At 46.9% G+C, this 52,587-nt stretch carries 46 protein-coding genes, 1 tRNA gene and 2 other annotated features; of the genes, 1 reads left to right on the top strand and 46 read right to left on the bottom strand.

Features of this window, described 5'->3' with window-relative positions; genetic code table 11:
- Positions 1–584: 584 nt before the first annotated feature.
- The 46 genes from FE296_RS01805 to FE296_RS01580 all read right to left on the bottom strand — a co-directional run bounded on the left by FE296_RS01805 (position 585) and on the right by FE296_RS01580 (position 52,217).
- Complete coding sequence (locus FE296_RS01805) at positions 585–2,219, bottom strand: LysM peptidoglycan-binding domain-containing protein (RefSeq protein ID WP_150364113.1); 1,635 nt, start codon at positions 2,217–2,219, stop codon at positions 585–587.
- 195 nt (positions 2,220–2,414) lie between these two features.
- Complete coding sequence (ilvE, locus tag FE296_RS01800; protein WP_150364112.1) at positions 2,415–3,299, bottom strand: branched-chain-amino-acid transaminase; 885 nt, start codon at positions 3,297–3,299, stop codon at positions 2,415–2,417.
- 148 nt (positions 3,300–3,447) lie between these two features.
- Entirely contained in the window at positions 3,448–4,320 is an 873-nt protein-coding gene (gene pheA / locus FE296_RS01795) for a prephenate dehydratase (protein ID WP_124117745.1), read from the bottom strand.
- Positions 4,317–5,285, bottom strand: coding sequence for a homoserine kinase (gene thrB / locus FE296_RS01790; protein WP_124117743.1), 969 nt, complete (start codon positions 5,283–5,285; stop codon positions 4,317–4,319). The genes pheA and thrB overlap by 4 nt, the downstream gene beginning before the upstream one ends.
- Positions 5,282–6,352 (bottom strand): threonine synthase, encoded by a 1,071-nt coding sequence (gene thrC, locus FE296_RS01785; RefSeq protein ID WP_124117741.1) that lies wholly within the window; start codon positions 6,350–6,352, stop codon positions 5,282–5,284. Before thrC ends, thrB begins: the two co-directional genes overlap by 4 nt.
- 115 nt (positions 6,353–6,467) lie before the next feature.
- The gene (locus FE296_RS01780; RefSeq protein WP_017692626.1) at positions 6,468–7,754 is read right to left on the bottom strand and encodes a homoserine dehydrogenase; all 1,287 of its coding nucleotides are present in this window, start codon (positions 7,752–7,754) and stop codon (positions 6,468–6,470) included.
- Between the two features lie 58 nt (positions 7,755–7,812).
- Entirely contained in the window at positions 7,813–8,250 is a 438-nt protein-coding gene (locus tag FE296_RS01775) for an ACT domain-containing protein (RefSeq protein ID WP_017692625.1), read from the bottom strand.
- A 228-nt stretch (positions 8,251–8,478) separates the two neighbouring features.
- Positions 8,479–9,789, bottom strand: coding sequence for a GTPase ObgE (obgE, locus tag FE296_RS01770; protein WP_076216952.1), 1,311 nt, complete (start codon positions 9,787–9,789; stop codon positions 8,479–8,481).
- 17 nt (positions 9,790–9,806) lie between these two features.
- On the bottom strand, positions 9,807–10,604 hold the full coding sequence (locus FE296_RS01765; RefSeq protein WP_223868735.1) for a Spo0B domain-containing protein: 798 nt from the start codon (positions 10,602–10,604) through the stop codon (positions 9,807–9,809).
- 90 nt (positions 10,605–10,694) lie between these two features.
- Positions 10,695–11,006, bottom strand: coding sequence for a 50S ribosomal protein L27 (rpmA, locus tag FE296_RS01760; protein ID WP_017692622.1), 312 nt, complete (start codon positions 11,004–11,006; stop codon positions 10,695–10,697).
- A gap of 23 nt (positions 11,007–11,029) precedes the next feature.
- Positions 11,030–11,359 (bottom strand): ribosomal-processing cysteine protease Prp, encoded by a 330-nt coding sequence (locus FE296_RS01755; RefSeq protein ID WP_036605912.1) that lies wholly within the window; start codon positions 11,357–11,359, stop codon positions 11,030–11,032.
- Between the two features lie 14 nt (positions 11,360–11,373).
- Entirely contained in the window at positions 11,374–11,685 is a 312-nt protein-coding gene (rplU, locus tag FE296_RS01750) for a 50S ribosomal protein L21 (RefSeq protein ID WP_017692620.1), read from the bottom strand.
- A gap of 14 nt (positions 11,686–11,699) precedes the next feature.
- Positions 11,700–11,784 (bottom strand) — a sequence feature (ribosomal protein L21 leader region).
- Positions 11,785–11,840: 56 nt separating this feature from the next.
- A complete protein-coding gene (locus FE296_RS01745; RefSeq protein WP_124117737.1) occupies positions 11,841–13,091 on the bottom strand; it encodes an Rne/Rng family ribonuclease in 1,251 nt (416 codons plus the stop codon).
- A gap of 106 nt (positions 13,092–13,197) precedes the next feature.
- On the bottom strand, positions 13,198–14,058 hold the full coding sequence (locus FE296_RS01740) for a M50 family metallopeptidase (RefSeq protein WP_150364111.1): 861 nt from the start codon (positions 14,056–14,058) through the stop codon (positions 13,198–13,200).
- Positions 14,051–14,899: a M23 family metallopeptidase gene (locus tag FE296_RS01735; RefSeq protein ID WP_150364110.1), complete on the bottom strand. Its 849-nt coding sequence runs from the start codon at positions 14,897–14,899 to the stop codon at positions 14,051–14,053. The genes FE296_RS01740 and FE296_RS01735 overlap by 8 nt, the downstream gene beginning before the upstream one ends.
- A 148-nt stretch (positions 14,900–15,047) precedes the next feature.
- Entirely contained in the window at positions 15,048–15,842 is a 795-nt protein-coding gene (minD, locus tag FE296_RS01730; protein ID WP_053783092.1) for a septum site-determining protein MinD, read from the bottom strand.
- A gap of 3 nt (positions 15,843–15,845) precedes the next feature.
- A complete protein-coding gene (gene minC / locus FE296_RS01725) occupies positions 15,846–16,508 on the bottom strand; it encodes a septum site-determining protein MinC (RefSeq protein ID WP_124117732.1) in 663 nt (220 codons plus the stop codon).
- Between the two features lie 74 nt (positions 16,509–16,582).
- A complete protein-coding gene (mreD, locus tag FE296_RS01720) occupies positions 16,583–17,116 on the bottom strand; it encodes a rod shape-determining protein MreD (protein WP_036605906.1) in 534 nt (177 codons plus the stop codon).
- Positions 17,116–17,988, bottom strand: a complete 873-nt coding sequence (gene mreC / locus FE296_RS01715) for a rod shape-determining protein MreC (protein ID WP_091011898.1) — start codon at positions 17,986–17,988, stop codon at positions 17,116–17,118. Before mreC ends, mreD begins: the two co-directional genes overlap by 1 nt.
- A 185-nt stretch (positions 17,989–18,173) precedes the next feature.
- Positions 18,174–19,208 (bottom strand): rod shape-determining protein, encoded by a 1,035-nt coding sequence (locus tag FE296_RS01710; protein WP_017692612.1) that lies wholly within the window; start codon positions 19,206–19,208, stop codon positions 18,174–18,176.
- A gap of 183 nt (positions 19,209–19,391) precedes the next feature.
- The gene (gene radC, locus FE296_RS01705) at positions 19,392–20,081 is read right to left on the bottom strand and encodes a RadC family protein (protein WP_124117728.1); all 690 of its coding nucleotides are present in this window, start codon (positions 20,079–20,081) and stop codon (positions 19,392–19,394) included.
- Positions 20,082–20,118: 37 nt separating this feature from the next.
- Positions 20,119–20,730 carry a Maf family protein gene (locus tag FE296_RS01700; RefSeq protein WP_036673538.1) on the bottom strand — a complete coding sequence of 204 codons (612 nt, stop codon included), beginning with the start codon at positions 20,728–20,730 and terminating at the stop codon, positions 20,119–20,121.
- 95 nt (positions 20,731–20,825) lie between these two features.
- Positions 20,826–21,068, bottom strand: coding sequence for a DUF4321 domain-containing protein (locus FE296_RS01695; RefSeq protein ID WP_047841183.1), 243 nt, complete (start codon positions 21,066–21,068; stop codon positions 20,826–20,828).
- A gap of 145 nt (positions 21,069–21,213) precedes the next feature.
- Positions 21,214–22,443 carry an SPOR domain-containing protein gene (locus FE296_RS01690; RefSeq protein WP_190944988.1) on the bottom strand — a complete coding sequence of 410 codons (1,230 nt, stop codon included), beginning with the start codon at positions 22,441–22,443 and terminating at the stop codon, positions 21,214–21,216.
- A 118-nt stretch (positions 22,444–22,561) separates the two neighbouring features.
- A complete protein-coding gene (gene murC, locus FE296_RS01685) occupies positions 22,562–23,881 on the bottom strand; it encodes a UDP-N-acetylmuramate--L-alanine ligase (RefSeq protein WP_240662258.1) in 1,320 nt (439 codons plus the stop codon).
- A 56-nt stretch (positions 23,882–23,937) separates the two neighbouring features.
- Positions 23,938–25,314, bottom strand: coding sequence for a bifunctional folylpolyglutamate synthase/dihydrofolate synthase (locus tag FE296_RS01680; protein ID WP_124117791.1), 1,377 nt, complete (start codon positions 25,312–25,314; stop codon positions 23,938–23,940).
- Positions 25,315–25,392: 78 nt separating this feature from the next.
- A complete protein-coding gene (locus tag FE296_RS01675; RefSeq protein WP_150364108.1) occupies positions 25,393–28,059 on the bottom strand; it encodes a valine--tRNA ligase in 2,667 nt (888 codons plus the stop codon).
- A 61-nt stretch (positions 28,060–28,120) separates the two neighbouring features.
- Positions 28,121–28,402, bottom strand: a binding site (T-box leader).
- A gap of 155 nt (positions 28,403–28,557) precedes the next feature.
- Positions 28,558–30,144 (bottom strand): LysM peptidoglycan-binding domain-containing protein, encoded by a 1,587-nt coding sequence (locus FE296_RS01670; RefSeq protein ID WP_150364107.1) that lies wholly within the window; start codon positions 30,142–30,144, stop codon positions 28,558–28,560.
- Positions 30,145–30,509: 365 nt separating this feature from the next.
- Positions 30,510–31,418 (bottom strand): RluA family pseudouridine synthase, encoded by a 909-nt coding sequence (locus tag FE296_RS01665; RefSeq protein WP_150364106.1) that lies wholly within the window; start codon positions 31,416–31,418, stop codon positions 30,510–30,512.
- Positions 31,415–32,719: a glutamate-1-semialdehyde 2,1-aminomutase gene (gene hemL, locus FE296_RS01660; RefSeq protein ID WP_047841187.1), complete on the bottom strand. Its 1,305-nt coding sequence runs from the start codon at positions 32,717–32,719 to the stop codon at positions 31,415–31,417. Before hemL ends, FE296_RS01665 begins: the two co-directional genes overlap by 4 nt.
- 26 nt (positions 32,720–32,745) lie before the next feature.
- A complete protein-coding gene (gene hemB / locus FE296_RS01655) occupies positions 32,746–33,747 on the bottom strand; it encodes a porphobilinogen synthase (RefSeq protein ID WP_017692601.1) in 1,002 nt (333 codons plus the stop codon).
- Positions 33,748–33,849: 102 nt separating this feature from the next.
- Entirely contained in the window at positions 33,850–35,412 is a 1,563-nt protein-coding gene (gene cobA / locus FE296_RS01650) for a uroporphyrinogen-III C-methyltransferase (RefSeq protein ID WP_150364105.1), read from the bottom strand.
- A 4-nt stretch (positions 35,413–35,416) separates the two neighbouring features.
- Positions 35,417–36,373: a hydroxymethylbilane synthase gene (gene hemC, locus FE296_RS01645; protein WP_150364104.1), complete on the bottom strand. Its 957-nt coding sequence runs from the start codon at positions 36,371–36,373 to the stop codon at positions 35,417–35,419.
- A 2-nt stretch (positions 36,374–36,375) separates the two neighbouring features.
- The gene (locus FE296_RS01640; RefSeq protein ID WP_150364103.1) at positions 36,376–37,026 is read right to left on the bottom strand and encodes a precorrin-2 dehydrogenase/sirohydrochlorin ferrochelatase family protein; all 651 of its coding nucleotides are present in this window, start codon (positions 37,024–37,026) and stop codon (positions 36,376–36,378) included.
- A 5-nt stretch (positions 37,027–37,031) separates the two neighbouring features.
- Positions 37,032–37,859, bottom strand: coding sequence for a cytochrome c biogenesis protein CcsA (gene ccsA / locus FE296_RS01635; RefSeq protein WP_371129100.1), 828 nt, complete (start codon positions 37,857–37,859; stop codon positions 37,032–37,034).
- Between the two features lie 14 nt (positions 37,860–37,873).
- Positions 37,874–39,259, bottom strand: a complete 1,386-nt coding sequence (gene hemA / locus FE296_RS01630; RefSeq protein ID WP_150364102.1) for a glutamyl-tRNA reductase — start codon at positions 39,257–39,259, stop codon at positions 37,874–37,876.
- A 342-nt stretch (positions 39,260–39,601) separates the two neighbouring features.
- Positions 39,602–40,003, bottom strand: a complete 402-nt coding sequence (gene speD / locus FE296_RS01625) for an adenosylmethionine decarboxylase (protein WP_091011877.1) — start codon at positions 40,001–40,003, stop codon at positions 39,602–39,604.
- 335 nt (positions 40,004–40,338) lie between these two features.
- On the bottom strand, positions 40,339–40,926 hold the full coding sequence (locus tag FE296_RS01620; RefSeq protein ID WP_124117709.1) for a non-ribosomal peptide synthetase module: 588 nt from the start codon (positions 40,924–40,926) through the stop codon (positions 40,339–40,341).
- A gap of 267 nt (positions 40,927–41,193) precedes the next feature.
- Positions 41,194–41,850: a ribosome biogenesis GTP-binding protein YihA/YsxC gene (yihA, locus tag FE296_RS01615; RefSeq protein WP_124117707.1), complete on the bottom strand. Its 657-nt coding sequence runs from the start codon at positions 41,848–41,850 to the stop codon at positions 41,194–41,196.
- A 156-nt stretch (positions 41,851–42,006) separates the two neighbouring features.
- Entirely contained in the window at positions 42,007–44,346 is a 2,340-nt protein-coding gene (gene lon, locus FE296_RS01610; protein ID WP_091037589.1) for an endopeptidase La, read from the bottom strand.
- Between the two features lie 86 nt (positions 44,347–44,432).
- Complete coding sequence (lonB, locus tag FE296_RS01605; RefSeq protein WP_150364101.1) at positions 44,433–46,187, bottom strand: ATP-dependent protease LonB; 1,755 nt, start codon at positions 46,185–46,187, stop codon at positions 44,433–44,435.
- A gap of 166 nt (positions 46,188–46,353) precedes the next feature.
- Positions 46,354–47,451 carry a flavodoxin-dependent (E)-4-hydroxy-3-methylbut-2-enyl-diphosphate synthase gene (gene ispG / locus FE296_RS01600; protein ID WP_017692591.1) on the bottom strand — a complete coding sequence of 366 codons (1,098 nt, stop codon included), beginning with the start codon at positions 47,449–47,451 and terminating at the stop codon, positions 46,354–46,356.
- Positions 47,452–47,571: 120 nt separating this feature from the next.
- The gene (clpX, locus tag FE296_RS01595; protein ID WP_036605887.1) at positions 47,572–48,825 is read right to left on the bottom strand and encodes an ATP-dependent protease ATP-binding subunit ClpX; all 1,254 of its coding nucleotides are present in this window, start codon (positions 48,823–48,825) and stop codon (positions 47,572–47,574) included.
- A gap of 12 nt (positions 48,826–48,837) precedes the next feature.
- Complete coding sequence (clpP, locus tag FE296_RS01590) at positions 48,838–49,428, bottom strand: ATP-dependent Clp endopeptidase proteolytic subunit ClpP (RefSeq protein WP_036605886.1); 591 nt, start codon at positions 49,426–49,428, stop codon at positions 48,838–48,840.
- Positions 49,429–49,805: 377 nt separating this feature from the next.
- Positions 49,806–51,146: a trigger factor gene (gene tig, locus FE296_RS01585; RefSeq protein WP_150364100.1), complete on the bottom strand. Its 1,341-nt coding sequence runs from the start codon at positions 51,144–51,146 to the stop codon at positions 49,806–49,808.
- Positions 51,147–51,284: 138 nt separating this feature from the next.
- Positions 51,285–52,217, bottom strand: coding sequence for a hypothetical protein (locus FE296_RS01580; RefSeq protein ID WP_124117785.1), 933 nt, complete (start codon positions 52,215–52,217; stop codon positions 51,285–51,287).
- Positions 52,218–52,451: 234 nt separating this feature from the next.
- On the opposite strand from FE296_RS01580, the gene FE296_RS01575 reads away from it, so the two are divergent.
- Positions 52,452–52,525 (top strand) — tRNA-Arg (locus tag FE296_RS01575).
- Positions 52,526–52,587: the final 62 nt, after the last annotated feature.

The following is a 52,587-nucleotide window of genomic DNA, read 5'->3' as shown; positions in this document are numbered from 1 at the left end:
AGCGTTCGTCCTGAGCCAGGATCAAACTCTCCAATAAAGTATTGAAAAGAGCGATAAGCTCATTTTGAATCTGACGAAATTAAACATCTCATTTGTGCTCCAGCCGATTCAAGCCAAGGCTTGTCTCCAACTTTTGCGTTCATTCTGCAAGCAGAATGTTCACTCACTCGTTGTTCAGTTTTCAAAGATCAAACTTGTTTCGTTATTTCTTTTGTTCCCCTTGTCAACCGTGTGTTTCAGCGGCGACTTAAATAATATATCATACGACTGAATGTAATGCAACAGTTTTTTTCATTTCTTTTCTCTTAGTAGTTTTGCAGTAGCTAAAGCTATCATTATCCGTTCCCTATCTTGTCCTATCATATTAGGTTACGCTCATAGGGTACAAATATTTTAACACATTTATGAAAGGGTTTACAATAACTTCTTATAAAAATACTTTCTATTTTTTCCTGAGCAACTATCCCCGATATCCGCAACTCAATGTTCACTCCAGGTAAGAGGGAAGCCAGCTCTGTATTACAGAGCTGGCTTCCCTCTTATATAACAGGTACCTCACTTATTGATCAATCGCAATCCCCAGATTAGTTTTGTATCCATGGATTGCGACGCTTTTTATCGGATTTCCGTTGGTTGGAAGTAGCTGTACCCTCTCTGGATGTTTTCCCGGACACGGATACCTTGGATTTATTTTTCAGAGGAGCCTTGCTTGTTCTGCGTTTTGCAGCTGCCGGCTTATTCCCTGCTTGTTTGGACTTCCCTTCCGAATCTGATACAGCCTCTTCAATTGCTACCTGACTTAAGTTAGCGTCTTCACGCCCCCCTTTTTTACCACCCTTATCTTGCCCCTGAGGAGGATACATTTCACCAAATGCTCCAAGCAGGGACGGGGGAACCATGTTCTGAGTAGGGTACGGATTCTGATAAGCATACTCAATAGGCTGGTTTGGCATCGTTGATGTGGACATTTCAGGTGGCATGCCATACGAAGGACCGTACATGTTCATGTTCCAAGCCGGTTCCTGATAACCATAAGAAGGATAAGTATACTGAGGGACATGTGTATGTGAGCCACATCCGCATGGAGGGTACGGAAGCATTGAGTATGGAGATATGAAAGGCGGCTGATGATTCATATGACTAGGTGCTGCATACGTTGGGAATGGACTATTCACTTCGCCAGCTGGCGCAATCGGAAATGAGTTGTTTTGCATGTCTGCGGACAGATTCGGCATAACGTTATTGTGGTTATAACCCTGCTCCGCGCCAGTCCACGGACTGTTAGGCAGATCACTGCCACTATAAGGACTAACTTCTGGAATCCCTGGAAACGACGCATTGTTACTCGCTCCTGCCGTGTACATATCTTGCTGAGCACCATACACCTCTTGTACAGGAACCGGGAATTGAACATAAGGGTGCTCGGCAGGCGCATGATGCAACTTATTACCACAACCACAAGGCTTTTTCGTTGCTGGTGCAACCTCAGTTGGAGACTTTGTATTAGGCATTACAGGCAAAGGCATAATTTCAGGCGAAAGATTAGGCATTGTGTATTTCTTGGATTCTGCTACCGGTTTTACATGAACTTCGGGTTTAACCTCTTCTTTTTTGTGCGTTTCCTTTTCGGGTTTCACTTCAGGAAGCTCTGGTAACTGCGGCAGTACCTCCAGTTCAGGCTTCACATTTGGCTTCTCCGTATTGGCTGGTGGTGGAGCAGGAACTGGGACTGGAACAGGAACCTCTGCTACCGGAGCAGGGGGAGTTGGCGCTACTGGAGCCGGTGGTTCCGGTTCTTTGACTCCCGTGTATTCCTTACCTTCAGGTGACAACTTTTCATGAGCAGCAATGTTGCCGGCCCCCGAATTAGATGTGCTGTTTCCTTGTGCGTGCATAGATGGAATATAAACTGTTTCCCCCACCAGCAGAGCGTTCGGATTTTTCAACTGTGGATTGGCATTGATCATATCTTTTAAAGGAACTCCCCAGGCTTGTGCCAACTTCCATAACGAATCTCCTTGCTGCACCTTGTGACTGTGGAGAACACCCTCCGGCTTCGGTGTTACTGGCTCTGCAGGGATTTTGACCTTCATGCCAATATCCAGCTTGTCGGGATTTGTGATTTGCGGATTAGCCGCGATCAATTTGTCCAGCGCTACATTGTATTTTTGGGACAGCAGATATAATGTGTCGCCTTTTTTCACCATGTGTATTTTCACAGGGAACTAACCTCCTAGACGTCATACTTGGGCAGTACATTCGCCCATACCGTTACTACATCCTATGCAGAAATCGGGCTAATGACATCAACTAAACAAAAAAAATCCTCCTGTCTCCAAAATCCCCATACACCAGGTATGCAGAATTTTATCGGACAAGGAGGATTCATGTTCCCTATGTTATGCAATTCTAACTTAAGATTCCCACACTTTATATCCATCTTTGTCAACAATCTGACGGAATGCTTCCAGCAGTCTCAGCGTTACCGGACCTGCTACTCCCGTGCCAATTGTTCTTCCATCCACTTCATATGCAGCGATAACTTCTGCAGCTGTCCCGGTGAAAAAGACTTCGTCTGCGATATACACATCATGCAGGGTGAATGGCACTTCTTTCAACTCAAGCTCCAGTTCGTCACATAGATCGATAATTGCTTGTCGTGTAATCCCTTCAAGTGCTCCGAGATAACAAGGCGGCGTGTACACTACACCATTTTTGATGATGAAGATGTTATCACTTGAACCCTCAGTTACGTAACCTTGGGAATTAAGCATAATTGCTTCACCAGCACCTGAATAGTTAGACTGGATTTTAACCAGGATGTTATTCAGATAGTTCAATGATTTAATTTTCGGATTCAATGCGTCCGGAATGTTCCGGCGTTGGGATACGGACACGGCTTTCAATCCAGTAAGATACGCTTCCTCCGGATAGATCGCCAATTGCTCCACGATGATGATTACGGATGCCTTAGGGCAACGTAACGGGTCCAACCCCAGATTACCAGGGCCACGCGATACAATAAGACGAATATATCCATTACGCATATCATTGCGGCGCACCGTTTCAGCCATGACTTCCAGCATCTCATCAATGGACAGCGGAATGTTCAAACTAATGGATTTTGACGAATCATACAAACGATCCAAGTGGGCCTTACATCTGAAAATATTTCCGTTATAGATCCGAATACCTTCGAAAATTCCGTCTCCATACAAAAATCCATGGTCATATACCGAAACGGTTGCGTTCTCCTTGGTCACATACTGACCATCCAAATAGATCCATTGTTCTGCCACTGATGACTGCACCTCCATAAAATATCCATTCCCTGTACTCCGAAACGTTGTTAACCCGTCCATTGTACACCAAATGACAAGCCATTACTCGCTCATTCTACCCCGACTTATGACAACCTTCTAACATTCCCAAACACCATCAGGTCAATTATCTCGAAGGATATGTATAACAAGGATAGCTACCCAGAACACGCACCTGACAATTCAATGCTTCAATCTCTGCCATGGCTGCGGTAAGCAATACCGAATCGACCGTTTCCACGACATCAATGTAAAAATAGTAACTGCCCAATCGTTTCTTCGTTGGACGAGATTCGAGGCGGGTCAAGTTCAGCTTCCGCCATGCAAAAGCTGACAATACCTGATGCAACGCACCCGGTGCATCTTCTGGCAACGTCACCAGCAAGCTGGTTTTTACATGATCCGGTTCACGTGGAATGTTCACAGGTTCATGGCCAATGAGCACAAAACGGGTGTAGTTGTTGTCATGATCTGTAACCCGTTCAGCCATAATGTCCAAGCCATGCTTCTGAGCAGCAAGTTTGGTACCGATCGCCACCCAGCCCTTACCCGGATTTTTTTTCACAATTTCTACAGCTTCAGCTGTACTGTTCACACCTTCAAGGTCCGCCCCAGGCGAATGTAGCCGAATAAAGTTCTGACACTGCGGAATAGCCACAGGATGAGACATAATCTTGGTAATTTTACTAAAATCATACTCGCCACTCTCTGTCTTAAATTCCGAGCCATGTCCAATCACATTCTGGATGGATGGGTATACCCACTCTGCTTGCATCGGAATATCCACTTCATTTACAAGCCAGTCCATATGGAGACTAACTGAACCCTCAATTGTATTTTCAATCGGAATGACACTGTATTGTGCAATCCCGCTATCCGTTGCTCGAAAAACATCCGAAATCAGCTTGGAATGAAGCAAATCTAATGGTTCTCCGTTGAAAAGGAAATCAATTGCTTCATGAGAGACTGAGCCTTCAGGTAATACTGCAATTCGTTTCATGCATTAACTTCCCCTTTGATTCTGTCCAGAAAAGGACGTTCGTCTTGATCAGGCAGCACGGTTACACCGTCCAAATCCGGATCGAGCCACAGTGCAGAAGCAGATATGCCCTCCCGCTCCATGGTGTCCAGCAAATATTGTTCCAATCCCGCTTTTCGGGTGTCATGACGATCTACCAAAGTCAATACGGTCGGGCCAGCTCCGCTAAGGGCAGCTCCCAACGCTCCATGATCAACAGCATGTTCCAATATCTCAGCCATGCCTGGCACCAATGATGCCCGATATGGTTGGTGAATTCGATCTGACATCGCCTTCTGAATCATATCCAGTCGCCCACTCGCCAAAGCGGCAACGAGCAGTGAGGATCTGCTAATATTATGCACTACATCAGACATGCCAAATTGCTCTGGAATTGCATTCCTTGCTTTTGAAGTAGACAGCTGAAATTCAGGTACAATAACCAACGCCTGCAGATCCTGGTGTGGTTCAATACGTATATGATCTACCTGTTGACCATTCCATGCAGCCGTAATAATACCGCCATACAGAGATGCTCCCACATTATCAGGATGCTTCTCGAGGGATGTGGCCATATCCAGAAGCTTGGCATCGGATAAAGGAGCACCAATTAATGCATTCGCTGCTGCCAATGCACCAACGATGGCTGATGCACTGCTCCCGAGTCCCCGCGTAAGCGGAATATCAGAATACATGGAAATCTCCAATTCAGGGATGGATACCCCAGCTTCATTGAATACCATCTGTGCAACTTCGTAAATCAAATTCGATTTATCTGTTGGCAGGCCTGTTAAATGATTGCCGTGAAGATGAAATGACGTCTGCTCGGCAGGTTTCATTTCCAACCAGGCATACAAAGACAATGCCATGCCCAGGGTATCAAACCCGGGACCGAGATTGGCTGTGCTTGCAGGTATTTTTACAGTTACCTTTTCACGCAAACTCATACAGATTGCTGCTCCAGTTGTGCAATAGCCGCCATTACTGCTTCTTCCGTATCTTCAACAACAAGCGGCTCAGTCGCTACTGTTTTGATCGCAATATTAGGATCTTTCAGGCCATTGCCTGTCAGTACACAAACGACAGTCTCTCCGCCTTTAAAGTACCCTTCACTCTTCAGTTTATATACACCGGCAAGGGAAGCCGCAGAAGCAGGTTCAGCAAAAATCCCTTCCCGAGAAGCAAGTGTACGATACGCTGTCAGAATTTGTTCATCCGTTACATAGTTGATCTGTCCACCAGATTCCTCAGCTGCAGCTACAGCCGTTTTCCAGCTCGCCGGATTACCGATTCGAATTGCTGTTGCTACTGTTTCAGGTTCAAGGATCGGCTCACCTTTGACAATGGCCATCGCACCTTCTGCTTCGAAACCAACCATACGTGGAAGTGTGCTCGACTTACCTGCCTCTTTGTATTCTTTGAAACCTTTCCAATAAGCCGAGATATTACCCGCATTACCGACTGGAATAGCCAGAACGTCAGGCGCTTCGCCAAGTTGTTCAATTACTTCAAACGCTGCTGTCTTCTGTCCTTCAATCCGGAACGGATTCACAGAGTTTACAAGCGTGATCGGATGTTTGGCTGTGATCTCACGCACAATCTCCAGTGCACGGTCAAAGTTACCATTAATCGCGATCACCTTAGCTCCATAGATCATGGCTTGGGCCAGTTTACCCAGTGCAATGTTGTTATTCGGGATCAGTACGATACAATTGAGGCCACCACGTGCGGCGTAGGCCGCAGCAGCTGCTGACGTATTACCTGTGGATGCACACATAATCGTACGGCTGCCCTCTTCCATAGCTTTGGCAACAGCCATAACCATACCGCGGTCTTTGAAAGATCCCGTAGGGTTCAAACCTTCATACTTGAAATAAATATTCAAACCGAGTTCCTCAGACAGATTCTCTGCATGAATCAACGGTGTATTTCCTTCCTGAAGCGTAAGCAGGGGTGTATTTTCATTAACTGGAAGGTGCTCTCTGTACGTTTGCAAAAGTCCTTGATATCTCATTGTGGGTAAACTCCTTTATGTTTTAATAATCTGAAATGATGACCTGTTGAACCAGATATGATTAACTTGTACGTTATAACTGAAATAATTGAGATGCAGTATGGAATACGGACAATTAACCTTCCACCCGATAGACACTCTTAATGCGGCGAATGACGCTGAGTGATTCAAAATGTTTTAACACTTTATCCATGCTCGCCTTACTTGCATTATGTGTAACGATAATGATCTCGGCATCCGGGTTGTGCTCATTCGGCTGTTGAACAACCGACGCCAGACTGACATCATATTCTGCGAAAATTTGTGTGATCTGTGCCAATACACCGGCTTTGTCGTCTACGTGTAGTAAAATAAAGTTTTTTGACACGATCTGCTCGTCGCTTTGCAGTCGCTTAATCTTATAAGGCACAATTGCTTTGAGACCGTTCACGCCAAGTTTAAGGTTTTTGGTAACCGCCACAATGTCAGCTACAACCGAAGTTGCCGTTGGGAGTTCTCCCGCACCCGCACCGTAGAACATCGTCTCCCCTACAGCTTCACCGTGTACATATACTGCGTTGAACACACCGTTGACTGAAGCAATCGGGTGATTTTGTCTAACCATCGTCGGCTGAACGCTGATCGTGATCTCATCGCCAATACGGTCCGCAATACCAAGTAACTTCATCTCATAGCCCAGTCTTTTGGCATACATAATGTCTTCACGGGTTACGGAGGATATTCCTTTAACAGTTACATCCTTCAACTCCACATTGGTACGGAAACCGAGCGTACTCAAGATCGCCATTTTGCGAGCTGCGTCAAGTCCCTCCACATCGGAAGTTGGATCCGATTCGGCGTATCCCAGAGCTTGTGCTTCAGCCAGTACTTCTTCATAGGATGCACCTTCCTGACTCATTTTGGTCAGAATAAAGTTCGTTGTTCCGTTCACAATCCCCATAATGCGAGTAATCCGGTCAGAAGAAAAACCTTCAATCAGCGTACGAATGATCGGAATCCCTCCAGCAACACTCGCCTCATAGAACACGTCACATTGTTTTTCCTGTGCCTTCGCCAAAATCTCTGTACCATGCAGTGCCATGAGATCTTTGTTTGCTGTTACGATATGTTTCCCACGTTCCAACGCTTCAAGAATATACTCCTTCGTCTGATCAATGCCGCCCATGACTTCAACGATGACATCAATATCCGGATGCCGAATGACTTCCCAAGGATCTTCCGTAAGCTTGGCACGGTCTACAGCAATAACACGTTCTTTCTCTGTATTTTTCACTGCGATCTTCTCGATGACAATCGGCGATCCAACCTGACTGCTCAGATCCTCCTGATTCCCTTCCACAATGCGAACGACTCCCGTTCCGACAGTTCCCAGACCCAATAATCCGACTTTTACTGGTTTCACTAACGATCTACCCCCTAATGTCTATTCTTGTCCGTCAGTCCTGTATATTAAAGCCTAATTACCCTTGGCCTACAATACGTGTACGTCTTACTCCAGGCATATCTTGCATTCGATCCAGCATTTCACCAATTTCGCCATGAAGATGTGTTGTTTCCACCGAAATGACAACATTGGCTCTTCCTTGAAGCGGGATACTCTGATTAATCGTGAGTACATTAGCTCCATAACCAGCTACATGTCCAAGCACACGAGACAAGATACCCGACTGATGCTCCAGATCAATGGAGATCGTTACAATTCTCTCGCGCTCAAGCTGGTTGATCAGATGAATTCCATCTTTGTACTTGTAAAAGGCACTCCGGCTTAATCCGACCTGTTCAACCGCCTCATGCACTGTTTTAACATCACCAGAAGCCAGTAGTTCTTTTACCTGCATGGTCTTCACCACTGCCTCTGGTAAAATATCTTCCCGTACCAAGTAATAGCGTTCGTTCACAGAACGTCCTCTCCTCAAAGACTCATGTATTCATATAGTGGACATTATATAGGATCTATGGCAAAAGGGCAATACATGACACGCCTATTTTTTGAAATACGTTCCTCACAGTATACAAGTTTATCCCTCTCCCATGTCAGGAAAAAACAAAAAAACGCAGAGTTGCGGGTCCACTTCCCACTTCTCTGCGTTCCTATATCGATCTGTCTCTCCACGGAAGACGGCTACCTAGTAGTAACTGCTGCCTTCCACGAATTCGAATTCAAAGTCTCCAATACGCACGATGGTACCTTCTACAGCTCCGCGCTTACGCAACTCAGCGTCGACACCCATATAACGCAGTGTACGTGCGAGTTTCAGTATGGCTTCATGTGAGTTCAGTTGCATCCGTTTCATCATGCGGTCAATCTTGGCACTTTCGACAACGAACATTTCATTCTCACGCACAATTTTGAAACCATCGTCTTCTTTTTTGTCCAGACTATATACTTTACGTTCAGATACATCTGCTACCTCTTCAACCACTCGCTCGTCTGGAACCTGATCCAGCAGATCAGCTGCACGATACAGAAGTTCTTGAATCCCTTTCCGGGTCAAGGATGAAATTGGCATCACTTCAATATCAGGTTGAACTTCACGAACTTGCTGTAAAAATTGCTCCAGGTTCGCTTCAGAGTCTGGCATATCCATCTTGTTAGCTGCTACAATTTGCGTTCTCTCGGCGAGAAGCGGATTGTACAACTTTAATTCGTCATTGATTTTCTGCCAGTCTTCAAAAGGATCGCGTCCTTCTGAACCCGACATATCTACGACATGAACAATAATACGAGTACGCTCGACATGACGCAGGAACTCATGTCCCAGTCCGACCCCTTCATGCGCACCTTCAATCAGTCCAGGCAGATCGGCCATCACGAAGCTTCGGCCTTCTCCTACACCGACTACACCCAGATTCGGTGTAATGGTTGTGAAATGGTATGCGCCGATCTTTGGCTTGGCTGACGAAACGACAGAAAGCAATGTGGATTTCCCGACACTCGGGAAACCAACCAAACCAACATCTGCCATAACTTTCAGTTCGAGTACGATGTAACGCTCTTGTCCTTCTTCACCGTTCTCAGCAAGTTCAGGTGCAGGATTGTTCGGTGTGGCAAATCGGATGTTACCCCGTCCGCCCCGACCACCACGAGCAATAACAACCTGTTGACCGTGACGTGTCATATCCGCCAGTACTTCTCCGCTGTCTTCATCCAAAATGATCGTTCCTGGTGGAATGCGCACAATCATGTTCTCCGCGTTTGCACCATGCTGACTTTTATTACGTCCCTTCTCACCACGTGGGGCCTTGAAGTGACGCTGGTAACGGAAATCCATCAACGTACGCAAACCTTCATCCACGCGGAAAATGATGTCAGCTCCTCTGCCTCCATCGCCCCCGGCAGGTCCGCCGTTTGGTACGTACTTCTCACGACGGAACGAAATAATTCCGTCGCCTCCGTCTCCGGCTTTTACATAAATCTTCGCTTTATCTACAAACATTGGTTAACCCCTTCTTCCTATATTCCACACGGCATTCTGAATTGTATAAACGTATCCTCAGACGGAAACTGCTCCGTTCTGACTTTTTTTCCTTTGAGTACGGCAGTAAGCTGCCGCAGTGTTTCCGGATCGGGTGTTTGATCCCCATCCAGTCGGACAACCACATCTCCATGATCCTGTCCGAAGTTCAAGGTCAGTTTGCGAACCTCTCCCCAAGAAGACCGGCCGCCGCCATATTGATAGGCCCTGATTGCATCAGCAATCGCCCCGGTAAGTGACTCGCCATCCTCGGGAGAGACCAGAGCACTAAGCTGCAACTCATCTTCTATTTCCACATGCAAGTCCAGCGCAATTCCACTGGCGCGAAAAGACTGAAGATAAAATACGAGGGAAGGAATGCCTAATCTGGAGATTCGACTTTCTTCTGTAACCCGCTCTTTTATTCTTTCCACACATTGCAATGATTTATCAAGTTTGCCCAGCCGAAGATATCCATATAACACCTGAAGGTCGTTCATCCAGTCGTGTCGATGATGATTTAATGAAGCAATTGCTGTCTTTTCCATGGATTGTATGATGGCTCTGCGTTCCGCCTCCGCCTGTTTCTTCATCGCATTCACAGAAATGAGCAATACTGCGACGGACCACAATGCGCACACGACGCTTGAGGTCATCGCCGGATACAACATAACGAAAACCAAAGGAATCAGAAGTGAACATGCCGCAATCCACGGCACTCTTTTCCAAGATTTCATGGCTTCTCCCCGTTCTACAAAACTCGGTTGGTCTACACCCACCGTAACCAAGTATAACATGTCTTTTCTGCCAGTTCATTATCGAATAACCGTTGAATACAAAAAACCTTCGGCAAAAATGCCGAAGGCTCCTTAGGCGGAATGCCGATATTACGCTTCTACTGCTGCTGCTACAGGAGCAACATTAACAGGATAGATGCTTACTTTTTTGCGATCGCGTCCCCAACGTTCGAATTTTACAACGCCGTCGATTTTCGCGAACAAAGTGTCATCTTTACCGATGCCAACGTTAGTTCCTGGGTGAATTTTCGTTCCGCGTTGGCGAACGAGAATGCTACCACCAGTTACAGTTTGACCATCAGCACGTTTAACACCCAGACGTTGAGCATTACTGTCACGTCCGTTCTTCGTGGAACCTACACCTTTTTTCGATGCGAATAACTGAAGATTTAATTTCAACATGATTGGTTGTCCTCCTTCTTTGCTTATTTGAATTGCTGTATTTTAATATACTTCCCGTATGACTCTGCAATATTAGAGAGCATAACCACCATGGATTCGAGTAACAATTGTACCTGGGACCAAGTTTCCCCTCTCTCTAACAAAGGTAAAGAACCGCTTAAAAAGCCATTCTTCATCTTGGCATCCATTTCGACACCGGTCAATGTTTCAATCGAGTTCACCGTACCCACTGTAACAGCGGATACCCCGGCACATACGATGTCTTCTCCCCGCTTGGCAAAATTAGCATGCCCTTCGATGGAAAATCGTTCGATGTTCCCGTCCTCATCACGAAAGATTTGAACGATAATCACTTATCGCACCTTCTTTACGCTTTGATTGTTTCGATAGTTACTTTAGTGTACGGTTGACGGTGACCTTGCTTCACATGGTAGTTCTTTTTAGGTTTGTATTTGTATACGATAACCTTTTGTCCTTTGCCATGTTTCTCCACTTTAGCCGTTACAGTAGCTCCGGAAATCAATGGTGTACCTGCTGTCAAACCTTGATCGTTAGATACAGCCAGGACACGGTCGAACGTTACGCTTTCGCCATCGTTCGCAGTCAATTTCTCGATGAACAGAACATCGCCCTCTTGGACTTTGTACTGTTTGCCGCCTGTTTCAATAATTGCGTACATTTGCCTTGCACCTCCTCATGTCTCAGACTCGCCCGTTCTCAGGTGACAGTGTCCTTGCGGAACTGTTCTTATACCCGGCCAGTGCGGTTACAGCATGTGCAAGACCATTAGGCTAAACACATACTTGAAGATTATATCACGCAATATATCAAAAATCAATGCAAAGGTGAAATATATCTTTTTCCCGTACCATGGCAGGAAGAACACGGCTCCACATAGGGCAGCGTACTTTCTTCCCGCACTTTCTTACGGGTAAGTTCGAGCAAGCCCAGCTTGGTCCAACCCATTACAAACGCTTTGGTCCGATCCTTCTTGAGCTCACCCTCCAAGGTTGCCGCGACTTCATGCCGATTCGAGGCTTCCTCCATATCAATGAAGTCGACAATAATCATGCCACCGATATCCCGCAGGCGCATTAGACGGGCAATCTCCACTGCTGCCTGTATGTTGGTCTCTGTCACGGTCTCTTCCAGACTGTCACCGCCAGCTCCCGTATATTTACCCGTGTTCACATCCACTACAGTCAGAGCTTCGGTATGATCAATGACAATGTATCCGCCTCCGGGCAACCACACTTTCCGGGCAAAATCCTTATTCAACTGTTCCTGCACACCATAGGCAGCAAAGATGGATTCTGTTCCCCGATACACCTGTACTTTGGGTTGATGACCAGGACTAATCTCTTCGAGCAATGCTTTTACCTCACGGGCTTGTCCCTCACTATCAGTGATGACTTCGTCACTCCCTGGCGTATACACATCTCTGATGATTCGCTGTACCATGCTATGATCCCGATGCAAGAGGCTTGGTGAAGGCAAACTGTCCGCTTTTTCACGAATCAGACACCACTGCGCGCGTAATGTTTCCAAGTCCGACTTAATGGCTTCATGCTGCTCTTCTCCAGATACGGTTCGAATAATAAGTCCTTCTTCATCCCGCCTCAGTTGCTCCCCAAGTGCCTTAAGACGGGAACGATCCCCTTCACGGGCAATTTTCTTGGATACCGCTACATAGTCAGCAACAGGCATGTAGACAAGCCAACGGCCCGGGAGTGAATAATGAGTCGTCACCCGGGCTCCCTTGCCTCCTACCGGTTCTTTCAGAACCTGAACAATGACTTCCTGACCCGGACGAAGCAACTCCGAAATGGAAGGCTTCACCTTGGGCTGTTTCTCCAGATGAGGATGCAACACATCGTCCACATAAAGAAACGCATTCTTTTTCTGACCAATATCCACAAAAGCAGCCTGCATACCCGGTAACACATTCACGACCCGTCCCTTGAAAAAGGAACCCAGCAGTCCACGCTCGCGTGTACGCTCTGCCGTAAATTCCACAGCTTTGCCTTCTTCCAGAAGCGCCATTTGCATGAGGTTATGTTCATTATGTACTATCATTTGTTTCATGGCTTCACCTCTAGAAGACAATTCAATTCATCCACATCCATTTCAGTATCTTTGCAATTCTCATTGTACATGTATTAACCCATTTCAGAACAGGTCCACCAGAACTCTACAATTTATCACCATTTTGTTGAAAATAGGAACCGATAATCCGTTGCTCAGGCAAGACGGCCATAATTCGACCCTGTCTGTTCATCACGTATACCATATGGTATCTTTCTCTCTTTAATAGACGCAAAATAGTGTCCAAAGGTTTCGCTGGAAATGAGATTATTGGCTGCGCCAAACTGCCAGTAGCCGCGTGACGAGCGAACGCACCCTCTCGATTCATAAGAAAACGAATAAAGCGATAGGGCACATTTCGGTAATCCGTTACGTTGGAATAGAACAAAAAAAGGCCGATTAACAGAATGTTTAACGGTAAGCCATAGTCTCCAGTAAACCATCGGCTGATCGCATACAAAACAACTCCTACGCTACACAGGATGCTAATTCTGTAAGTCCACATTAAAGTTGTATAGTAAGGTGCCCACAGACTGACAAGTGCTTGAACAATTTTACCTCCGTCCAAAGGAAGTACAGGCAGCAGATTAAATAGGGCAATGAGCAGGTTCCCCTGAATGATATAGTTGAGAAAAACCGGGTCGCCGAGATTGCTATACTGCAACAGCATAACCACGCCAACCATCAGCATGTTTTGTAATGGACCTGCGAGAGCAATCATGATTTCCCGGTAGGCCGTGATCGTACCTCCATCTTCAATAACCGCTACTCCTCCAAAAGGAAGCATCTGGATCGACAAGACACGATAGCCCAGAAGGGCAGCCGCAGCAGCATGTCCACATTCATGAATGAATACGATGGCAAACAGCGTAATAAGTTCAATAAAATGTCCAGTCACGAGGGAGGCCATCATGATAATTACAAAGAACGGATGAAACGTAATACGGACTCCCCACACCCTAATCAAGGGCAACAACTTCCGCCGGGTCTACGTACTCCTCCCCTTCTTTGACTGCAAAATAGAGCGTGGCCGGTTGTTCACCACCCGTAGCCTTGAGACTCCCCACTGGATTCCCCGCTTCTACCCAATCGTTCACGCTCACTTCACTTTCGTTCAGCCGACCATATATTGCCGTGACATTGCCTGTATGTTGGATGACAACTGTGAATCCACTTGCTGCATCGCCGATAACCTCCATGACACGCCCAGCATCAGAACTTGCGACCTGTATAAGTTCTGCACCTGCGGCATCCGGAACGATCTCAATTCCCTTCATGCTCAGCGCGAATGGCTGAACCACTGTGCCTGAGATCGGTTTGCCCAGTAACTGCCTTACTTTCAATCCGTTCACTGCATCCGTCGTATGTCCGAGGACCGGAAGAAATGAAGGCGTTCCTCCAAAATGCCGTTCATACCAAGCCGCTGCTGAGGCAAAATCCATATCTCGATGGAGTGCATCCGCAATGACTGTTTTGGGTGATGTCGTCCACGATGTATCCAACTGAAATAGACCCCATACTCCGCCAAATATCAAAGCGCTAATGACCGTCCGTTTGAGAAGTGACTTGAACAAGTTAAATCTCGAATGCCCCCCTGGAACGAAATGACCATTCTCTTTTTTCCACAACCATTCCGGATCTCTTTCCTGTATACCTTCACTAGGCGTAAATGGTTTCGGGTGTATGATCTCATTCTTGTCCAATAGCGAACCTACTTTTTGCTCCTGTAAGACCTCCTCAGTGGCACCATCCATCAGTCGCCGAATGCGTTCTTCTCGTCTCTGCTTGATTCTGAGTTTCGTGTTCATGAAATGTCCTCCCGCCGAGGCTTGTTTACTACATCCTATGAAGAGGTGGTTGATAATATGAACAAGCCTGCCCGCAGGTAACAAAAAAAGCCGGGCTATAAGCCACGGCTGTCATGTAATTGCTTTATGAATAAGTTCGTTTAACGAGTTAACCCATTCCGAAGAACTTTTTGAAACGAGTAAAAGCTCCCTTTTTCTGCTCCAGCTGCATCAATGGGACCGTATCTCCCAGAATGCGTCGTGCGATATTCCGATACGCAATCGCCGCAAGTGAATCCGGATTCATGACCGTAGGTTCTCCTGAATTGGCAGCTTTGATGACCAGTTCATCATCAGGCACGATGCCAATCAGGTCAATATTAAGTACTTGTAAAATACCATCGATATCTAACATGTCACCCGATTTAACCATATTATTGCGAATTCGATTCACCACCAGCTTTGGTGATTGAATGTGTGAACTCTCCAGCAGGCCGATGACACGATCCGCATCACGCACTGCAGCATTTTCCGGTGTAGTGACCACGATGGCCTGATCTGCTCCTGCTACCGCATTTTTGAAACCCTGCTCTATGCCGGCTGGGCAATCAATAATAACGTATTCAAAATCTTTTTTCAATTCAAGGATAATATCCTTGACCTGTTCTGGCGACACTGAGTTTTTGTCTCTCGTCTGCGCCGCAGGCAACATGTATAATTCTTCGAAACGCTTGTCTTTGACCAAAGCCTGATTCAGACGGCAGCGGCCGTCCGCAACGTCGCACAGATCGTAAATAATACGGTTTTCGAGTCCCATCACGACATCCAAATTACGAAGGCCGATATCGGTATCTACCAGACAAACCTTTTTGCCGAGCAGCGCCAGCGCTGTCCCGATGTTTGCCGAGGTGGTTGTTTTACCCACGCCGCCTTTACCCGAAGTGATCACGATCGCCTCTCCCATGAGCTACACTCCTTTAAACACATTAAAATCTCGGCGTAACCGAACGATATTGCTCATTTTGTCTATCTGCATCTGATTGTCCTGTAAGTAAGCAAATTCCATTCCGGTCTCTCGGCTCTCCCATTCATCGGGAGGACGACTGATGATATCCGCAATCCGTAGCTGCGTCGGTGCAAATACCGAAGCGGCAATGATCGCTTCCTCGTCCCCGCCAATTCCGGCATGAGCCATACCTCTGAGTGAACCCAACACATATATATCTCCGGTACACGTCACTGTGCCCCCCGGATTGATATCCCCAAGAAACAGGAGATTTCCTTCATGATGAAGCACCTGACCTGAACGCACCATACCACACATGGTTACAATCGGCGGCGGTCCTTTAACCTCCGGTTGGAGTGCAGGTGAGTCGATGGATCGAATAAGCAGATTCCCTTTTTGTTTCAATATATCGAGAATTGCTTCTTTCTGGCCCTCTGTCACTTCGCGGGCACCCAACTTGATATCCACATGAACAATCGGTCCGGTCAAAATATTTTGATGGCTGTGTTCCAGCTTATAGCGGAGCTCATAGAGCAATTCCTCGAATTCACATTGATCGTCCAACAGGAAAACCAGGCCGTCTCGGATGCCTTTAATCGTTACGTGATTCGATTTTACCGTCATAAGCCTGTCCCTCCCATCTCATTACATTTCGTGCCCGGGGCCCCAAGTTCCTGCTTTGCGCTCCATAAATGTATTTAGGAAGCTTCTTCTGTCTTGCTCCGTCTTTTGCCGATCCGCTCCAGTTGTTTCCGAAGCGGGACATATATGATCAAGGCAAACACAAAATGAATGAACAAATTAGGAATCATGTATTCAATCAACGCCCAGTCAAAGGTCACGTGGTTAAGTTGGAAGAGCTTGTACAGGAAGAATAGCATGGTGTCATTAAGCAGACTCCCCAAAATGACAACCGATACCATAACCGGCAGTGGTGCACGTGGTGCTTGAAAAATGAGTCCCATCATATATGCCGATAATCCCATCGAGAATCCATAAGGTCCAATCATCTCGCCGTAGAATACAACGTCATGCAATAGTCCAAAAAATATACCGAGTACTAGTGCCGTGTGTCGATGATGATATACAGCAATAAACAAAATGACGATATAGACCAGATTGGCAGAAATACGCATCTGCCAGCCAGAAGGGATGAGCAGCGGCAAAATTGTGCCTTCTGCAATGAACAAAACGAATAGTAACAGGAACAAAACTTGCTTGCGCGTTACCATTATTCTTTTACCTCAGGCGGGATAATGACGATCAGCTCTTTCCAGTCAAGGAAACTTGCATATGGTTTGATAATCGCAGTCCGAGTTAAACCGTACTCCCCAACTTCAACCTTTTCCACTTCACCAATCCGCATATACTTGGGAAAGTTATTGATGATTCCCGAAGAGATGATCTCATCACCCTTTTTGATGTTTGAATCCTCCGAGATTTTGGTCATCTTGAGCATGCCCGTCTTCGGATCATAACTCTCAATCATACCAAATACTTTCTCCTTACCTACTGCCGTTGCTGCAATGGCATTAGATGTCGGATCATTGGCATCCATGGACGTTAACAGATTAACCGTTGATGTATATGAGCTGACATGACTGATCACGCCGACCAGCCCTTCCTGGGAGGTAACGGCCATCCCCGGCTTGATTCCCGCATTTTCACCGATGTCAATGTTAATGGTTCTGCTGTTTGGATCCGAATTGGCACTGATAACTTGGGCTATTCGAGAACCGTAATTATAGCGATTCTTCTGCTCTTCGGTGAAATTGAGCGCTTTCTGAAGCTGCTCATTCACTTGCTCCATATCATTGTACTTCAGCCGATCCCGGGTATAGTGTCCCATCGCGATGCGAAGCTCTTCATTCTCATCATATACCGTACGCATGTTCGCTACATCTTTGAAAAAGCCCGCTACATAGGAAGCGGGCTTGTAAAATACGTATTGTACAAATCCAACTGAATCCTTCAGGAATTTCTCCGGCCAGGATAGAGTGGTTCGCGGACTGAGCGTAAAGCCCATTAACGCGATAAATGTAACAAGGCCCACCAGCAAAACAAAAAGTCTTTTGTTGCCTAGCAGTTTAAACAGTTCGAACACCCTCTAACATCCATATTCTCTTCCGAGCCATGCCCGGCGGGGAGACTGTCAGACCTGTAGTCCCTGCAAGAATATCAGCCGATCCTCCCCTGTTAAGCGGGTAATAGCTCATCCCCGGGGTTAACCGGGTCCTCTATAAAGATATCTTGCCACTTGGTCGCTATGCCAAGTAAGGCAAATACCAATTAACGTTTGGAACGAACTGCCGAACTGCTTCTGCTCTTGAACAAATGAATATTCTCTAGCGCTTTACCTGTTCCGATTGCTACACAATCCAGCGGGTTCTCAGCCACGATGACAGGCATTCCTGTCTCACCAGCGAGAAGCTTGTCCAGGTTGCGAAGCAACGCCCCACCACCTGTAAGAACGATACCCCGATCCATGATATCGGCAGCAAGTTCAGGCGGGCATTTTTCCAGTGTTACTTTTACCGCTTCAACAATTGCATTCACGGTATCAGCCAGCGCTTCACTGATCTCGTCCGAAGTAATCGTAATTGTCTTCGGCAGACCTGTTACAAGGTCACGTCCACGAATTTCCATCGTTTCTACTTGTTCCAATGGCATAGCTGATCCGATGTCCATCTTCAATTGCTCCGATGTACGCTCACCGATCATGAGATTGTATTGGCGTTTGATGTACTGGATAACGGATTCATCCATCTCGTCACCTGCTACACGAACCGAACGGCTCGTTACAATACCACCAAGAGAGATAACAGCCACTTCTGTTGTACCGCCACCAATATCGACAACCATACTACCCGTTGGTTCCCATACAGGCAGATCTGCACCGATTGCAGCAGCAAAAGGCTCTTCAATCGTATAGGCTTCACGTGCTCCAGCCTGTTTGGTTGCATCTTCAACCGCACGTTGTTCTACTGCCGTGATCCCGGATGGTACACATACCATCACGTTTGGATGACGCTGGAACATGGAGCGCTGTTTCTGCGCCTCACGGATGAAATATTTGATCATCGTTGCCGTTGTATCGAAATCGGCAATAACGCCATCTTTCATTGGACGAATGGCACGAATGTTACCTGGTGTACGTCCAATCATTTTTTTGGCGGCTTCACCTACTGCCTCGATGCTATTTGTATCTGTCCGTATAGCGACAACCGAAGGTTCTCGCACCACAATTCCTTTTCCTCGTACATAAACCAACGTATTTGCTGTCCCCAAGTCAATACCCAAATCTTTCGTAAAACCACCAAACATAACATAATCTCCTTTTCTGCCTCATATAGCCGCTCCATTCTGATCCAGAGCGTAATAATTTTATTCCCACGCAATACGTGGAGCTAATATTCGCATTTGTTTTTTTGCATTTGTAAAGTGAACCTATCTTTTACGGACAACGCCGTTAACATTCATAGGAAAACATCAACGCCAACCATTATATTATACTAAGCCCTTCTCCTTCAAACTTACGTACGTTCCATCTCCGATAATAATATGATCAAGCACGTCAATGCCAACAATAGCGCCTGCTTCAATCAGTCTCTTGGTTATTTGGATATCCTCCGGACTGGGCGTAGGATCACCACTCGGATGGTTGTGTGCGCACACAATCGATGCGCTGCTGCATTTGATGGCAGCCCGGAACACTTCACGTGGATGTACAATCGAAGCGTTGAGGCTACCCATGGAGAGTGTTTCCTGGGCAATAATATGATTTTTGCTATTCAGAAAAAGACACACAAAATGTTCTTTTTGCAAGTAACGCAATTGTTCGATCAGGATATCAGCTGCATCACGCGGTGTACGTATTGAGGTCGACTGTGTGAGTCTGCTCTTGGCAATCCGATGACCCAGCTCAATGCCAGCTTTCAATTGCACAGCCTTGGCATTGCCGATCCCTTTCATCGTGGTCAGTTCTTCCAGACTCAAATCCATTAACGAGCGAATGCCACCCGCTTCGGCCAGAATCCGCTGTGCCATATGCACCGCGGATTCCTGTCTTGTACCTGTTCGAAGTAAAATTGCCAGCAATTCAGCATGGCTTAAGGCGCCCGCCCCGTATTCCATCATGCGTTCTCTCGGGCGTTCTTCCTGGGGGATGTCGCGCATCATGTATTGAGGCGACTCCATATGTTCCCTCTTTTCATTTCACAACATTTGACTTCATTCATGTTCGTGGCAACACATGTACGCCGAACCCGTCCAACATATCACTTAGCAAGGATAGCGGCAAGCCAACCACATTAAAATAACATCCTTCAATGCGGTCGATCAGTGAAGCACCAATGCCCTGAATGGCATATGATCCTGCCTTATCTGAAGGCTCACCTGTCTGCACATAAGCACGGATGGTCGCATCCGACAGCTCTTTCATCGTTACATCGGTCTGGCGGTAATGAACTAACGACTGTCCATTGCCCGCATCAATACAAGCGACGCCCGTGAACACCCGATGCACGCGGCCCTGCAGCCGCGATAACATACGTTCAGCATCCGCTTCGTCCAAGGGTTTGCCTAGAATCTCACCATCCAGAACAACAACGGTGTCACTACCAACAATAATGGCTTCCTGCTCGCGGCCTTCAAGCCCGCGATACACGGCAAGCGCCTTGCGCAAAGCAAGTTCCTGTACCGTCTGTTCAGGTGTCCACTCTGGTGGTGTATCTTCATTGGCATGACTTGGTATTACATCAAACGCTAGGTGGAGTGATGCGATCAGTTCTTTGCGCCGAGGCGATGTGGAGGCCAGAATAATAGGGCGCTGTTGTGTGTTATCCAAAATGAACGGCTCCTTATGCCACGGCAACATCCTGTCCGGATCACGATAATAGATGTCACTGGTTTAATTTTTTTTCGTCATAACTCGTCATTCTCCTACAGTCTGCGATACAGCCACACAGCGGCAATCATACCGATCAGACTCAGAAGGCTCATTTGAAATTGAAGTGAAATATCATAACTGATAATATCCAGATCAGCCTGTGGTGACCAACGTATGGTCGTGGCTTTCGTAAGAAAGGCTACTGCCTTTACAGGCTGCAGTGCCTTGGCGATCCACGCTCCGGCCATCCAGCCGAGCAGCAGAAACAGCAATAACATGCCGAAGTTTTTTTTCATCGGTAATCTTCCCTCGCCATTTTTTGACACCCACATTATTATACGGGGTTTTGTACGTCAATACAAACACAAATCCGGCAAGGGGAACTATTTCCAGTTCCTTGCCGGATGGGTATTTCCAAGCGTTGTTATGGGAAAGAGCATGTTACTGCTTAATCGCTTCGAGCCATTTTTTCTGCTGTAGTACATATTCCATCAGATCAGACTGCACGGACCACATGTGCACATCATCCGGGTTCTTGTTGTACTCTGCAATAGCCGTTATTGCATCGTTCATTGATTTCTCCATTCCACCAACAATAGGTTGTACCTCCGCAGTCAGGCCGGGTGAGAGGCTATTCAAACCGGTTAACCACGACTGGTGCTTATTCTGAATCGCGGTCATCGTTTCTGCAGAGACTGCTGTCGGTGCGGATTGTCCCAACTGCTGAATGGACAAGGTAGACAATTGTTCGACCAGTGCAGAACTGTTTGTGAAGAAAAGCTGCACATCCTCTTGCTTGCCACCGAATATAGCCGGATTGATCTCAGGGTTCACGATCTCCTTGACATACAGTTCGACTCCCTGAGCTTTTAGCCTGGAGCTAAGTAGCTTGGCCTCTTCACGATCAGCCGAAATGCCTGCATATACTCGATTGCCATCTTCAGGATCAGACCCTGCGGCTATACCAGCCTGAGCCAGCTCAAGCTTGGCCTGCTCAGCTCGTTCAGGAGAACTGAACACGCCGTATTGAAGTGCATAATACGTGCTGCCAGTAGCCGCTGTCTGAACCTGCTGTTCTGTACCTGCAGCCCCCTCCTGACCCGTCACAGTGGAAACTGCCTGATTGACGGGAAGAAGATCGCCTGGCTTGACGGCTCCTTCTTTATTAAAAAATGAAAGAATTACCATACCAAAGAGGGCTCCGGTAACAAGTGCCCCAGTGACAGAACCAATCATTTTCCATCCCCTTGGAGGGCGATTTCGCTTATAGGAATAGTTCTCCGAATCTGCAAGCCAGTCGTGGCCTTGATCATCATGGGTATTGGACAGATCAAGACGCTCTTCCTCCGGATTATCGGTGTGATTAACATAACCGTAACCGGAACGGTTTCGAAAATAATGAGCCTCATCCAAGTTCAAGTTCGAATCAGGGCTCACCCGCTCGTCAGGTTCAGGTACAGTAGAGCTTGTCAGCACCGTCTCTCCCCAGTCTCCGGGGATATCCTCAGGCGTCCATGATGGGGTTGTATCCATCTGCTTAGGCGTTAGCGGTTGATTATGCGGTAACTCTTCACTTAACGTCACCAAGGGACTGGACGCGGAACTCCTCTTGTTTTCAGGCTTGTCCGACTCATGATCCCCGAAGCGAAACGTCATTCTAGCATTGCTCACCCGTACCCTCTCCTTTGTCCCATTTATATCAGCTATATGCAGAGACTGGGGAATACATTCCATATAACGCAAAACAAACGCCTGCTTCGTATCGAAGACAGGCGTTTTCTCAATTGATTTATTTCAAACCTTTGGCAAGTGTATCGCCGACTTTCCAAATATCACCTGCACCCATCGTAATCACAAGATCTCCTGGCTGCAAACGATGCTGCAGATCAGCTACAACTTCTTCTTTTGTAGGGAGGTAACGTGCAGAAGCATTACTGTTTTGAACAATCAGTTCAACCAGTTTGGCTGAGGTTACCCCTTCAATCTGTTTTTCGCCCGCAGGAGAATAGATATCCGTAATAAGCACCTCATCCGCTTCCGCGAAAGCACGGCTGAACGCATCCAGCAGGAAGAACGTACGCGTATAACGCTGTGGCTGGAATACCGCAATAATACGTTTGCCCGTTGCTTTGGCTGCACTAATGGTAGCTTCAATCTCAGTTGGGTGATGAGCATAATCATCGATGATCAGCATATCGCGCGCCTCGCCCAATACCTGGAATCTGCGTTTGGCTCCGTGGAACTGGATGATAGCTGCCACAATCTTCTCAAATGGAATGCCTGCTTCCAGACAGGTAATCACAGTAGCCATCGCATTATAAACGTTATGCTTACCCGGCACCGATAATTCCACCGTGCCCATAGCAGCACCCTGATGATTCATCGTAAAGGAGATACGGCGATCGCCCAATACAATATCCGTTGCCGTATAATCTGCAGCACGATCAATACCATAAGTTGTAATCCGTGACTTGAGTTCTGGCAAAATCGCTTGAACATTCTCGTCGTCAGAACACACAATCGCTGTTCCTTCCGGACGAATCTGGCTCAGGAACTGCACATAAGCCTTTTTGAGCTCCTCAAAATCACTGTTGTAATTCTCCAGATGATCTGCCTCAATATTGGTTACAATACCGAGCCATGGATGGTACTGCAAAAATGAACCATCGCTCTCGTCCGCCTCAGCGACTACCCAGTCACCCTGGCCTGCCTTGGCGTTGGTTCCCACATTCATGATTTCTCCGCCAATGATATATGTCGGGTCCGTATCACATTTCTCCATAACAAGTGCAATCATGGATGAGGTGGTTGTTTTCCCGTGAGCTCCAGCCACTGCCACACCTTTACGTTCGTTCAACAAACGTGCAAGCATCTGGGAACGATGCAGAATCGGAATATTCAGCTCAGCTGCGGCTACCCGTTCCACATTATCAGCAGGCGCTGCCGTAGAGTAGACAACCAGGTCAGCTCCAGTAACGTGCTCTGCCGTATGTCCGATATATATTTTCGCTCCCTTGGCTGCCAACTTCTCGGTCAACTCCTGTGAAGCGACATCCGATCCGGTAACGGTGTATCCCATTTCCAGCATAACTCTTGCGATGGCACTCATGCCGTATCCGCCAATCCCTATAAAATGAACGTGTTCCGATGTATTTAACAAAACTTTCACCAACCTTTTTCAGAATCGGTTTGATGCAAAAGGGCTGCCCGCACATCCGCAATCAGGTACAGTGTGCCGGAGACCACCCCCAGATCTTCCGCTTCCGTCCGTGACTTCAATAGATCAAGTGCCTTTGCCCATTCGGGCTCGACGATGATTTCCAGTTCCTGCTTCGCAATGGCGGGACGTACCCGTTCGACAATCTGCAGCAATTCGGCTGCATCCATTTTGCGTCGGAAATCTGGCTCGGTCAGGATCAGCGTATCCACTAGTGGCAGTATATGCTGCAAATACGCTTCGTGATGCTTATTTGCCAACATACCCATCATCAAAATTAACTTGTTGTGCGGATAGACATCCGTAATGCTCTTGGCCAGTGACTCTGCACCTTCCGGATTATGTGCTCCATCGAGCACAATTCGGGGTTCATCGACGACTTTTTCGAATCTTCCTGCCCAGAAAGCATTCTCCAGTCCAAGTGCGATATCGTTGTCATCCAGCATAAATGCCATGTATTGTCTAAGCAATTCAAGCACCATAAGTGCAGCCGCTGCATTGTCACATTGATGTGAGCCTTGCATGCGTATGCGAACGTCCAGATCACGAAACGGGCCTGTAAAATGAAAAGATTGTCCGTTCTCATTGCTGTCCAGTCTATGATAAGAGAATTGGTCTCCAGCCAAATACACGCTTGATTGAAGCTGCTGTGCTTTCTCCTGAATCACCTTCACAGCTTCGGGCTGAGTCGCGCAAGTTACAACGGGTACTCCCGGCTTGATAATACCTGCCTTTTCTCCAGCAATCTGCTCAATCGTATCTCCAAGCACATCCGTATGATCCATACCAATGTTGGTGATGACGGACACAACAGGTGCGACAATATTCGTTACGTCCATCCTTCCCCCTAGCCCCGTCTCCCATACCACAACGTCAGGGTAACACTCCTCTGCATAGTACAGAAGCGCGAGAGCCGTGGACACCTCAAACATCGTGGGTGATCCAAGCGGAGTGGAGGCCATTTCCATGACCAGTGGATGTAATCGGTTCGAAAGCTTAAGCAGGATTTCTTCAGGAATATCCTCACCGTTGTATTGAAAACGGTTTGTAAACTTGGTGATATAAGGCGACGTAAAGGTACCCACATCATATCCAGCCTGAAGAAGCACTGACGTCAAAAAAGCGCAAGTCGAACCTTTGCCGTTCGTTCCCGCGACATGAATAAATTTGAGACGTTGGTGTGGGTTGCCTAACATGGACATCAGACTCTCGATTCGTTCCAATCCAGGTCGGATGCCAAAAGGAATAAGGCCATTGATCCAGTCCACGGCCTCGTTATACGTAAGTAAAGGAGCTGCTGCATCTGTCCCGTCTAATTCCGTCATCTGATTCACCTTCGGTCCCGAGTTTGAGTGAAAAAAGCGGCCGGATGGCATAATGGCTCTCCATCCGACCCAAATATATTAACCTTTAAGTTCCTTGATTCGTGCAATCACTTTATCCCGTTTATCGGAATAATCTGCTTGCTTGGCGCGCTCTTCCTCAATAACTTTGGCAGGAGCTTTGGCAACAAAGCCTTCGTTCGCCAGCTTTTTCTCTACACGGAGAACTTCGCCCTCAAGGTTCTCCAACTCTTTCTCCAAACGAGCCACTTCCTGCTCGATATCAATAAGACCTGCGAGCGGCAAGTATAGTTCTGCCCCCGTAATGATCGCAGTCATTGCCTTATCCGGTGAGTTTAAATCCAGCCCACTATCGAACTCGGACGTATTACAGAAACGTTTGATGTAGTGACTGTTACGCGCAATGATGCTGGACGTCTCAGCACTATTTGCTTTGACCATCAACTCGATTTTTTTGCTCATCGGCACGTTCACTTCTGCACGAATATTTCGCACTGCACGAATGGTATCCATGAGCAGGTTCATCTCGGCAACAGCCTCCGGGTTCTCAAGAGCAGGATCATATACCGGCCATGATGCCAGCGTAATGGTCTCACCTTCATGCGGCAGATGCTGCCAGATCTCTTCGGAGATGTATGGCATAAACGGATGAATCAGGCGCATGGTCTGATCCAGCACATAAGCAAGCACGGATTGTGTTTTCTTTTTGGCAACCGGATCTTCCCCATAGAAGGACAGCTTAGCAAACTCAATGTACCAGTCACACAGGTCATCCCAGATAAAGTTATACAACACACGACCCGTTTCCCCAAATTCATACGCTTCGATTAGACGCGTAATATCGCGGGAAGTTTCGTTCAGACGATGCAAAATCCAATAATCCGCTGTACCAAGCTCTCCGCTAATGTCACGTTCCTCATAGGTGAATCCTTCCAGATTCATCAATGCAAAGCGCGAAGCATTCCAGATCTTGTTGGCGAAATTGCGTGCCTGTTCCACCCGTTCCCAACGGAAACGGAGATCCTGACCTGGCGTGCTGCTGGTTGAGATCATGTAACGCATTGCATCTGCTCCGTATTTCTCAATCACATCCAGCGGATCTACACCGTTACCCAGTGATTTGGACATTTTGCGTCCATCTGCATCACGAACAAGACCATGCATCAGTACATCCTTGAACGGAATCTCATCCGTGAATTCCAATGCAGTGAAAATCATGCGTGCAACCCAGAAATATATGATGTCATACCCTGTCACAAGAACACTTGTCGGATAATAACGTTGCAGATCTTCCGTATCTTCCGGCCAGCCTAGTGTCGAGAACGGCCATAAGCCGGAGCTAAACCAGGTATCGAGTACGTCTTCGTCCTGTCTCAACTTGCGGCCAGCATTCTCTGGGAGCAATGTCGGATCTTCAGCAGATACGATAATTTCACCCGTTTCCTCATCATACCAGGCAGGAATTCGGTGTCCCCACCACAGTTGACGGGAAATACACCAGTCACGAACGTTTTCAATCCAGTTCAGATACGTTTTCTCAAAACGGTCTGGAACAAAATTAACCCCTTCACCGCTCTGTTGTTTCTTGATCGCTCGCTCTGCAAGTGGCTTCATCTCAACAAACCACTGGGTAGACAGATACGGTTCAACAACAGCCCCGGTACGTTCACTGTGTCCAACCTGATGCGTGTGATCCTCGATGTTGATCAATACGCCCTGCTCTTTCAAGTCAGCAACAATCTGCTTGCGGCAGTCACTGCGATCCAGTCCCTGATACTTGCCTGCCTCAGCATTCATTGTACCGCTCTCATCCATTACCGTAATTTGAGGCAGATCATGACGAAGACCTACTTCAAAGTCATTTGGATCATGCGCAGGCGTGATTTTAACTGCACCACTTCCGAACTCTTTATCCACATAATCATCAGCGATAATTGGAATTTCGCGTCCAATGATAGGCAGTACAAGTACTTTACCAATCATATCTGCATAACGCTCATCCTTCGGATGAACAGCAACCGCTGTATCACCCAGCATCGTTTCAGGACGCGTTGTTGCCACTGTAACGTAGCCACTTCCGTCTTTGAGCGGATAACGCAGATGGTACAAGTGACCCTGAACCTCTTTATATTCAACCTCAATGTCGGACAAAGCTGTCCGGTTCACCGGGTCCCAGTTAATGATGCGTTTGCCTCGGTAAATAAGGCCTTTTTCATACAGTTGAACAAATACTTTGCGAACCGCTTGGGACAGACCTTCATCCAGCGTAAAACGTTCACGTGAGTAGTCAAGCGACAGACCCATTTTGCCCCATTGCTGACGAATGGTTGTGGCATATTGATCTTTCCAATCCCATACTTTCTCCAGAAACTTCTCGCGTCCCAGATCATAACGGGTCAGACCTTCTTCACGTAGCTTCTGCTCCACTTTGGTTTGGGTAGCAATACCTGCATGGTCCGAACCGGGAAGCCACAGTGCGTCATAACCTTGCATCCGTTTGGTGCGGATCAGAATATCCTGCAGTGTAAAGTCGAGCGCATGCCCGATGTGCAGCATCCCGGTCACATTTGGGGGTGGAATTACAATCGTATACGGCTCGGCATCTTTACGTTGACCGGCTTTGAAATATCCACGTTCCATCCAGGTGGAGTACCATTTGTCCTCTGCCGCCTTAGGATCGTAAGTGGTCGGCATTTCTGTTGCAGCTGATTTTTTTTCCTCAGACATGTGTCATTCCTCCGTTACTTCATCATCTTCGCCAAAAAAAACAAAAAAAACCTTTCATCCATCAAAGGACGAAAGGTTAGCTTTCGCGGTACCACCTTTGTTTCACGCCTACAGCAAGATAGACTTCACCCTCTGTACATGACGTGACACTTCAAGCAGATAACGGCTGCTACCGGCCCATCCTACCTCAGAAATAAATGACGATAGATCTCATTCATCTCTTGTATTCAAACAGGCAACTCCCGGGCGACTTCGATCAGTTGGTTCCTGCGGAATCTCACAGCGCTGCAATTCCACTCTCTGAAAGGTCATACTGTCTACTACTCCCGTTCCACGTTGTTCTTCAAAAAACCTACACACATCATACCTTGCTCGTGCGCGATAGTCAACCTGACAACTGCGGATAAAGAGCACTGGAATGCAGGTTTAGGACGAATCATGAAAAAACCCGTAATCCTCAAGGGGATCACGGGCCGTAACGAAGGCTTTAACTGCGAATTAAGGGATGTATAATATCTGACCTTCTTCCACAACCTGCTCAGATAATCGGTTATACAACTGAAGTTCCCTCGTGCTCAATTGATATCGATCTGCAATGGCATCCAGTGTATCTTCTCGCTGAACGATGCACAGTTTCACCTTGCGGAATGGGGTCTGGTCCACGATTGTTCCCAGAAAGAGGTTCTTCCATTCCACATCATCAGCTGGATATGTTTCTTCCTGTACCACACCCGCAGGAACCTCATCGCCTCGCTCCACTTCAGCATCGCGTGCCGCTCTGCCGGAGGATAACAAGGAGGAGATACCCACGCCCTCTTCTTGCCGTGGCGCGGATTCTTTTTTGCTGCCAAAAGCAACCTTCAGCTCCGGCTTGTCTTCCGTCTCAGCCACAGGTTCAGGAACAAATGCTTCGTTCTGTACGAACTCGTCTACCCCAGTCGCTTCAAAAGACGGTCGGTCTTCCTCAGCGTTGCCTGGTTCGGACGAAGCAAATACACCTTGCCAGTTCTCCGCCTGTGATTCGCCCGGGACATCGGCAACTGCCTGATTCTCCTGCTGAGGTACAGATCTCGCTGATTCGAAATGCCATACTTCAGGTCCGTCCGGCACATCTGGTGCTGCGAACTCATTAGATGATTGAGCAGCAGGCTCTGGGACTGCTTGATCTGCACTTCTCGAGTTCGCAGGCAATGCATCCACCGAAGGCTCGGACCAACCCGAAGACTCATCTTCCAGAGGCAGCAATGGTTCCGACTCAGGGTAAGAAGCTAACCGATCTGCGGTCTCAGCCATAAATGACGAGATCGGAGAAGGTTCGCTGTATTGCTCATGAGATGCCAATTCATCCCCATTCGCTGTCAGAGAGGCGGGATCTTCGTTTGCATCAGGTTGTCTGTTTTCGTTAGCGTACTCTGCACTTTGCTCCTCAGATTGAAGTGGCTCTTCCGATGACGAATCCGCATATTCCTGCTGCCATTCTTCGCTATTCCTTAATGTCTCTTCCCTTGTGGACAGGTCAGCGAATTCCGGAGCACCATAGGCAAGTTCTGCTGCATTCGCAAGTCTCTCTTCCTCACTCCGCTGGAGCAGGTACTCTTGTGCAAATGTGTTGGGGTCGCTGCTGCCTGTCTGTGCTGCTTCATCGGAACGGTTGGATTGCTGAGCATCAGGTGAGTGGACAACTGTAAACTCATCTGCTGACCACACTTGTGGCTCTTCAACAGGAAAGCCCTCGATACCTCGCAGCGACAACACGCCTGTAATGTTCAGACTGCGATTGGATAACAGATCCACGTCAAAATTTTCGATCTCGATGGAAATATCCTCAATCGATCTGACCCGGTTCAGCGGCACTGTGATCTCCACGGGAATGAAATGTTTGAGCTCCTCTGAAGCCTCATTTTCTCCTCTGTACGCACCTGTAAGTAAAAGATGTCCTCTTAACGTGGCATGATCATCCTGCCCTATGACTTGAATGCGCGGGTATAGTTCAATCTCCTCCAATTCCTCAATCGCAGGGACTCCCTCAGACAAATGAACGCGCTCATAAATATCGAACCGCAAACCATAAGGTTGATTCAACAAAGGTGGCGTCCTCCTTTCGGCATATGTTCACCATGATCCTTCTCATGGGACTGATCCATGGTCCAAATCCTTCGTTACCCCATCTATATGCCTTGAATGAGATGAGCATGCCACCTTTTGAAAAACCTTGTTATATAAAGCGAAATAGAGAATGTTGCACCTAGCCACTTCGATGACAGAATAACCTTCCGATCACTGTTATCCCCAGATTTTTCGATTCCCTTCTTCAAAGGGAAAATCCGGGGATAGCTTATGCTTCCGAAGCAGCTTTCTTTCAGAAAGTTTTTAGGCGAACGCTCCGTTTCTTCACGTTATTTCTGTCTTCTCCGTTCTCGTGTAACTAGTAAAGTTCGCTCTATATTCATTTATGAATACACCTTTTCACGTTCTGCCAATTGTGTGAAATCGGGCGGCCAAGGGTCATCCACTTCAATCACGGCTCCGGTTAAAGGATGACTAAACTTAAGCATCTCTCCGTGAAGTGCTTGTCGCCCAATGACATCCGCTCTACCTCCATACAACGCATCACCAATAAGCGGGTGTCCCGCGTAACTCAGGTGTACACGAATTTGGTGTGTACGTCCTGTATCCAGCTTTAATCGTACAAGGGTTGCTCGTTCCCATACTTCGACAATCTCCACATGGGTAACAGCTTCCTGTCCACCTTCCGAGACACGCCTGCGCTGTTTGTGATGTCTGTCCTTGCCAATGGGAGCATCAATTTTGTGGAGTTCAAGGGGAATTTGTCCACCTGCAATGGCAACATAATGGCGGCCAATCTCTTTGCGACGCATCGCTTCATCCAGTTTGGCGAGGGCAAAAGCATTTTTGGCATACAGAACAGGTCCGGTTGTATCCTCATCCAGTCGATGAACATGGCGTACGCTTGCCTGTATTCCGTTCATTTCATAATAAGAGGCAACCACATGATCCAGCGTGATGGCCTGATCGGCACGGTTTCCATCTGGATGCAGTTTCATGCCTGCCGGTTTGTGCATAACCAGACAGAAATCATCCTCATACAATACATCCACATCAGCCCAGCGTGACTCAACATCGATTGGCTGGGACGCAAAAAGGGCCAGCCGAAGCCGGTCCCCTGCAAGTTGTATTCCTCGGTTTGCTTTCAGCTGACGGAGCAGTTTCTCCGGAAACTGCAGCTCAGACAATAGCCATTGCTCTGCGGCCATCTGTTTGTCCAAACTGCCTGTTACGGCTTTCCCTGGCATCAGCTCCAGCCATTCCCCGCGGCGTTTCCAACTTTTGATGGTCATAGCGATTGAAGAGCTTTACGATTCGCCTCAATCGTATCGTCAATATCCTGCTCCGTGTGCACACCAGAGACAAACATGCCTTCGTATTGCGAAGGCGCAACACTCACACCTTGATCAATCATGGCCGCAAAATAACGACGGAATTGATCCAGATTGCTTTCTTTGGCAATATCATAATTGGTTACTGGAACGGCACTGAAGAATGGACAAACCATGGAACCCACACGGTTAATGGTTATCGCAATACCCGTCTCAGCTGCATTTTTCTCGAATCCGGCTTGCAGACGTGCAGACAATGTCTCCAGACGGTCATAGACCTCTGGTGTTAACAATTTGAGCGTGGTATACCCTGCTGCCATAGCCAGCGGATTCCCGCTCAATGTACCTGCCTGATAGATCGGTCCCGTAGGTGCAATCTGTTCCATCAGATCCCGACGACCACCATAAGCACCAACCGGGAGTCCGCCACCGATAACTTTACCCAGACAAGTCAGGTCAGGTGTAACCCCATACCGTCCCTGAGCACAGTTCAATCCTACGCGGAAACCGGTCATGACTTCGTCAAAAATAAGCAGACTGCCATATTGGGTCGTCAAACTGCGCAGGCCTTCAAGGAAACCGGAAGCCGGAGGTACAACCCCCATGTTACCTGCCACAGGTTCCACAATAACAGCGGCCAGTTCTTCACCATAACGTTCAAAAGCAAGCTTAACGGACTCCAGATCGTTGTAAGGTACCGTAATTGTATTCACAGCTACACCTTCAGGTACACCTGGACTATCCGGTAGACCCAGTGTTGCAACACCTGAACCCGCTTTGATCAGCAAGCTGTCCGCATGTCCATGATATGATCCTTCAAACTTCAGAATTTTACTGCGTCCGGTTACCCCGCGTGCCAGTCGAATGGCACTCATCGTTGCTTCCGTACCGGAATTAACCATCCGCACGATATCGATAGAAGGTACACGCTCACAGACCAGCTTTGCCATCTCGGTCTCCAGCAAGGTAGGCGCACCAAAGCTTGTTCCTTTGAGGGCTGTCTCACGCAAAGCTTCTACAACGTCAGGGTGTGCATGTCCCATAATGAGTGGGCCCCACGATCCCACATAGTCAATAAAAACATTGCCATCAATATCGTAGATTTTGGACCCTTCGCCGCGTTCTGCATAGATCGGAGTAAGTCCCACCGATTTGAATGCGCGTACAGGGCTGTTCACACCCCCGGGTATGTACTGCTTAGCTTCCTCAAACGCGCTGCGTGAGCGCTCATCATTGCGTCGATTACCTTGTTGTGCAGTCATGAATATCCTCCTTAATATAATTTATTTTATTTCTCAGCCAACCAGCGTGAAGCGTCTTTTCCGTAGTAGGTAATGATCATATCTGCACCTGCGCGTTTCATGCTGAGCAGGATTTCCATGGCAACTTTTTTCTCATCGATCCAGCCTTGAATCGCCGCGGCCTTAACCATGGCATACTCGCCACTTACATTATAGGCAACAAGCGGAAGATCAAATTGATCCTTAATCGTACGCATGACATCAAGATAGGACAACGAAGGTTTAACCATCAACATGTCCGCTCCTTCGAGCACATCCGTCTCTGCTTCACGTAAAGCTTCACGCGCATTGGCCGGGTCCATCTGATATGATTTGCGGTCCCCGAATTGCGGCGTTGAATCTGCTGCTTCGCGGAATGGGCCATAGAATGCCGACGCATATTTGACAGAGTAGGACATGATCGGAATATGACTGAATCCATTCTCATCCAGCCCGGCACGGATTGCCTGTACAAATCCATCCATCATGTTGGACGGTGCAATGATGTCCGCTCCTGCTTTGGCTTGAGACACTGCCGTTTGCACGAGCAGATCCAGTGATTCATCATTTAATACATCTCCGCAGATATGGCCGTCAATCTCCACGGTGTGTACCATACCGCAGTGACCATGATCCGTGAATTCACACAAGCAAGTATCCGCAACAACCAGCAATTCCGGGTACCAGGATTTGATCAATCTCGTCGCTTCCTGCACAATGCCATCTTCAGCGAAGCCAGATGAACCCACACTGTCCTTAGTCTCGGGAATACCGAACAATAACACGGCTGGAATTCCCAGCTCGGCAATTTCCGTTACTTCCTCCTGAAGACGATCCAGCGAGAAGCGGAATACGCCAGGCATGGATTTAATTTCGGATTTTACATTCTCTCCATACGTCACATAGATCGGTTGAATAAAGTCATCCACGGTTAGATGGGTCTCTCTGACCATATTACGAATACCTGTAGATTGGCGTAAACGGCGATGCCGTACAATTGGAAAACTCATACGTGTAAAACCTCCCTGAAAGTTAAATAGAGCAAAAAGGGAAGCGCGCTGGTATCCTATCGAATTCAGCACGCTTCATATGTTGACATGATTACATGTGTATTAATTTCGAAGAGCGCCTTCTTTGGTGCCTGTCCGTTTCCAGTCGCATAGCACTGTGATCAAGCTATCCATCGTTGCTTCCTCTGCCATCAGTGTAACCTTTAGTCCAGCGGCTTCTGCCGTTTTCGCTGTAACAGGTCCGATACACGCAACCTCCACATCTTTCAATAAAGGCAGTGGATCTTGCAGTCCCATACGTTTCAACATACTCATGAAATTGGTAACCGTCGATGAACTTGTAAAGGTCACCGCATGAATACCACCTTCTTCAAGCAGCTTAAGCAGTTCGTCATCATCCTCACCAGCGAGGATCGTATCGTAGGTGATGGCTTCAGTGACTTGAAGCCCTCGTTCTCTCAACTGGTCACATAACCATGTACGGGCCAGATCACCGTGCGGAAGCAGTACGTTCTGGCCTTCCTTCAGTTCACTTTCAAAAGCCTCAAGCATGCCTTCGGCCTGGAAAGGACCTTTGACCACCTCAGCAACGATGCCATGTTTGCGCAAAGCGTCTGCTGTGGAAGGTCCTACGGCAGCAATTCTCGCTTGATGAATCGAGCGAATATCCTTGCCCTCCTGTTCCAGATGGCGGAAGAAAAACTCCACGCCGTTCACACTTGTGAAAAACACCCAGTCATAGGTATTTAAAGCACTGAAGGCGTCTTTGACACTTTGCTGCGCAGATTCACTGGACGGCATGACCGTCTCAATAACTGGAAACTCATACGGTTCGCCGCCGAGTTCCTCAATGCGATTCACCAGTTCACTCGCCTGACTGCGAGCACGGGTTACCAGAATTCGTTTGCCAAACAGCGGCAGCGCTTCTGCCCATTTCAACTGTTCCCGCTGATTGACGACATCTCCCACCACAATAACAGCTGGTGGTTGGAAATTGGCTGCGATCACTTTCGCTTCTATATCTTCAAGGGTACCTATAAGGGTATCCTGTTCCGCTCGTGTTCCCCAACGAATCAGAGCTACCGGTGTTTGCGCTGGACGACCATGACGAATCAATTGTTCGCTGATATATCCAATTTTGGCAACCCCCATCATAAATACAAGTGTGCCCGTTGCATTCGTCACTTTATCCCAATGGATACTGCGATCAAGCTTGTCCGGACTCTCGTGCCCCGTAATAATAGAGATGGAAGATGCATAGTCACGGTGAGTGACGGGAATCCCGGCATACGCAGGTACACTTATTGCAGCGGTAACCCCAGGTACAATTTCAAACGGAATTCCGTTTTTGTGCAGCAAACCCGCCTCTTCGCCTACACGTCCAAAGATCGTCGGGTCGCCACCCTTAAGTCGAACTACAACCTTGCCTTCAAGCGCCAGATCAACCAACAGTTGATTGATCTCTTCCTGTTTCATCGTATGCCGATCCGGGCGCTTGCCCACGTAAATCTTTACTGCGCCGGGTTTCATTTGTTTCAACAATCTCGGACTTGCCAAACGATCATAGACTACAGCATCAGCTTTACCGATGGATTCCCACCCTTTTACCGTAATCAGCTTTGCATCGCCAGGACCTGCCCCTACCAAAAAGACCTTTCCCACCATGTCTTCATCCCCTAACTTCTGCCAGTATCTGCTCTGCTCCCCGTTCAATCAATCTCCAAGCCACTTCTTCACCCAGACGAACCGGGTCCTTGCCGATCAGAACTTCCTTAAGAATCAGTCCACCATCCGGCGTACCGACCATACCTGTTAATTGTAACGTGTTTTCACCATTCAGGGAATCTGCATCTTGCTGAGGCACCCACACCGCATGAGCACCGATCGGAACCTGGCAGCCCCCATTCAATACACTGAGAAAACGGCGTTCCGCCTGTACAGGAAATGCTGTCTCAGGATCATTATACAGCTGCAGCAAGTGCAACAGTTCCTCATCGTCTTCACGACATTCGATACCAAGCGCGCCTTGACCCACTGCCGGTAGGCAAGCTGTTTCAGTCAGGTACTCTGTGATTCGGTCTTCCCAGCCCATACGGTACAATCCTGCAGCTGCCAGAATAATCGCATCGAATCCTTCGGTCTCCAGCTTCCGCAGACGGGAATCAATATTGCCGCGAATCGATTCCAATTGCAAATCTGGACGATAGGCTTTCAATTGACTCGATCGGCGCAGACTGCTTGTTCCGACTCTAGCTCCTTCTGGCAGTTGATCCAGAGTTAGTTCACCATTAGAGATCAGCGCATCCCGTGGATCTGCACGACGGGGAATAGCACCATTGATTAATCCTTCGGGTAACTCGGAAGGCATATCCTTCATGCTATGCACAGCCATATCAATCGTACGATCAAGCATCGCTTGTTCAATCTCTTTGACAAACAAACCTTTGCCTCCGACTTTTGACAACGTTACATCCAGAATGAGATCTCCCTTGGTAACAATCTTATGTACTTCAAAGTCAAAAGCTAATCCTTCCCGCTCACAAATATCGCGTAAATCCTGAATGACATGGCCTGTCTGGGTTAGCGCAAGCGCGCTCTGTCTACTTCCAACTTTAATTGTACGCATATCTACACTTCCTCCTGATTACGGGATATCCAGTCCCCGATTTCTTCTTCGGTCCACCACCGAAAATGGCCTGTACGAATATCTTCTAATATGTGCATTTCAGTTAACTGCCGAAGCAACGTACTTCTGAGACTTGAACATGATACGCGTGACTTCACCTCGGTCCTCATCTGGTGCAAAAACTCAAGGTACGTCTCATACTCATCACCGAACTGTTGTTCGAGTGTGGCACGTATCTCCGCAGCTGCTGCCGGTCCCGCTCCTGCTGTGGATATCGCTATGCTTAATCTCCCGCGCCTTACCACGCTTGGTGTAATAAAGCTGCTGTGCTTCGAAGACATTGCGTCATTCACCAATATGCCCGCAGCCTCAGCATCCCGAACCACAGTTGAATTGACCTCTGAATGGTCAGTCGCTGCATATACGAGAAAGGCCCCCCGCAAATCTCCATTGCGGTAGGACCGGTCTATCCATTGAATTCGGGATTCATGATGCAGTTGTTTTAATACGGGAGTAAGCTCCGGACTAATGACCGTAATCTGTGCCTCGGCATGCAGCAATCCCTTAATTTTACGTTCGGCAACACGTCCACCACCAACCACGCAGCACTTCTTGCCTGAAGTATTCACAAATATCGGTGTGTAACGGTCCATCCCCTTCACTCTCCCGTCCAACGATGAAACGCTGAATACGCATTGGATAAAAAACTTATAATGACAAATCCGTACCCGATCAGTGTCCATCTTGCCATGATAATTGTAGAGAACTGTTTCCTTCTCTTGGATACGAAGTAACCCACATAGATGGCTATAGCAAGACCTGTCGAAATAACTTTGAGATCCAAGAGTAGAATCCAACGTCTTTCCGCCACAATGGATAATACGGCAAGCATCACAGAAACACCAAGGAGCGGTGTTCCTATCAACGTAGCACCATCCATATACTTACCGATCACTTCCAGGCTTGGCAGCCGTCGCATCGTATCATTCCACTTTTTTTTCTTCAACTTACGGTGCAAGAACAGATATAACAAGGCAAATACCGTAGCAACGGTTAACGCCGCAAAACCAAGATTCGCCAAGGTAATATGCATGATAAGTAATCCATGTACCGTTTGCCAGTTATGCAATGATATCTCTCCGGCCGTAAACCACAGTCGGTTTAATACCGTAACGGAAAAACCTACAACATTCAGCAACAAAATCACAAATTCGGAACGCTGGATGCGAGTCATGACCAGAGACATCAGTACAATACTGAATGAAAATATAAACAAAAAATCAAAGGTGGTGTAGATGGGGAAATGGCCTTCAGTCCACATGCGCAATATAACATGCGTTACCTGCAATCCCCAAACAACGACAAGAAACCCTGTGCCTGTCCGCTTCGCCCCCGCATTGCGTCGAATGCAGTCCGAGAAATAGAACAGTAGGCTCAGGGCATACATATAGATTAGAGCTTCATAGACTTGTTCAGCAAGGGTCAAGCTGCCCACCCGCCTTATACGCCTGCCGGAGCATAAGCCGACACGGGGTCTTGCCGGTTTTCGTTAAAGTGAGCAGCTGGTTTCGCCAGAGCTGTGGCATCACTCTGACTCACTTTTTCAGCGGCCATCTCTACTGCATCTTCCAGAGCGAAAATCTGAGTAAACATGCGCAGAGCTTCATCACCTTGCTTCGTGCCTGCCATTTCCTTAATCCGATTAATCGGATCTGTCGTCATTTGGTTCACAATACTCTTGGTCAAACGACGAATGACTTTACGTTGATGTTCATCGAGCTCAGGCAGTTTATTAAACAGGCTATCCATCGTTTCTTCATGAATGGAGACACCTTTTTCCTGCAAAGCGCGAATAACGGGACGAACACCCAACGTTTTGAGCCAATGGTAATAATCCTCCATCTCAAGCTCGATCATTCTCTCAATCTTGGCAGCTTCCACCTTACGCATCTCCAGGTTGCTCTCCACGATTCCTTCCAGATCATCAATGTCATAGAGAAATACATTGGAAATTTCACCAATCGCCGGATCAATATCGCGTGGAACCGCAATATCAATCAGGAACAATGGACGAGATTGACGACGCTTCATGCTCTCCCGTACCACTGCTGCATCCATGACATAACGTTCAGCTCCAGTGGAACTAATCACAATATCAACTTCATTAAGTCGATATAATGCCTGTTCCATCGTACAAGGTGTGCCCCGGAACTTGGCTGCCAATTCTTCTGCTCTTGCAAGCGTACGATTCGCCACGATGACCTCGGATGCCCCGTTGGCATAGAGATGTTTCACGGTTAGTTCACTCATCTTGCCGGCACCCAAAATGAGCACCTTCTTGTCTGTGAACATGCCAAAAATCCTCTTACCGAGTTCAACAGCAGCATAACTGACAGATACGGCGCTCTCCCCGATGGAAGTCTCCGAATGTGCCCGTTTACCCAATGTAACTGCCTGCTTAAATAACTTATTAAACCAGGTACCTGTTGATTTCTCTTCCTGCGCTTTAAGAAAAGCCTGTTTCACCTGTCCAAGAATCTGAGTCTCACCAATGACCATGGAATCTAGTCCGCAGATGACACGGAACAAATGGCGCATGGCTTGATCATCTTCATATATATATAAGTGTTGCGTAAATTCTTCCCGTGGTACATTAAACCATTGTTCCATGAATGTTCGAATAAAATAACCACACATGTGAAGACGGTCCACCACAACATACAACTCGGTACGGTTACATGTGGCTACGATTACACCTTCCAATACACTCTTGGTCAGCTTGAGCTGCTGCAGCGCTTCAGACAAATCCTTTTCTGCAAATGTGAATCGTTCCCTAACCTCTACAGGCGCCGTGCGATAATTCAAACCAACGACAACGATGTGCATTGCAAGTTCACCTGCCTAATAAATTTCCAATCAAAGTGCTTACTGCATATGTCTATCCATTTATGATTGACATGGTTAATTATATCACACATCATAGCCGTGACCGGGTCATTTTTATGAAATGTTTATGAAATCACCATGTTCATCATCATATGCACTGTCATTTATTGTAGTGTCTCACCAAAGTTCACTGTTATGCGTTAAAAAGTGTCGATTATGAATATTCATAACAATACGCATATTAAAACAAATAGCCATGGAATTATCCCATGACTATTAAAGTTTGGGAGGTTATGTGTCCATCCCGATATGTGAACATTGTGTATGCAATATATTTTTTATTTAAACCCGTTCAGTCTGGTTGTTCATCTCTGGTGTTTCAACCTGCAATTCGCCCAATCCACGTACCAACTTCTTTGCATACGTTTTTTCAGGCTTTAATACGGATACCAGGTAGTCAATAGCAAGCTGTGGATCTACAGTCTCCCCACATGTGTAACAATCAATCGCTGCAAAACCTCTCTCAGGATACGTATGAATGGAGAGATGGCTCTCAGACAATAGTACAAGTACGGTCGCTCCCTGTGGATCAAACTGCTTGGATTGTACGGACATCACTGTCGCGCCACATGCCTCCGCTGCTTCAACCATTTGGGCTTCCAGATACTCTGCATTGTTCAGTAGATTAAAGTCGACACCCCAAGTATCAACAGCAACGTGTCTTCCGAAAGTTGAATATTCCATCCTTCGGTTCCCCTTTCCTAGGAATAAAATGTTTGAAAAATTTCATCCGCTAGGACCTACGTCATTCACTTCCCGAGGGAAAAATCTCTCGCAACATATAATGTCCTGAGTGAATCCTGGTTCCTATATTGTTTTCAACGAGATTAAAAATAACATTGAATCAGAGTGAAATCAACCCTTTTCCAGAAGATTGTAAAATAAATGTTTTCAATTCGGAATATTCGATTTCACATCAAAAAATCCCCCTGAAACCTCCGCATTGGCGAGTGCCACTGCCCGGAAGATACAAGGGAATTCATTATATACATATACGTTTATAAACATACAATTTTAAGCTAATAAGCTTCAAGCTCAAACAATCGTTTTTGATGACGAGCAAGCGTCTCATCAATATGATGGAGCTGATCAGCAGTCGCATCTTTTCTAGTATCCAGCAGTGAATCGATCTCGGCATACACACGGTTGATTTCGCGTTCTACATCTCTGGCCTGGAACAGATGTTGCAATTCAAGCAACGTATTTTTGTATTCATAGATCACTCGGGTGTTCTCCCCGGTCTTCTCCACAATTTTGCGGACAGTGCCTTGAGCATAAACATACGTCATGGTGAACCCTTTATAGATCCGATGAACGACCCCGTCACCTTTAAAAGTCACAAAGAGCTTCCGGACAACATTGGTCAGATGCAGATTCACCAGGCGGCAAGATAACTCACAGATATAAAACCCTTCTATGCGGTCAAAAGGGAAATGCACTTCTTCTCCACTTACATCCCCCAGCACAACCTCCTGACAACCATTGTCCAACACCTTAACCCGGTGATGAAGCCTGCCATCATCTGTCATGCGCAAAAACTGATGCATCTGGGGTTCTGACAATTTCAAAGTGGCCTTAACATACTCTGTGGCTAACCGCTGAGCCATACAAATCCCTCAATTCTTTCCCGATTGTTTTGTCATCCTGCACATGTAGCAGTCATCTCAAAATTCTTCAGGCCGGCATGGCCGGTAATTTTGGTACTGTTGGCAATATGCACCTATGCTCATTATACACTACCCTAACGTTATTTTTCTCCAGATCCAGATGATGAATTCTCACGAAATTCCATAAAAAACCGGATTAATCTTGATCTCATCAAAGATTCACTTAGCATGCTCACTTTCCTGCACTAAAACGGTATACTATCTCGGTTATCCGTTAATTTCGTTGGTTTCTTCCTCATCAGAAGCACCCTCTGCTTCCAGCACTGGTGCATATTTATCTATCCGGGCATGGCGGGTAATGATATCCCATAACTCTTCTTTCCCCAATCCCTCTTCGGATGAAAACGGTACAAACAAATCCCCTGAACGAAGACCCAGTGATTCCTTAATGACTTTGATATGTTTGGCTCTGCGTGTTTTTGGAATCTTGTCCATCTTGGTCGCTACGACAACCAAAGGCAATCCATTATGACGAAGCCACTCATTCATCATCTTGTCATCCTTGGATGGCTCATGTCTCATATCCACCATCTGCATAACCAGTTTCAATTCTTCACGTCCCAACAAGTATTTCTCCATCATTTTGCCCCAGGCAAAGCGTTGCTCTTTGGAAACTTTAGCGTAGCCATATCCCGGGAAATCGACGAAGTAGAGATCCTGATTAATTTTATAATAGTTGAGTTGCTGTGTCTTACCCGGTGTTGAGCTCGTCCGAGCCAAATTTTTACGATTGATCAAACGGTTGATCAGGGAAGATTTTCCCACATTGGAGCGTCCCGCCAAAGCAATCTCTGGCAGACCGTCCTCGGGGTATTGTTCAGGCCGAACGGCACTGATAATAAATTCAGATTGATTTACTTTCATATTGTATCTTTCCTCTCTTGAACGCCTGTGCTATGCATCACCTGTTGAAGGTATTATGCCATGGATTGTTCTATCATACCAAAAAAACCGTTCCAGCGGACGCCGAAGCCTCCGCAGAACGGTCTAATCTTCATACGAACCTTTCGGATACGTGGATTACAGGTGAATTCCTGTCTGCTCAACAAGTGCATGCTGCAATACCTGATCCATATGGGCTACAGGGACAAACTCCACATCTTCCTTGATGCTGTCTGGAATGTCACGCAGGTCCCGTTCGTTATCCTTAGGCAATAATATTTTTTTATAGCCGGCACGATGGGCTGCCAGTGATTTCTCTTTCAGGCCACCAATCGGCAGCACACGTCCACGTAGTGTTATTTCACCAGTCATCGCGATATCCTTGGACACATGTTTGTTCGTCAAGGCTGAGATTAACGCTGTTGCCATCGTAATCCCGGCAGATGGACCATCCTTCGGAATCGCTCCTTCCGGAACGTGGATATGGATATCGTTCTTCTCATGGAAGTCAGGCGAAATTCCAAGCTGTGTAGCTTTGGAACGGGTGTAACTGAATGCGGCTTGTGCCGATTCCTTCATGACATCCCCAAGTTTACCTGTGAGAGTCAATTTACCTGTTCCAGGCACAACAGTCACTTCAATGACAAGGGTATCTCCACCCACTTCAGTCCACGCCAGACCTGTTACGGTACCAATCTGGTCTTCCAGTTCGGCCATACCATAACGGAACTTGCCAGGTCCAAGGTAGTCTTTGATCTCATCTGATGAGATGTTAATCTGACCTTCCACACCAGATACGATGTTTTTCGCAGCTTTTCGGCACAACGAAGCCATCTGCTGTTCCAGATTACGCACACCTGACTCCCGTGTATATTCACGAATTACACGCAACAACGCGTCATCCGGGATTTCCAATTGCTCTTCTTCCAGACCATGGTCCTGCTTCTGTTTGGGCAACAAATAGTTTTTCGCAATTTGCAGCTTCTCCAGCTCCGTGTAACCAGGGATGTTGAGCATTTCCATCCGATCCAGCAATGGACGCGGAATATTGTGTACCGTGTTGGCAGTTGTTATAAACATAACGTTGGATAAGTCAAACGGCAATTCGACAAAGTGATCACTAAACGTATTATTCTGTTCCGGATCAAGCACCTCAAGTAACGCTGCGGAAGGATCTCCGCGGAAGTCTGAAGCCATCTTATCGATCTCGTCCAGCAGGAATACCGGATTCAGTGAACCTGCCGTTTTCATCCCTTGGATGATACGCCCAGGCATTGCTCCTACATAGGTGCGTCGGTGACCACGAATCTCGGCTTCATCACGTACGCCGCCAAGAGATATTCTTACAAACTCCCGCCCCAGCGATCTGGCGATCGAACGAGCAAGTGATGTTTTACCGACCCCTGGAGGTCCAACCAGACAGAGAATTGGCCCTTTGAGTTTCTTGACGAGCTTCTGGACAGCCAGATATTCAAGCACACGCTCTTTGGGCTTTTCCAGTCCGTAATGATCTGCATTGAGCACATCTTCGGCTTTTTGGATATCCAGATCATCCGCTGTCATCTGACTCCAAGGAAGGCCAAGCAGCCAATCCACGTAGTTGCGAATGACTCCGCCCTCGGCTGAACTTGCAGGCATTTTCTCCAGTCGATCAATTTCTTTCTCGACCTTTTCTTTCACCTTGTCCGGCAAGCCGAGTTCTTCCATCTGAGTGCGAAGTTCCTCGACCTCACCCGCGCGGCCTTCTTTTTCACCCAGTTCTTTCTGGATCGCTTTCATCTGCTCGCGCAAATAATATTCCTTCTGCGTTTTCTCCATCTGTTTCTTCACACGTTGGCTGATCTTGCGTTCAAGCTCCAGCACTTCGCGCTCATTGTTCAGGATATCCAGCAATTTCTCCAGACGTTCCCGCACGTCGATGGTCTCCAGAATTTCCTGTTTATCCTTGATCTTCAAAGACAGGTGACTCGTGATGACATCGGCCAGACGCCCTGGTTCTTCGATGTCAGACACCGCTGCGAGTGTCTCTGGTGTCACTTTTTTGGACAGATTAATATAATTCTCGAACTGGTTCAGAACGGTACGCATCAAGGCATCCGTCTCCGGATGGGTATTCTCCTCTTCAGGCAGTTCTTTTGCCAGTACTTCATAATATTCCTCGTTGTCCGTATATTCAATAATTTCAGCCCGTTCCAAGCCTTCCACGAGTACACGAATCGTACCGTTCGGAAGCTTCAGCATCTGTCTGACCTTGGCCACGGTTCCGATTCTGAAAATGTCCTCTTGTGTTGGTTCTTCAATATTTACTTCGGCTTGGGAACATAGGAGAATCAGATGTTCTTCTACCATCGCTTTTTCTAAAGCCTTGACCGATTTCTCCCGGCCCACATCGAGATGCAGTACCATACTCGGGTAGACGAGAAGTCCTCTTAAAGGCAGTAAAGGAAAACGACGACCTTTCGCTTTGCTCGGTCCCATCGCTTTCGCACCTCCAATGGCTCTCAGGTTGTAGTCATTCATTATTCTATCAAATGTTCACATAAAAAACCAATGAAGGGAAGCGCTTAGCAGCTTCCCGAATCTGTAACCTGTCCTGGACGAGGCACGTCCGCACGCAAATAGGAAGCGGATGCCGGTGGAAAAATCTCCGGTGCAGGTGCAACTGTCTCCTCTGCAAGCTTCGTTTGTTCCATCTGTTGTAATTCCGGAACCCAGTCGAACACTTCACGGAATACGTCCTGTACCGTATCTACCGGGATAACGCGCAAGCCATCCAGATTCTCAAAAATGGACTGCCAGTTCTCCGCAGGAATAATAACGGTCTTCGCTCCTGCCTGAAAGGCAGCCTCCACCTTGGCCAGCACGCCACCAATAGGCTTAACCCTACCATGAATACTGATCTCGCCAGTCATCGCTATCTCATGATCCACAGGGCGTCCCTGAATGGCTGATGTAATGGCAGTCGCCATCGCAATCCCGGCAGATGGACCATCAATAGGCGTCCCACCTGGGAAGTTCACGTGTAAATCGTAATCATTCGGACGAATACCCATGGCTTTTAATACGGTTAACACATTTTCAACCGACCCTTTGGCCATACTTTTTCGCCGGAGTGTACGCGAACCGCCTCCAATCTCTTCTTCATCCACAACGCCTGTAATGTTGATTCGGCCTTGATCTTTAAGAGCCGGAACAGCAGACACTTCGATCTCCAAAATGGTTCCCATATTCGGTCCGTATACCGCCAAGCCATTAACAAACCCCACCTGCGGCTGTGTAGGGACCTTCCGATCAGGCCGTGGCTGAATCTGGCTGCTACCCGCCACCCACTCCACATCAGACGCCTGAAGCGTCTCACGCTTCTCTGTCAGCGCAAGTCCAGCAGCCAGCTGGATGATATTGACTGCTTCACGTCCATTGGTTGCATATCGCTTGACCACATCAACGGCATCCGGACATGGACTGAACCCTATTTTCTGAACAGCATCCTCTGCAATTCGCCCAATCTCCTCAGGCAACAAAGGACGGAAATAAACTTCCATGCAGCGGGAACGCAAAGCTGGTGGCAGTTCATGAGGCGAACGAGTCGTTGCTCCAACAAGGCGGAAATCGGCCGGCAGGCCATTTTGAAAAATATCGTGGATATAAGCAGGAGTATGCGTGTCTTCCGAGTTATAGTACGCACTCTCCAAAAACACCTTGCGATCCTCCAACACTTTCAACAGCTTATTCATCTGAATCGAATGTAATTCACCAATTTCATCAATAAAAAGCATTCCTCCATGCGCTTTCGTCACAGCGCCCGGTTTTGGTTGGGGAATACCAGCAACGCCCATAGCTCCTGCTCCCTGGTATATCGGATCATGAACCGAACCAATTAAGGGGTCCGCAATACCACGCTCATCAAAACGGGCTGTTGTTGCATCCAGCTCCGTGAATTTGGCGTCTGGCTTGAAAGGAGAAGATGGATTCTTCTTGGCCTCTTCCAACACAACCCTTGCGGCAGCTGTCTTCCCGACTCCGGGAGGGCCATAAATGATAACATGTTGCGGATTCGCACTGCATAATGCAGCTTTAAGGGCACGCAACCCATCTTTTTGCCCAACAATATCGTTAATGGTAGCTGGACGCGTCTTCTCCGACAGCGGCTTGGTGAGTGAGATCGAACGCAGCTTGCGCAGCTTCTCCAGTTCCTTGCGAGATTCACGCTCAACGGCACTGCGGTTTGTTTTCTGGCCACGCAGCAGGTTCCAGAAATACAAACCAATCACCACTCCAAAAAATAACTGAATCAACATGATGACCATACCAAATTCCATGTCTTCACATCCTCCTATTTTGTCGCTATTCTCATATGAGATCATGCTAATACTTGGTAGTATAGCCTTTTCAACGCGACGTAAACGGGCGATGCGGAATTTGTATGCGAGAAAATAAAAAGCCCGCCATTGCTGACGAGCTTTTGTTGTAACAGATATGAATCAATCAGTGCGAACGACCAGGAATAACACCTGTCTCTTCGTAGGCTTCGACGATTTTGTCGATCTCTTTTTTTAATTCCTCAACCATGATTTCTTCAGGCACTTTACGGATCATCTTGCCGTGACGGAACAAGAGACCTTCTCCACGAGCACCGGCAATCCCGATATCCGCTTCTTTGGCCTCACCTGGACCATTAACCGCACAACCCAATACCGATACTTTAATCGGCACCTTCAGTTTGGAGATATACTCCTCCACTTCGTTGGCAATGGAGAACAGGTCGATATCCAAACGTCCACACGTTGGGCAGGAGATCAATGTAGCTGCATTTGTGATGAGTCCAAATGTTTTGAGCAGATCACGAGCAACCTTGATTTCTTCTACAGGGTCCGCACTCAGTGAGATCCGCATCGTTGAACCAATACCCATAGAGAGTAAGGCTCCCATACCTGCGGAGCTTTTGATCGTACCGGAGAACAATGTACCCGCTTCGGTAATCCCGAGATGCAACGGATACGGAATGATTTGAGCAGCTTTGGTATACGCCTCAATCGCCATCGGCACATCCGATGCTTTGAGAGACACGATGATATCATGGAAATCAAGCTCTTCCAAAATACCAATGTGATACAATGCACTTTCTACCATGGCATCTGCCGTAGGATACCCGTACTTCTCAAGGAGATGGTTTTCCAAAGACCCCGCATTTACTCCAATCCGAATCGGAATGCCGCGGTCTTTACAAGCCTTAACCACTTCTTCCACTTTTGCACGTTTACCGATGTTACCTGGATTAATCCGAACTTTATCGATGCCGTTCTCAATCGCAAGTAAAGCCAGCTTATAGTTAAAATGAATGTCCGCTACTAGCGGTATATTAATGCGTTTTTTGATTTCCTTGATGGCTGCGGCAGCTTCCTCATTATTCACCGTTACACGTACCACTTGACAACCCGCTTCTTCCAGTCGCAGAATCTCTGCAACCGTTGCTTCAACGTCTGCCGTTTTGGTTGTACACATACTTTGGATAATGACTTCGTTACTGCCACCGATCGTTACGTTTCCCACTTTTACGGGACGTGTATCCTGTCTTAAATACATGAGTGATTTCTCTCCCCACAACGTCAAAGCTCCACCCTGACAGAGACATGAATTCGCCTTCTGCCAAAGTGGAGAACTGACAAGTCTATATTTCAGAGTTCAACGGGATTCAGGCCTTTATTAGGCGCTCTCTTCCTGCTTATCGTCCTTCGATTGGCTTAGTTCAGGCACGACTCTTTTCTCAACAACTTCTTCGGTAATGACACAGTTCGTAACATCTTCACGTGAAGGCACTTCATACATGATTTCCAGCATGATACCTTCAATGATGGCACGCAATCCACGTGCACCTGTGTTACGTTTAATTGCTTCTTTTGCAATCGCGAGCAATGCAGCTGGTTCAAATACCAGATTCACATTATCCAGCTCAAGCAGTTTTTGGTACTGTTTGGTAAGCGCGTTTTTTGGTTCGGAAAGAATCCGTACCAGCGTATCTTCATCCAGTGGCTCCAAAGTGGAGATGACTGGCAGACGGCCTACAAATTCCGGAATCAGACCAAATTTCAGCAAATCTTCCGGCAATACCATACCCAGGTATTCACCTGGTTTCAGATCTTTTTGCTCAGAAACGGTATTGAAGCCAATGACTTTTTTACCGATCCGGCGTTTGATCATTTGCTCCAGACCATCAAAGGCACCGCCGCAAATGAACAGGATATTCGTTGTATCGATCTGAATGAATTCTTGATGAGGATGTTTACGACCACCTTGTGGTGGTACAGAAGCCACAGTTCCTTCAAGAATTTTCAAGAGAGCCTGTTGCACACCTTCGCCCGATACATCACGGGTTATGGATGGGTTTTCGGATTTACGCGCTACTTTATCAATCTCATCGATATAAATAATGCCACGCTCTGCTTTTTCCACATCATAATCAGCAGCTTGAATCAGTTTGAGCAGGATGTTCTCTACATCCTCACCTACATAACCCGCTTCTGTTAATGACGTAGCATCCGCAATAGCAAAAGGAACATTCAAAATTTTTGCCATCGTTTGCGCAAGCAACGTTTTTCCAGAACCTGTTGGTCCTAACAACAAAATGTTACTCTTTGACAATTCAACGTCTTCAATTTTGCTTTGTGTGTTGATCCGTTTGTAGTGATTATACACGGCAACAGACAATGATTTTTTCGCTTGTTCCTGTCCAATAACATATTGATCCAGAATATTACGAATTTCTTTTGGTTTCGGAATATCTTTCAGGTCTACTTCTTCATCATGACCAAGTTCTTCCTCAACGATTTCGGTGCAAAGTTCGATACATTCATCACAAATATACACGCCTGGTCCAGCGACCAACTTGCGTACCTGCTCCTGAGATTTACCGCAAAAAGAGCATTTCAATTGCCCTTTCTCATCGTTAAATTTAAACATGAAACCACCCCTTTAGGAATTGATCGGTCTACTGAGCACCTGGTCAATAATGCCGTACGTCTTAGCTTCTTCAGCGCTCATGAAGAAGTCACGGTCTGTATCCCGCTCAATTTTCTCAAGAGGTTGACCCGTACGATCGACGTATATTTGATTCAGTTTCTGACGTGTTTTAATAATCCATTCTGCGTGTATCTTAATATCTGCAGCCTGTCCTTGAATGCCGCCAAGCGGCTGATGAATCATTACTTCGCTGTTTGTCAGCGCATATCTCTTGCCAGGTGCACCGGCTGTTAGCAATAACGAGCCCATGCTTGCTGCCATCCCTACGCAAATGGTAGATACATCCGGCTTGATAAATTGCATCGTATCGTATATACCCATCCCTGCGGTGACAGAACCACCAGGTGAGTTAATGTACAAGCTGATATCCTTCTCAGGATCGTCGGCTGCCAAAAACAAAAGCTGTGCTATGACAAGATTGGCTACATCGTCATCAATCGCACTGGTTAGAAAGATAATGCGATCTTTCAGCAAACGCGAATATATATCGTAAGACCGCTCGCCTCGATTGGTTTGTTCTATAACCATTGGCACCAGACTCATGAGACCAACCTCTTTTCTACATGTAATTAGACATAGGCCACCTGTAAAGCAAACCCAAATTCATTCTAACACTTTCCTGTGACAATGTCATTTTTCACAAGAGGGGTCAGACATTCGTTTGTTTACTTTTTAGCCTGATCATATTTAACCATGTTTTCTATGTATGTGCAAATTGAAGCCATCCTATGCCGTCTTGCCGTTTTTTATTTCATGAAGTACATAGGTATGTAAAAAGTGTACGTGGATCAATAAAATTAGTATTCATCCATATAATTACTTCATTTTCTATAAAATGGATGTCATAATTTAAAAATAAGGCACGCAATAATTCACGTGCCTTATCGTTTATTCAACTGACAAGTTGATAACAGCTTGTCTTATTTTTCGTCAGCTTCTGCAACAACTTCTTCAGCTGGAGCTTCAACTGGTTCAACAACTGTGCTGTTCTCAACGAGAACATCAATCGTTTTACGCAGTTTTACTTCATCGCGAAGGCTGTCCAGGGAACCATTACCTTCGAGGATGCCACGGATCTCATCAGCAGGACGCTTGTAAGATTCAGCCATTTTCTCGAGTTCTTGATTCACTTCTTCGTCAGATACTTCAATGTTTTCCGCTTTACCTACAGCTTCAAGCACCAGGTTGTTGCGAACACGTTTGGAAGCATCTTCTTGCATTTGTCCTCTCAGGTCAGCTTGAGTCTGGCCAGAGAAGCTCAGGAACATTTCAAGGTTCATACCTTGGTTACGCAGACGGTTGTCGAAATCACGCATCATGTTTTGTACTTCGCTCTCAACCATTGCAGCAGGAATGTCCACTTCAGCGTTCTCAGCCACTTTTTCTACAACTGCATTTTCTTGTGCAGCTTTGGCTTCGTCAGCTTTACGGGATTCCAATTGTGTTTTCAGGTCAGCTTTGTACTCTTCAAGTGTGTCGAATTCGCTAACATCTTTAGCAAACTCATCATCCAATGCAGGAAGCTGTTTGCGTTTGATTTCGTGAATTTTCACTTTGAATACTGCTTGTTTGCCAGCAAGTTCTGCTGCATGGTAGCTCTCTGGGAAAGTCACTTCTACGTCTTTGAAGTCACCTGTGGACAGACCCACAACTTGTTCTTCAAATCCAGGAATGAATGTGTTGGAACCCAGTTCCAGGGAATAACGCTCAGCTTGTCCACCTTCGAAAGGTACACCATCAACGGAACCGTCGAAGTCGATTACTGCAACGTCGCCGTTAGCAGCGGAACCTTCGTCAATTACAACGAGTTCAGCGTGACGTTGTTGAAGACGCTCAAGTTCTTCAGTCACTTCTGCGTCAGTTACTTCACCTTTTGCTACAGCAACTTCGATTCCTTTGTACTCACCAAGAGTAACTTCAGGTTTCACAGTTACTTTTGCTTTGAACTTGAATGTTTGTCCTTTAGCGAATTGTTCAACATCTACGTCAGGACGATCAACCGGGAAGATATCCGTTTGGTCGATTGCTTCTGTATAAGCTTCAGGAAGCAAAATGTCGATTGCTTCTTGATAAAGGCTCTCTACACCAAAACGTGCTTCGAAGATGGAACGTGGTACTTTACCTTTACGGAATCCAGGTACGTTTGCTTGTTTAACCACTTTATTAAAAGCTTTGTCGAGTGCTGCAGTTACACGATCTGCATCCACTTCAACCTCAAGAACCCCAAGGTTCTTCTCTATCTTTTCCCAAGTTGCTTTCATTGTATACTTTCCCCTCCAAAATTCACATGTTCACGTAGGCAATCACGTACAAAATAACCATTTTAGTATAAACAAGATTAGATTCTTTTTCAAGGGGAATCCCTTGATACGGTTTAAGGAAAACGTTTCCGGCCTCGATTAACCATCCAAACCGGCAGATACAAACTGTTTCATGGAACGATAAGCCTGCTCCAGTCGAAAGCGCATCGCGCCTGTCACAGCATACATTGAGCGGGTATTCTCCTCATCATGCGAACCACCCAGACTGTCTGCAACGGTCATATGTAGAGCTGCTGCCCATATATCTGTCATGGAATCATTTTCTTCCAGCATCGATACATAATCACGGGTTCCATACACCGCCATGACATATTGTATCCACAGTTCCTGGGCAAAATAAAAGAGCGTAGGTTCATGAACCTCCGTCTGATCTGCCACTCGTTCCAGAATCTGAACGATTTGGATTGGGAATTCCTCTGGTCTAAGAGGCACGGTGTCGATTTCGACCTCAACCTGCTCTTCGCCTCTCGTAAACAGGATCATACCTTGAACACCTCGGCGACGCAAGGTTTGCAGCACCCGGAATTGAAGCAGAGGGTGAAGCGACTTATCTTTTAACCAACTCGTAAGTGCCTCGTCAATCTTCGGCAGATCAAGATAAGCCAGCTGCTCCAAAGCCAGCATCGTCTGTTCAGACAGCGGCTCCTCCATGACTGTGCGAAGCATCTTATCTGCATAGCCATCATCCTGTTCAAGCTTCATTCGGGCATGATGCCGTGCCATGTCTTCCTCACTAATCTCTTCTTCTTCTCGTTCTTCAAGCACGACAGGCGAGGTTTCTTCATATTGAGGAAACGCAGCCTGAAGCCATTCAAGCAGGGCCCGCCATTCATCATAGTGGCGCTCTTCCTGTCCCTGACATTGCAGCAAAAAGTGAAGCAATTTCATCGCTTCACCATACCGTTCATTTTCAAGCATAACTGTCAATTGAATCTGGTAATAGTCCAGCGTCTTAGGAAACAGCACAATATTGTTGTTATGCTCGGTTTCCGGGGTCGTGGATTCCTTAATGGGAGCACCTCCTCTATATCCTGAATCTCCAGTTGGAATCAACCTAAATAGATGTATATATTAAAACAATTGTTGATCTATTTTTTGAGTTCTCCTGATATTCTAACATAACCTTAAATATAATGAAAAAAACGTTACTGCCGCCAAATATCATATACGAAATACAGTTTAAAATAAAATGCTTGATATTCCTGTATGCATATGATAAAATCAATTTTGCTTGAAAAAATTCATGTCTCAGTAGCTCAGCTGGATAGAGCAACGCCCTTCTAAGGCGTCGGTCGGGGGTTCGAATCCCTCCTGGGACGTCTTAAAAAGAAGCTTCCTTCGGGAAGCTTTTTTTGCGTTCTGGGGATGAGAACCCCAACGG

It is taken from the genome of Paenibacillus sp. UASWS1643 (assembly GCF_008693195.1).
Taxonomy (GTDB): domain Bacteria; phylum Bacillota; class Bacilli; order Paenibacillales; family Paenibacillaceae; genus Paenibacillus; species Paenibacillus amylolyticus_B.
The sequence above is the reverse complement of the archived record's forward strand: the minus strand, read 5'-3'. Positions and strand labels throughout refer to the sequence as shown.

Bases quoted from the DNA above. Each gene is read 5' to 3' on its own strand.
- pheA (WP_124117745.1), bottom strand. From the start codon at position 4,320: ATGAAACGAATTGCAGTATTACCTGAAGGCTCAGTCTCTCATGAAGCA.
- thrB (WP_124117743.1), bottom strand. From the start codon at position 5,285: ATGAGTTTGCGTGAAAAGGTAACTGTAAAAATACCTGCAAGCACAGCC.
- thrC (WP_124117741.1), bottom strand. From the start codon at position 6,352: ATGAGATATCAAGGACTTTTGCAAACGTACAGAGAGCACCTTCCAGTT.
- obgE (WP_076216952.1), bottom strand. From the start codon at position 9,789: ATGTTTGTAGATAAAGCGAAGATTTATGTAAAAGCCGGAGACGGAGGC.
- FE296_RS01765 (WP_223868735.1), bottom strand. From the start codon at position 10,604: ATGTTATACTTGGTTACGGTGGGTGTAGACCAACCGAGTTTTGTAGAA.
- rpmA (WP_017692622.1), bottom strand. From the start codon at position 11,006: ATGTTGAAATTAAATCTTCAGTTATTCGCATCGAAAAAAGGTGTAGGT.
- rplU (WP_017692620.1), bottom strand. From the start codon at position 11,685: ATGTACGCAATTATTGAAACAGGCGGCAAACAGTACAAAGTCCAAGAG.
- FE296_RS01745 (WP_124117737.1), bottom strand. From the start codon at position 13,091: ATGAAACAAATGATAGTACATAATGAACATAACCTCATGCAAATGGCG.
- FE296_RS01735 (WP_150364110.1), bottom strand. From the start codon at position 14,899: ATGAACACGAAACTCAGAATCAAGCAGAGACGAGAAGAACGCATTCGG.
- minD (WP_053783092.1), bottom strand. From the start codon at position 15,842: ATGGGAGAGGCGATCGTGATCACTTCGGGTAAAGGCGGCGTGGGTAAA.
- minC (WP_124117732.1), bottom strand. From the start codon at position 16,508: ATGACGGTAAAATCGAATCACGTAACGATTAAAGGCATCCGAGACGGC.
- mreD (WP_036605906.1), bottom strand. From the start codon at position 17,116: ATGGTAACGCGCAAGCAAGTTTTGTTCCTGTTACTATTCGTTTTGTTC.
- FE296_RS01710 (WP_017692612.1), bottom strand. From the start codon at position 19,208: ATGTTTGGTGGTTTTACGAAAGATTTGGGTATTGACTTGGGGACAGCA.
- radC (WP_124117728.1), bottom strand. From the start codon at position 20,081: ATGGAGTCGCCTCAATACATGATGCGCGACATCCCCCAGGAAGAACGC.
- FE296_RS01695 (WP_047841183.1), bottom strand. From the start codon at position 21,068: ATGAAAAAAAACTTCGGCATGTTATTGCTGTTTCTGCTGCTCGGCTGG.
- murC (WP_240662258.1), bottom strand. From the start codon at position 23,881: ATGAGTGCCATCGCAAGAGTTATGCTGGAAATGGGATACACCGTTACC.
- FE296_RS01680 (WP_124117791.1), bottom strand. From the start codon at position 25,314: ATGACGGAATTAGACGGGACAGATGCAGCAGCTCCTTTACTTACGTAT.
- FE296_RS01675 (WP_150364108.1), bottom strand. From the start codon at position 28,059: ATGTCTGAGGAAAAAAAATCAGCTGCAACAGAAATGCCGACCACTTAC.
- FE296_RS01665 (WP_150364106.1), bottom strand. From the start codon at position 31,418: ATGACCATCAAAAGTTGGAAACGCCGCGGGGAATGGCTGGAGCTGATG.
- hemL (WP_047841187.1), bottom strand. From the start codon at position 32,719: ATGACTGCACAACAAGGTAATCGACGCAATGATGAGCGCTCACGCAGC.
- hemB (WP_017692601.1), bottom strand. From the start codon at position 33,747: ATGAGTTTTCCAATTGTACGGCATCGCCGTTTACGCCAATCTACAGGT.
- cobA (WP_150364105.1), bottom strand. From the start codon at position 35,412: ATGGTGGGAAAGGTCTTTTTGGTAGGGGCAGGTCCTGGCGATGCAAAG.
- hemC (WP_150364104.1), bottom strand. From the start codon at position 36,373: ATGCGTACAATTAAAGTTGGAAGTAGACAGAGCGCGCTTGCGCTAACC.
- FE296_RS01640 (WP_150364103.1), bottom strand. From the start codon at position 37,026: ATGGACCGTTACACACCGATATTTGTGAATACTTCAGGCAAGAAGTGC.
- hemA (WP_150364102.1), bottom strand. From the start codon at position 39,259: ATGCACATCGTTGTCGTTGGTTTGAATTATCGCACGGCGCCTGTAGAG.
- speD (WP_091011877.1), bottom strand. From the start codon at position 40,003: ATGGAATATTCAACTTTCGGAAGACACGTTGCTGTTGATACTTGGGGT.
- FE296_RS01620 (WP_124117709.1), bottom strand. From the start codon at position 40,926: ATGGCTCAGCGGTTAGCCACAGAGTATGTTAAGGCCACTTTGAAATTG.
- yihA (WP_124117707.1), bottom strand. From the start codon at position 41,850: ATGAAAGTAAATCAATCTGAATTTATTATCAGTGCCGTTCGGCCTGAA.
- lon (WP_091037589.1), bottom strand. From the start codon at position 44,346: ATGGGACCGAGCAAAGCGAAAGGTCGTCGTTTTCCTTTACTGCCTTTA.
- lonB (WP_150364101.1), bottom strand. From the start codon at position 46,187: ATGGAATTTGGTATGGTCATCATGTTGATTCAGTTATTTTTTGGAGTG.
- ispG (WP_017692591.1), bottom strand. From the start codon at position 47,451: ATGTATTTAAGACAGGATACACGTCCCGTAAAAGTGGGAAACGTAACG.
- clpX (WP_036605887.1), bottom strand. From the start codon at position 48,825: ATGTTTAAATTTAACGATGAGAAAGGGCAATTGAAATGCTCTTTTTGC.
- clpP (WP_036605886.1), bottom strand. From the start codon at position 49,428: ATGAGTCTGGTGCCAATGGTTATAGAACAAACCAATCGAGGCGAGCGG.
- tig (WP_150364100.1), bottom strand. From the start codon at position 51,146: ATGAAAGCAACTTGGGAAAAGATAGAGAAGAACCTTGGGGTTCTTGAG.